Origin of the sequence: Bradyrhizobium sp. (assembly GCF_035652035.1) — a bacterium.
In the GTDB taxonomy this organism is placed as follows: Bacteria; Pseudomonadota; Alphaproteobacteria; order Rhizobiales; family Xanthobacteraceae; genus Bradyrhizobium.
The window spans coordinates 1-42703 of sequence record NZ_DASREO010000110.1; the positions used below are offsets into that span (position 1 = coordinate 1).

General features: G+C 62.7%; 32 protein-coding genes and 5 pseudogenes. 22 read left to right on the plus strand and 15 right to left on the minus strand.

All coding sequences use genetic code 11. The annotated features are described in order from the left end of the window. From VFB05_RS30775 to recQ, 3 genes are all read left to right on the plus strand, one after another. The coding region (locus VFB05_RS30775) for a PLP-dependent transferase (protein ID WP_325019712.1) at positions 1 to 444 on the plus strand (444 nt) is incomplete at its 5' end. A 14-nt stretch (positions 445 to 458) separates the two neighbouring features. Beyond that, a complete protein-coding gene (metA, locus tag VFB05_RS30780; protein ID WP_325019714.1) occupies positions 459 to 1439 on the plus strand; it encodes a homoserine O-succinyltransferase MetA in 981 nt (326 codons plus the stop codon). 122 nt (positions 1440 to 1561) lie between these two features. After that, entirely contained in the window at positions 1562 to 3406 is a 1845-nt protein-coding gene (gene recQ / locus VFB05_RS30785; RefSeq protein WP_325019716.1) for a DNA helicase RecQ, read from the plus strand. A gap of 37 nt (positions 3407 to 3443) precedes the next feature. Here recQ and VFB05_RS32085 read toward each other — a convergent pair. The 3 genes and pseudogenes from VFB05_RS32085 to VFB05_RS30795 form a co-directional block, all read right to left on the minus strand. Further along, positions 3444 to 3551 (minus strand): annotated as a pseudogene (locus tag VFB05_RS32085) (SEC-C metal-binding domain-containing protein); the annotation flags it as partial. 102 nt (positions 3552 to 3653) lie between these two features. After that, positions 3654 to 4400, minus strand: a pseudogene (locus VFB05_RS30790) (DUF1186 domain-containing protein); the annotation flags it as partial. A 123-nt stretch (positions 4401 to 4523) separates the two neighbouring features. Further along, positions 4524 to 5537, minus strand: a complete 1014-nt coding sequence (locus tag VFB05_RS30795) for a 1-aminocyclopropane-1-carboxylate deaminase (RefSeq protein ID WP_325019720.1) — start codon at positions 5535 to 5537, stop codon at positions 4524 to 4526. Positions 5538 to 5670: 133 nt separating this feature from the next. On the opposite strand from VFB05_RS30795, the gene VFB05_RS30800 reads away from it, so the two are divergent. Both VFB05_RS30800 and VFB05_RS30805 read left to right on the plus strand, forming a co-directional pair. Then, a complete protein-coding gene (locus VFB05_RS30800) occupies positions 5671 to 6165 on the plus strand; it encodes an Lrp/AsnC family transcriptional regulator (protein WP_325019778.1) in 495 nt (164 codons plus the stop codon). A 168-nt stretch (positions 6166 to 6333) separates the two neighbouring features. Then, complete coding sequence (locus VFB05_RS30805; RefSeq protein ID WP_325019722.1) at positions 6334 to 7845, plus strand: Do family serine endopeptidase; 1512 nt, start codon at positions 6334 to 6336, stop codon at positions 7843 to 7845. 72 nt (positions 7846 to 7917) lie between these two features. Here VFB05_RS30805 and VFB05_RS30815 read toward each other — a convergent pair. From VFB05_RS30815 to VFB05_RS30825, 3 genes and pseudogenes are all read right to left on the minus strand, one after another. Further along, positions 7918 to 9014: pseudogene (locus VFB05_RS30815) on the minus strand (DUF2336 domain-containing protein). A gap of 229 nt (positions 9015 to 9243) precedes the next feature. Continuing rightward, positions 9244 to 9965, minus strand: a pseudogene (locus VFB05_RS30820) (EAL domain-containing protein); the annotation flags it as partial. Next, on the minus strand, positions 9866 to 10504 hold the full coding sequence (locus VFB05_RS30825) for a response regulator (protein WP_325019726.1): 639 nt from the start codon (positions 10502 to 10504) through the stop codon (positions 9866 to 9868). The gene VFB05_RS30825 and the pseudogene VFB05_RS30820, both read right to left, overlap by 100 nt. Before the next feature lie 224 nt (positions 10505 to 10728). Between VFB05_RS30825 and VFB05_RS30830 the strand changes: the two genes are divergently transcribed. Together VFB05_RS30830 and VFB05_RS30835 are read left to right on the plus strand one after the other, a co-directional pair. Continuing rightward, positions 10729 to 12024 (plus strand): O-acetylhomoserine aminocarboxypropyltransferase, encoded by a 1296-nt coding sequence (locus VFB05_RS30830; protein ID WP_325019729.1) that lies wholly within the window; start codon positions 10729 to 10731, stop codon positions 12022 to 12024. Positions 12025 to 12029: 5 nt separating this feature from the next. Further along, positions 12030 to 12812: an alpha/beta hydrolase gene (locus VFB05_RS30835; RefSeq protein WP_325019785.1), complete on the plus strand. Its 783-nt coding sequence runs from the start codon at positions 12030 to 12032 to the stop codon at positions 12810 to 12812. Between the two features lie 90 nt (positions 12813 to 12902). Here VFB05_RS30835 and VFB05_RS30840 read toward each other — a convergent pair whose 3' ends face one another. The 3 genes from VFB05_RS30840 to gspD form a co-directional block, all read right to left on the minus strand. After that, positions 12903 to 14240 (minus strand): hypothetical protein, encoded by a 1338-nt coding sequence (locus VFB05_RS30840; protein ID WP_325019730.1) that lies wholly within the window; start codon positions 14238 to 14240, stop codon positions 12903 to 12905. A gap of 259 nt (positions 14241 to 14499) precedes the next feature. Continuing rightward, on the minus strand, positions 14500 to 15033 hold the full coding sequence (locus VFB05_RS30845) for a tetratricopeptide repeat protein (RefSeq protein ID WP_325019732.1): 534 nt from the start codon (positions 15031 to 15033) through the stop codon (positions 14500 to 14502). Further along, positions 15005 to 17371, minus strand: coding sequence for a type II secretion system secretin GspD (gspD, locus tag VFB05_RS30850; protein ID WP_325019787.1), 2367 nt, complete (start codon positions 17369 to 17371; stop codon positions 15005 to 15007). Before gspD ends, VFB05_RS30845 begins: the two co-directional genes overlap by 29 nt. Positions 17372 to 17640: 269 nt before the next feature. Between gspD and VFB05_RS30855 the strand changes: the two genes are divergently transcribed. The 10 genes from VFB05_RS30855 to VFB05_RS30900 are packed head-to-tail and all read left to right on the plus strand — an operon-like array spanning position 17641 to position 25936. Beyond that, positions 17641 to 19335: a GspE/PulE family protein gene (locus VFB05_RS30855; protein WP_325019734.1), complete on the plus strand. Its 1695-nt coding sequence runs from the start codon at positions 17641 to 17643 to the stop codon at positions 19333 to 19335. A gap of 10 nt (positions 19336 to 19345) precedes the next feature. Continuing rightward, on the plus strand, positions 19346 to 20563 hold the full coding sequence (locus tag VFB05_RS30860; RefSeq protein WP_325019736.1) for a type II secretion system F family protein: 1218 nt from the start codon (positions 19346 to 19348) through the stop codon (positions 20561 to 20563). An 18-nt stretch (positions 20564 to 20581) separates the two neighbouring features. After that, positions 20582 to 21073 (plus strand): type II secretion system major pseudopilin GspG, encoded by a 492-nt coding sequence (gspG, locus tag VFB05_RS30865; protein WP_325019738.1) that lies wholly within the window; start codon positions 20582 to 20584, stop codon positions 21071 to 21073. Positions 21074 to 21085: 12 nt separating this feature from the next. After that, the gene (locus tag VFB05_RS30870) at positions 21086 to 21532 is read left to right on the plus strand and encodes a type II secretion system protein (protein ID WP_325019740.1); all 447 of its coding nucleotides are present in this window, start codon (positions 21086 to 21088) and stop codon (positions 21530 to 21532) included. Next, complete coding sequence (locus tag VFB05_RS30875) at positions 21519 to 21935, plus strand: PulJ/GspJ family protein (protein ID WP_325019742.1); 417 nt, start codon at positions 21519 to 21521, stop codon at positions 21933 to 21935. The genes VFB05_RS30870 and VFB05_RS30875 overlap by 14 nt, the downstream gene beginning before the upstream one ends. After that, positions 21932 to 22681 (plus strand): PulJ/GspJ family protein, encoded by a 750-nt coding sequence (locus VFB05_RS30880; protein ID WP_325019744.1) that lies wholly within the window; start codon positions 21932 to 21934, stop codon positions 22679 to 22681. Before VFB05_RS30875 ends, VFB05_RS30880 begins: the two co-directional genes overlap by 4 nt. Then, positions 22681 to 23619: a type II secretion system minor pseudopilin GspK gene (locus tag VFB05_RS30885; protein WP_325019746.1), complete on the plus strand. Its 939-nt coding sequence runs from the start codon at positions 22681 to 22683 to the stop codon at positions 23617 to 23619. Before VFB05_RS30880 ends, VFB05_RS30885 begins: the two co-directional genes overlap by 1 nt. Before the next feature lie 6 nt (positions 23620 to 23625). After that, on the plus strand, positions 23626 to 24696 hold the full coding sequence (locus tag VFB05_RS30890; RefSeq protein WP_325019748.1) for a PilN domain-containing protein: 1071 nt from the start codon (positions 23626 to 23628) through the stop codon (positions 24694 to 24696). Beyond that, the gene (gene gspM, locus VFB05_RS30895; RefSeq protein ID WP_325019750.1) at positions 24693 to 25253 is read left to right on the plus strand and encodes a type II secretion system protein GspM; all 561 of its coding nucleotides are present in this window, start codon (positions 24693 to 24695) and stop codon (positions 25251 to 25253) included. Before VFB05_RS30890 ends, gspM begins: the two co-directional genes overlap by 4 nt. Continuing rightward, positions 25250 to 25936: a hypothetical protein gene (locus VFB05_RS30900; RefSeq protein WP_325019752.1), complete on the plus strand. Its 687-nt coding sequence runs from the start codon at positions 25250 to 25252 to the stop codon at positions 25934 to 25936. Before gspM ends, VFB05_RS30900 begins: the two co-directional genes overlap by 4 nt. A 50-nt stretch (positions 25937 to 25986) precedes the next feature. Here VFB05_RS30900 and VFB05_RS30905 read toward each other — a convergent pair whose 3' ends face one another. Then, positions 25987 to 26457, minus strand: coding sequence for an A24 family peptidase (locus VFB05_RS30905; protein WP_325019754.1), 471 nt, complete (start codon positions 26455 to 26457; stop codon positions 25987 to 25989). 422 nt (positions 26458 to 26879) lie between these two features. Here VFB05_RS30905 and VFB05_RS30910 point away from each other — a divergent pair, with 422 nt between their 5' ends. From VFB05_RS30910 to VFB05_RS30920, 3 genes are all read left to right on the plus strand, one after another. Then, a complete protein-coding gene (locus VFB05_RS30910; RefSeq protein ID WP_325019756.1) occupies positions 26880 to 28463 on the plus strand; it encodes a hypothetical protein in 1584 nt (527 codons plus the stop codon). A 255-nt stretch (positions 28464 to 28718) separates the two neighbouring features. Next, a complete protein-coding gene (locus VFB05_RS30915; RefSeq protein WP_325019759.1) occupies positions 28719 to 30698 on the plus strand; it encodes a phospholipase C in 1980 nt (659 codons plus the stop codon). Positions 30699 to 30808: 110 nt separating this feature from the next. Beyond that, the gene (locus tag VFB05_RS30920) at positions 30809 to 31498 is read left to right on the plus strand and encodes a hypothetical protein (protein WP_325019761.1); all 690 of its coding nucleotides are present in this window, start codon (positions 30809 to 30811) and stop codon (positions 31496 to 31498) included. 494 nt (positions 31499 to 31992) lie between these two features. On the opposite strand, the gene VFB05_RS30925 is transcribed toward VFB05_RS30920, so the two are convergent. The 5 genes from VFB05_RS30925 to VFB05_RS30945 all read right to left on the minus strand — a co-directional run bounded on the left by VFB05_RS30925 (position 31993) and on the right by VFB05_RS30945 (position 39388). Beyond that, complete coding sequence (locus VFB05_RS30925) at positions 31993 to 32787, minus strand: enoyl-CoA hydratase/isomerase family protein (RefSeq protein WP_325019763.1); 795 nt, start codon at positions 32785 to 32787, stop codon at positions 31993 to 31995. Positions 32788 to 32791: 4 nt separating this feature from the next. Beyond that, complete coding sequence (locus VFB05_RS30930) at positions 32792 to 34072, minus strand: TRAP transporter large permease (protein WP_325019766.1); 1281 nt, start codon at positions 34070 to 34072, stop codon at positions 32792 to 32794. A gap of 30 nt (positions 34073 to 34102) precedes the next feature. Continuing rightward, positions 34103 to 34681: a TRAP transporter small permease gene (locus VFB05_RS30935; protein WP_325019768.1), complete on the minus strand. Its 579-nt coding sequence runs from the start codon at positions 34679 to 34681 to the stop codon at positions 34103 to 34105. 1 nt (position 34682) lies between these two features. Next, a complete protein-coding gene (gene dctP, locus VFB05_RS30940) occupies positions 34683 to 35717 on the minus strand; it encodes a TRAP transporter substrate-binding protein DctP (protein WP_325019770.1) in 1035 nt (344 codons plus the stop codon). Between the two features lie 1154 nt (positions 35718 to 36871). Beyond that, complete coding sequence (locus VFB05_RS30945; protein ID WP_325019772.1) at positions 36872 to 39388, minus strand: patatin-like phospholipase family protein; 2517 nt, start codon at positions 39386 to 39388, stop codon at positions 36872 to 36874. 1828 nt (positions 39389 to 41216) lie between these two features. Here VFB05_RS30945 and VFB05_RS30950 point away from each other — a divergent pair. Both VFB05_RS30950 and VFB05_RS30955 read left to right on the plus strand, forming a co-directional pair. Next, positions 41217 to 41886 (plus strand): annotated as a pseudogene (locus VFB05_RS30950) (ATP-binding protein). 160 nt (positions 41887 to 42046) lie between these two features. Further along, positions 42047 to 42703 (plus strand): helix-turn-helix domain-containing protein (locus VFB05_RS30955; RefSeq protein WP_325019776.1); only part of this gene is annotated, 657 nt, incomplete at its 3' end.

A 42703-nucleotide genomic window follows, 5' to 3' on the forward strand; every position in this document is an offset into this window, starting at 1 on the left:
GCGCTCCGCATGGAGCGTCATGTCGAGAACGGCCGCAAGGTCGCCGAGTTCCTGCGCGGCGACCCGCGCGTCGCCTGGGTCAATTACGCCGGTTTCCCGGAGAGCCCCTACTACGCGCTGGCGCAGAAATATCTCAACGGCAGCGCCTCTTCGCTGCTCACCTTCGGACTCAATGGCGGCCTCGAAGCGGGCAAAGCCTTTTATGACGCGCTGAACCTGATCAAGCGCCTGGTCAATATCGGCGACGCCAAGTCGCTCGCCTGCCATCCCGCTTCCACCACGCATCGGCAGATGTCGCGCGAACAGCAGAGGACCGCCGGGATCCTCCCCGAGACCATCCGCCTCTCGGTCGGCATCGAGCATGTCGCCGATATCATCGACGATATCGACCAGGCGCTGGCAAAGGCTTGCGCCGGTCAAGGCCGGCTCGAGGCCGCCGAATAGACGGTCGTAGCGCGATGCCTGTTCTTTTCGACCAGAAGCAGTCGATCGCAAGCCCGGCCCTTGCGCCGGGGCACGAAGCGTTCGAGCGCCGCGAACGAACCGAGCTCACGATCGGGCTTGTCAACAACATGCCGGACGGCGCCCTGAAGGCGACCGAACGGCAATTCGCGCGTCTCTTGAGCGGCGCCGCGGGAAATGCACGGATCGACTTCCACTGCTTTTCGCTGCCGTCCGTCAAGCGCTCGGCAGCCGCGCGCGCCCATATCGAGAAGGACTATTCCGACATCGCCGCGCTCGGTCGGCTGAAGATCGACGGCCTGATCGTCACCGGCGCCGAGCCGAACGGTTGCGCGTTGCCGGAGGAGAGCCTGTGGCGCGAGCTGACCGACATCATCGATTGGGCCAGGACCAATACGCGCTCGACGATCTGGTCATGCCTCGCCGCCCATGCGGCGGTGCTGCATCTTGACGGCATCGAACGGCATCGGCTGCCGGCAAAATGCTCGGGCATCGAGGCCTGCATCAAGGTCAGCGAGGATTGGCTGACCCGCGGTCTGCGCGGCCCCCTCAAGGTTGCGCATTCCCGGCTCAACGAGGTGCGCGAGAACGATCTGGTGCGGCACGGCTACCAGGTGTTGACCCGCTCGAACTCTGCCGGGGTCGATATCTTCGCCAAGCAATACGAAAGCCGCTTCGTCTTCTTCCAGGGCCATCCGGAATATGACGCGCTGTCGCTGCAGCGGGAATATATGCGCGACCTCGCGCGATATCTGGCCGGCGAACGCGAGGACTATCCGGCGATTCCAGCAAATTATTTCGACGCCGCGACGGAGGCGCATCTCAACGCCTTTGAACCGCGCGCCAGGGCCGAGCGCGATCCAACACTGGCCGCCGAGTTGCCCGGGCTGACCCTTCGCGGCGACATTGCCGCAGGCGTCGTCGCCCATGTCATCCTGCGAAACTGGCTGGCTTTTCTCGGGCAATCGCGCAGATAAGCCCATCAGCGTCCACGTCGGTCAAAAACGCTCCCGAGAGGGTGGCGGCGGCTCGCGAAGCTCGCTACATTGAGCGGAATCCGCAAGCCCCTGCTGCCGCCCTTCGCAAAGCCTTCCGACGCGTGTCCGAGACCGATCGCCTCCACTCGACCCTCAGCTCCGTGTTCGGGCTTACGACCTTCCGCGGCGCGCAGGAAGAGATCATTCGGCATGTCACCGCTGGCGGCAACTGCCTGGTGCTGATGCCGACCGGAGGCGGCAAGTCGCTCTGCTATCAATTGCCGTCGCTGCTCCGCGAAGGCTGCGGCATCGTGGTCTCACCGCTGATCGCGCTGATGCGCGACCAGGTCGCCGGCCTTATGGAAGCGGGCGTCAATGCTGCCGTACTCAACTCCACCCTCACCTATCAAGAGGCGTCTGAAGTCGAGCGGCGGCTGATCGCGGGTGATATCGATTTGCTCTATGTGGCGCCGGAACGGCTGCTCACGCCGCGCTGCCTGTCCCTGCTGGAACAGGCGCGCATCGCGCTGTTTGCCATCGACGAGGCGCATTGCGTGTCGCAATGGGGGCACGATTTCCGTCCCGAATATATCGGGCTGTCGGTTCTCGCGGAACGCTTTCCCGACGTGCCGCGGATGGCGCTGACCGCGACCGCCGACGAATTGACCCGGCAGGAGATCGTCGACCGGCTGTCGCTGAAGGATGCGCCACAATTCGTTTCGAGCTTCGACCGGCCCAACATCCGCTACGAGATCATCGACAAGAAGAACGCGGTCGGCCAGCTCAAGACCTTCATCGCCGAGCGCCACGCGGGCGATGCCGGCATCGTCTATTGCCTGTCGCGCGCCCGCGTCGAGGAAGTTGCGCTCGCCCTGCAGGACGCCGGCATCGCCGCCCTGCCCTATCATGCCGGGCTCGAGGCAGGCGTTCGCGCGCGGCATCAGGATCGCTTCATCAATGAGGACGGCGTGGTGATCGTGGCCACCGTCGCCTTCGGCATGGGCATCGACAAGCCTGACGTGCGCTATGTCGCCCATCTCGATTTGCCCAAGAGTATCGAGGCCTATTACCAGGAGACCGGCCGTGCCGGACGCGACGGCAAGCCCTCGACGGCCTGGATGGCTTACGGTCTGCAGGACATCGTGCAGCAGCGGCGCATGATCGACGAGTCGGATGCGCCCGATACGTTCAAGCGCGTCTCTGCACAGAAGCTGGATGCGCTGGTCGGACTCGCCGAAACCGTCAATTGCCGGCGCGCACGGCTGCTGGCCTATTTCGGCGAGACAATAGCTTCCGAAAATTGCGGCAATTGCGACAACTGCCTCCTGCCGCCGCGCGTTCGCGACGGCAAGATCCTGGCGCAGAAGCTATTGTCCTGCGTCTATCGCACCGGACAGCGTTTCGGCGCCATGCATGTGTTCGATGTGCTGGTCGGGCGCCTGACCGAGAAGGTGCAGCAATTCGGCCATGACAAGCTCTCGGTGTTCGGCGTCGGCCGCGAGCTCAACGAGAAGCAGTGGCGCGTGGTCCTCCGGCAGCTGATCGCGATGGGGCACTTGCGCGCCGATAACGAGGCCTATGGCGCGTTGAGACTGACCGATTCGGCCCGCGGCGTCTTGCGCGGTGAGACCGAGGTGTGGCTGCGCGAGGAAGCGGAAGGCAAACGCAACCGCGCCATCCGCGCCAAGTCACGGCGCGGCGATCTCGCGCCCGCCTCACCCGGCCAGACCAGGACCGCCGACCCCGCGCTCTATGCGGCGTTGAAGGCCTGGCGGACCGAGACCGCACGCAAACGCGGCGTGCCGGCCTATGTCGTGCTGCATGATTCCACAATGGACGGCATCGCCGCCGCCCGCCCGACCACGCTCGCCGAGCTGCGCGGCGTTGCCGGCATCGGGGACAAGAAGTTGGAGCACTATGGGGCGGAGCTGATGGCGGTGATCAACGCGAATCGGGCGACGGCGTAAGTTCGCGGCCGGCTTTCCTGCCGGGTTTTGCTTCGCTCTACCCCTGCTTGGCGAGACAGCACTTCTTGAATTTCTTGCCACTTCCGCACGGGCAGGGATCGTTGCGTCCAATATCACGCCATGGGTTCCTGACCGGCTCTGATGGTGTCCAGGCCAAGTCGAGATCGCCGCGATAGAAAATATCCTCGTCGGAGAGTTCGTCTTCCTCATCGAATTTCCGGTGGTCGCTCCAGGCGAGCGCCTCGGCCACGTCCTCGATATAACCGAGACCGAACTCCTCCATGCGCGAAACGTCGCCTGGCCGCTGCTCGGCCTCGGCGAGGATTTCCTCGAATTCCTCGCGACCGATGGCCCAGTCCAGGATGCGGCCGTCGTTCCATCCGCGGTGGACCAGCCCAACCATGTTGCGCAGGCCAAGCAGCGCGATCGCTCTTACCCAGCTTTCCCACACCGGATCGTCATCTTCGGCAAGCCTTTCCTCGTAAAACCGTTCGAGAAGACGCGTCAGCCGATCACGTTCGATGCTCCCGATCCAGGTCAGGAAAATCGCAGCATCCAGCGCCGCCTCTCGGGCAAACGGGTCGGCGGAGCGGTCAGCAACGAGCGCGAACAAGGCCTCGACATTTCCATCGAATACACCAGCGATGATGCGCGGCATACCTTCTGTGAGAGCATCTCCGAGCAGATCATCGAGCTCATCTTGGGGCAAACGCAACAGGCGCAGCAGAGGCTCGCACGATTGGATGTCGCGCGCACCGCCCAGAATGTACACGCCGCGGAGCAGCAGCATGCGCTGCTCCTCGGACAGCCGCTCGCCGTTTGCGGCTCTCGCAAGAATGGCACGCAGCGGAGGAGCTGCCTCCTCCATCCGGATGAGACACATCCCGATCGCGTAAGTCGGGACGTGCTCTTCTGTCGAAATCAAATGGAGGTAGTTCTCGATCGGCCCGACGTCTTCGTGACCAAGGACTGCTTCGGCCTCTTCCTTTTTCATCCACCTCTCCTGTGCCCGTCCGCCCACGCAGCTAGCGTGCCAACAGATTAGCGCAGGAGGGCGTTACAGAAAAACAGCAATGATCAGTGCCAACACCGATAGCCGTCAGGTTCGACGGCGAGGTTAGCCGTTCCGGAACGTATACGCATAGCCGTTGATCGCCGGCGCGCCGCCGAGATGGGCGTAGAGCACCTTGGAGCCGGCCGGAAAATAGCCCTTCTTCACCAGGTCCATCATGCCCTGCATGGATTTGCCCTCATAGACCGGGTCAGTGATCATGCCTTCCAGCCGGGCGCAGAGGCGAATGGCCTCCTTGGTCTCGTCGGAGGGAACGCCGTAGGCGGGATAGGCGTAATCCTCGACCAGCACCACATCGTCATCCTCGATCTCGCGGCCGAGTTCGACTAGCTTCGCGGTGTTGCGCGCGATGTCGAGCACCTGCGCCTTGGTCTGCTTCGGAGTAAACGAGCCGTCGATCCCGATCACGCGCCGCGCGCGCCCGTCAGCGGCGAACCCGACCGTCATGCCGGCATGGGTCGAGCCGGTCACCGTGCAGACCACGATGTAGTCGAACTTGAAGCCGAGCTCCTTCTCCTGCGCACGCACTTCTTCGGCGAAGCCGACATAGCCGAGGCCACCGAATTTGTGCACCGAAGCGCCGGCGGGAATCGCATAAGGCTTGCCGCCCGCAGCCTTCACCTCCTCGATCGCCTCTTCCCAGCTCCTGCGGATGCCGATGTCAAAACCGTCCTCGACCAGCCGTACGTCCGCACCCATGATGCGGCTGAGCAGGATGTTGCCGACACGGTCATAAACCGCGTCCTCATGCGGAACCCAGGCTTCCTGCACCAGCCGACACTTCATGCCGAGCTTGGCGGCGACGGCCGCGACCATGCGGGTGTGGTTGGACTGCACGCCCCCGATCGACACCAGCGTGTCGGCATTGGAGGCGATGGCGTCGGGAATGATGTATTCGAGCTTGCGCAGCTTGTTGCCGCCAAAAGCAAGGCCGGAGTTGCAGTCCTCGCGCTTGGCATAAAGCTCGACCTTGCCGCCGAGATGGCGCGAGAGCCGGTCCAGCTTCTCGATATGGGTGGGTCCAAAGGTGAGCGGATAGCGCGCGAATTTTTCCAGCATGCTGGCTGCTCCGAATGATGTGGTTGCTGGCGCCAGCTGTACCATCAAGCATCAGAAAGGTGCTCTCAAATTCAGTCAGGCAATAGCGCATCCGTTGCGCAAGCTGAGAATTATGCTATTATTTCTTTCGATTATGACCATAAAAGTGAAAGATTCTTCCATACCGATCGAAGACCTCGATCGCATCGACGTTAAGATGCTGCGTTTGCTGCAGAAAAACGCCCGGCTCAGCAACGCGGAACTGGCCGAGCTGGCCGGCGTGAGCCCCGCCACCTGTCATCGCCGGACCCAGCGCCTGTTCGAGGATGGTTTCATCACCGAGGCGCGCGCGATGATCGCACCGCGCAAGGTCGGCAAGGGCGCGCTGGTGATGGTCGGCGTCGTGCTCGATCGCTCCACGCCGGAGAGTTTTGCAACCTTCGAGCGGGCGGTGGCAAAATTGAAATTCGTGCTCGACTGCCATCTCGTGGCCGGCGATTTCGACTACTTCCTCAAGATCCGCGTCGGCGACATGGAGGGCTTCAACCGCATCCATGGCGAGCAGCTGATCGCGCTGCCCGGCGTGCGGCAGACGCGTACCTTCTTTGTGATGAAGGAAGTCGTCGACAACGCGCCGCTGGATTTCTGATCGCAGCAACCGCCTGCGGCGTGCGGTCGCAGGTCTTCGCGACCATTAATGCGAATTAATTCCGCGGCAAGCATAGTTTAATCGACCCGACAGGCCGCGGTAAGGCCGCGTGCGTTAACTCTCCGAACAAGGCCAACGGGCCTCACCCCATTTCGGAGATGCAAGTCAATGACAGATAACGCACGTTCCATTCGCAAGATTCTATCGACGCGGCGCTTGGCGCTGCTCGGCTCGGTCGCCGTGCTCGGCTCGGCCTTGATGCTGGGCGGCCCGCTCACCGGGAACCACCTTGCCACGCCTGCCCATGCCGCAATCCAGAGTGCACAGCAGGGCCCGACCGGCTTTGCCGATCTCGTCGCCAAGGTGAAGCCCGCAGTGATCTCCGTACGCGTAAAGATGGACGCCAACGCCATCTCCGGAGATGAAGGACAGAGCAGCGAGCAAGACGGCTCGCCCTTTGCCGGCACGCCGTTCGAGAAGTTCTTCCATCAATACGGTGAGAACGGCCCGCGCATGCGGATGACGCCGCACCGCGAAATCACGGGTCTCGGCTCCGGCTTCTTCATTTCCGCTGACGGTTATGCGGTGACCAACAACCACGTTGTCGACCACGCCTCCTCGGTGCAGGTGACGACCGATGACGGCGCCATCTACACCGCCAAGGTCATCGGGACCGACCCGAAGACGGATCTCGCGCTGATCAAGGTCGACGGCAAGGGCAAGAATTTTGCCTATGTCAATTTCGAGGACCAGACACCGCGCATCGGTGACTGGGTGGTCGCGGTCGGCAATCCCTACGGCCTCGGCGGCACCGTGACCGCCGGCATCATCTCGGCGGAAGGCCGCGACATCGGCTCCGGTCCGTATGACAGCTACATCCAGATCGACGCGCCCATCAACAAGGGCAACTCGGGTGGTCCGACCTTCGACACCAATGGCAACGTCATCGGTGTCAACACGGCGATCTATTCGCCGTCCGGCGGCTCGGTCGGCATCGGCTTCGACATTCCGGCCGCGACCGTCAAGAACGTGGTCGCGCAGCTCAAGGACCATGGCTCGGTGACCCGCGCCTATATCGGCGTGCAGGTGCAGCCGGTCACACCGGGCATTGCCGAGAGCCTGGGAATGAAGAAGGCGGAAGGCGCGTTGGTTGATGAGGCACAGGCGGATACGCCGGCGGCCAAGGCCGGCATCCAGGCGGGCGACGTCATCACCGCGGTCAACGGCAACGCGATCAAGGACTCTGGCCAGCTGGCCCGGGAGATCTCGGCCATGAGCCCGGGCTCCACGGTCAAGCTCGACGTGCTCCGCAAGGGCGAGTCGAAGACCTTCGACGTGACGCTTGCGACCATGCCGAACCATCGCGAGGCGAACGCCGGCAACGAGGAAGAAGGTTCTGCGGCGACCCCGCACCTCGGCCTCTCGGTCGCGCCGGCCGGTGAAGTCGCGGGCGCGGGAGCCAAGGGCGTCGTGGTCACCAACGTCGATCCCGACGGACCGGCCGCCGAGCATGGCTTCCAGTCCGGTGACGTGATCCTCTCCGTGGGCGGGCAGAGCGTCTCCAACGTCGGTGAGCTGCGCAAGGCGCTGAGGGATGCCAAGAGCCAAGGCAAGCACCAGGTGCTGATGCAGGTGAAGACCGCCGATAACACCCACTTCGTCGCCATGCCGATCGGCTGATCGGCCCGATCCATTGGCGACTCGATCCCGCCGTCCGCGCGTTCTCCAGGCGCGGGCGGCGGGCGCTTTTCGTTACTTGACGACAGCGCGGACTTGGAGGAAGCGCAACGTCTTTTGCGCCGTCTCAAGAGACAATCGCTGATAGTCGTTCTTCGCCAGATTGAGCACTTCGGCCGAGACCTGTTTCGGTCGCTTGCGATTGCGCAGGATGGCTTCGGTCGTTGGCCAGCTGAGACCGGCCGCCCTGCAGGGAACGAGCACGGCATCGTTACGGACGCCTGTCATGATCTCCGCGATGACGTCGATCTTGGATGAGGTCAGGACGGCAACTCCGACGATCACCTGCGGCATTTGACCGGCGGCGGCGAAGTTGCCGAGCGTCTCGTCATTGAGGCGCCTCGCCTTCTGCAGGCTTTGGATGGCCTTTCGGCATTCTCATACCTGATGTCCTTGGTCGCCCCGCTGATTGCCGTCGATATCTCGGCCAGGATTTGCGTGAGCTGCTCGCGCTGCTGTGGCGGGATCAGCGCGAGGAGCTTTGCTCGTACCGCCTCGGTGGCACGCGCGAGCAGGTCGCGCAGCAGACGGACGGGAATGTCGCGCCGGGAACCGACGGCCTCGGAGAGAATGTCGTCTCCATTCGCTTTCTCGACCAAAACGGAATAGCCGGTGTCTGAAAACCGTGCGCCAGCATTCTGGGCCAAGGTGTGGATCACCCGCCGGTCACCGCGTTCGAGCAGCACGTCCGTGACCGCAGTTTCCAGGCCCTCGCGTCTCGAGATCGCGACCAGATGCTCCTGACCGCGCACCTGGGCGATCTCCGTCAGATCGGTCGTCGTCAGGCGCTTGGATTCCGTCAGCACCGGTCCGGACACCGAAATCGCCTCATTCCAAGCCAGCCGCTTGATGGTCTCGACCGGTGCGTTGTCGATGGGAGCCAGGCACTGGCCAAGTTCAGCCAGCGCCTTGGTCTCGATTCTGGCCATCAACCGGCACAGGACATCGTCGAAGACCTTCACCTGCTCGTCCGTCAGCGAGGCTGAACCGGCAAGAAAGAGAGTGGTGACCTGACGGAGCTTGTTGACGCGCGTCTCCGAAGAGCCGCTGCGCACGGCAGCTTCAAGCTCGGAGATGAGCGATTCCTGAGGCTCGGCTTCAATGACAGACATTTTTTGCAATCCCAGCGGTTCTCAAAGGTCGCCGAGTCGACTCAAGGCGATCGTCGGAAAGCGGCGACTATTCAGCGCGCGTGACCGTTAAAAAGGTGGAAATTCGGCGAGGACTTCGCTGTCGAAATTTTGCATCACGTAATTCTACGTGAGTCCCCACAAGGCTGTGATCGCGGTGCGCTAAACCACCCCTATCGCGCGAGGCGCTCTTTGCCGGACCGCGGCTGCTTCAGCCATGGCTTGCTCCCATCGGCATCGCACCGGTTCTCAGATACTGGCCGGCGATCGATGAATTATGATGAGCGATCCAGTCCTCGGCGTATTCGGGCGTCAGGGACCTCGCGAAAACATAGCCCTGACCGATGTCGCAGCCAGCGCGCTGCACCCTCGCAAGGGTCTGCAGATTGTCGACGCCTTCGACGACGACTTTCATGCTGAAGGCCCGGGCGAGCGCGACGGAGGCGTCAATGATCTTCATCATATCATCGTCGGCCTCGCAGCCTTTGACAAAGGACTGGTCAATCTTGAGCTCGCTGAAAGGAAGCCGCGCCAGGGCCGAAAGCGACGAATAGCCGGTGCCGAAATCGTCCATCGCGGCCCCGATATTCTTGATCCTCAGCCTGACCAGGATGTCCATCGCCCGTTCAACATCGGACATCGCGGCGCTCTCGGTGATTTCGGCGATCAAGGAACTGGCTGGCATCGCCTCCTTGCGCAGGATGTCCTCGATCCGTCGGGCAAGGACAGGTCGGACATCAGCGAAGCGGAAATGTTGACGGCGATGGTAAAGCCCGGGTGTCTTTCGACCAGCCTTCGGCCCGTTGTGATCGCGAGCGAGAGAATATGATCGGTCAGTTCCGGCATGAGGCCGAATTGCTCGGCCATCGGAATGAAGACGGCCGGCGAAACCAGACCCAATTCGGAAGACCGCCAGCGGGCAAGCGCCTCGGCTCCGACGACCTTTCCGGAGCAAAGCTCCACCTTCGGCTGGAACTCCACGGAAATTCCTTTCGAGCCAGCGCAGCCACAATGCTTTCCCGCGTGAGGTCAAGCGAGGGCGCATCGCTGCTGCCAGCGATCCTCTTCGCCCGCGGCAGATGTAGCGCCTCCTTGAGACGGTCGAGATTGAGCGGCTTGGTCATGCATCCATTCAGCGGCAGCCCGAATCCGTCCGCAACCCTCTTGGCCGAGTTCAGGACACGCTCGTCGCAGGAGCTGATGATCACGATCTGCATGGTGTGGAGGCCGAGATCGGCCGCAAGCCGGAGCAGCTCAATCCCGTCGCGTGTGCCAAGCGACAAATCAAGCGTCATGACATCGAAGGACTCGTGGCGGAGAAGCCCCGCCGCCGCCTCGAAGGAAGATGCAAAGGCGGTGTCGTAGCCGAGGTTCGCGCCGATCCTGCCGATCACGGTGCGCTGCACCAGATCACCTTCGACGACCAGAAGCCGCCCCATCGATTCCGCCAGCTGACCGACAACAGCCGCCATCGTGCAATCCCCTGTCCGAGCTGGTCGACTTGTAGCGCAAGCGGATGGACGCGCGTGAAGGTCAGGTCCTTAAAACTTTCGCTAATTGCGAGCATTGATTAACCATAATTTGCCGGCCGCTTGCTGCGGCCCACCCGTTTGCAGGCACCGGAAGGGCTGCCGCCCCACCGCGATTTATGTCACAACAGGCACATAACGCCCCCCGGCCCGTCAGCGAGTCCAAAATGCCCGCGCCAAAGCCACCTGCGTTCGAAACTCTGAGCCTGCATGCGGGCCAGCATCCGGATCCCGCGACCGGCGCCCGCGCGGTGCCCATCTACCAGACGACGTCCTATGTGTTCCAGGACTCCGAGCATGCGGCGGCGCTGTTCAATCTCGAACGTGCCGGCCACATCTATACCCGCATCTCCAATCCCACCACCGCCGTGCTCGAGGAGCGGCTGGCGGCACTGGAAAACGGGGTCGGCGCCATCTGCACCGCGAGCGGTATGGCCGCGATGCATCTCTCCATCGCAACCTTGCTTAGCGCCGGCGATCACATCGTCGCCTCCGCCTCGCTCTATGGCGGCACCATCAATCTTTTGGCGCATACGCTGCCGCGCTTCGGCATCACCACCACATTCGTGAAGCCGCGCGACCACGAGGCCTTCCGTGCCGCGATCCGGCCGAACACGCGGCTCGTGATTGCCGAGACCATTGGCAATCCTGGCCTCGAAGTGCTCGATACACCGGTGATCGCCGACATCGCGCATGAGGCAAAAATTCCGCTCCTGATCGACAACACCTTTGCCACCCCCTATCTCAATCGCCCAATCGACCATGGCGCCGACATCGTCATGCACTCCGCGACCAAGTGGCTGGGAGGCCACGGCATCGCTATCGGGGGCGCCATCGTCGATGGCGGCCGCTTCGACTGGCGCGCCTCGGAGAAATTCGCGGTGCTGACCGAGCCCTATGCCGGCTACCACGGCATCGTCTTTGACGAGCAGTTCGGCACAGCAGCGTTCATCATGCGCGCGCGCACCGAAGGCTTGCGCGACTTCGGCGCCTGCATCTCACCGACCAATGCGTTCCAATTGCTCCAAGGCATCGAAACCCTGCCGGTACGCATGGACCGCCATGTGCAAAACACCCATGCCGTGCTTGCGGCCCTCAAGAGCAACAAGGCGGTCGAATGGGTGCTGCATCCCTCGCTCGAGGACCACCCGGATTATCAGCTGGCGAAGCGCCTGCTGCCGCGCGGCGCGGGCTCGATCGTCAGCTTCGGCATCAAGGGCGGCCGCGCGGCAGGCCGCAAATTCATCGAGTCGCTGCGCCTGATCAGCCATCTCGCCAATGTCGGCGACGCCAAGACGCTGGTGATTCATCCCGCCTCGACAACGCATCAGCAGATGGATGCCGAGCAGTTGAAAGCCGCCGGCATCGGCGAGGAGCTGGTGCGGCTCTCGGTCGGCATCGAAGCCGCCCAGGACATCATCGATGATCTCTCATCCGCGCTGCGCGCCTCGCAAAAGGTTTGATGCTCATGAATTTCCAGGTGAACGGCAAGCAGGCTTTTGTTGCGACTGGCGGCCGCGCCTTCGAAGCATCCCTGCCCGCGGTCGTCCTTGTCCATGGCGCCGGCTTCGATCACACGACCTGGGCGCTGCACAGCCGCTGGTTTGCGCATAACGGCTTTTCGGTGCTGGCACCCGATCTGCCCGGCCACGGCCGCTCGGCCGGCCCCGCGCTTCATAGCATCGCCGAGATGGCCGACTGGGTCGCAGCACTGCTGAATGCGACGAACGCGAGCAAGGCGCATCTGATCGGCCACTCCATGGGCTCGCTGATCGCGCTGGAGACCGCGGCGCGCCATCCCGACAAGGTCTCGGCGCTCAGCCTGATCGGCACTGCGGCGACCATGACCGTCGGCCCCGACCTGTTGAAGGCAGCCGAAGCCAATGACCCGGCCGCCATCGACATGGTCTCGATCTGGGGCCTCGGCTTTTCCGCTGAGCTCGGCGGCAGCCTCGCGCCGGGGCTCTGGATGCATGGCAGCGCACAGCGGACGCTCCAGCACTGCGCGCCCGGCGTGCTGCATTCTGATCTGGCCGCGTGCAACGCCTACGCGGATTCGCTGGCGTCCGCCGCCAAGGTGAAGGTACCGACCACGGTGATCCTCGGCGAGCGTGACATGATGACGCCGGCAAAAGCCGGCAAAGCACTGGCAGCGGCGATTCCCAATGCCCGCACGGTGGTGCTCGCCGGCGCGGGGCACATGATGATGTCGGAGCGGCCGGACGAGCTGCTGGGGGCGATCAGGGGATGAAGAGCTCGCGGTAACGCAATATCGAAGCAAAAAGCCGGCCGGCTCGTGGCCGGCGGGCTTGCTGGTTGCGAGCGTCGTTCAGGTCCGGCTTTAGTTGCTGGCGCCCTCGGCGAGAGTGTTGACCTTGTTGATCAGGTCCTGCGCCTGATTGCCAAGGCTGTCCACTGTGCCAAGATCGACGGGCTGACCCGCGAACGCGGCGGCGTGGAGCGTGTTCTTGATCTTGAACGCAAGGTCCTGGCGTTGCTGAATGATGCCGTCCATCTGCTTGAGATAGGCGAGATAGGTCTGGTTGGTGCCGGTGATGGACTTGTTCGCCCAGACCAGGCTGGCACGGCCGAGATCGCCGACCGGCGCGTCCAGCTGCTTGAAGACGGTCGCAAGTTCGGTGAAGTTCGCCTGCGCTTTGGCAATGCCTGACGGCAACGCCTGCGGCTGCATCCACTCCGCCACGACGCGGCCTTCATGCACATAGTCGTCCTTCAGGCCGAGCAGTGCCACGATCGTCGGCCGCACGTCGGCATGATCGGTGAACACGGCGTCATCGCGTCCAAGCCGCTGCACGCCGGGACCCGCGATCGCCACCCAGGTCCGGGTGATCTCCTGCTGGTAGTCGCCATGGTTCCAAGCGAAGCTCGGGCCCACGAACACGCAGTCCGACTGCTGCTGGCACGCGGTCGCCGGCGGCTTGCTGACGGTCTCGAAGAAGTAGTTGTCATTGCCGAACATCGTGAGCGTCGGCGCGCGCGCTGGGCTGGCCGTGAGCATGTGCAACAGCTTCATCTCCGCACGATCGGCCAGGAGCTGCGACAGCTGTGTCGCCGGATCGGAGGAGGCGAGCTCGCCCCGCACCGCGGTGTCGACCGTGGAGCCCGCACCATAGAAGGTGGTCATGTCGTCGGGCAGCCGCTCGAACTCGATATTGGCGACCGAGAAGGCGCCGACATCGCAGCCGGCACGGGTGTACGCCACCCACGGAGCCGGCGCGGTCTTGCCGAATTCGTCGAGCATCTGCGGCTTGCCGTCAGCGGCCACCGCGGTCCAGTACAGGAAGGAGGAGTTGAAGCCGACGCTGCCGTCCGGCTTGAAATAGCCGTAACTGTTGGCGACCGGAATGCCGTTGCGGTCGCCATAGACGCCGGTCAGCGCGGTGTCGATATCGTGCGCGGTGTGGGAGATCAGCGGATCGTGGTGATTGCCGCTGATGACACCGTTGTCATGCAGGAAATTGAAGAGGTTCGGCATCTGCTCCATGTGTGAGGGAACGTTGGGATTGTCCCGCCGCAGATGCACATTGTCGAAAACGATGTTGACCACCCGCTTGACCTTGCCGCCGGAGGAATTCAACTGGCATGCGGCGGACGCCGATTGCGTGGTGACGCCGAGAAGCAGCAAACCTAGCGCTGTCGCGCCGGAAAATGCCTTCAATAGTTTCGTCGCGCTCTCCTGATCGTCGGCGCAGATCTTGCGAAATACGCAAATTTTTCGCCGACCGGCACTGATCTAATGCGAGCGATGTTGCGCCCGCTTGACACGGGCATGACGCGTCTGCGGCAACTGATCGGTCAGAGGAAATTGCTGTGAAGAACGTGCTCGCCTAAAGCGCGATGAATCGTCATCGCGCTTTAGCTCTCTGATTGAGCATGATCATTTCGGAAAACCGCTTCACACTTTTCCGAATCATGCTCTATGGTAATCCCGGCGCCCAGCACAGCGCGAGATATTGGCCTTGCGCGATCTGCGCCGGGGACATCTTCGAGGCCACCGCGTTGCGCAGGCGCAGGAAATAGTCGCGGTCGTGCCGCGGGGCCCGGGAGGCGGCGAGATTGAGCCATTTATAGGCGAGCACAAAATCCTGCGGCACGCCATGGCCCTTGTCGTACATCAGACCGAGCATGGCCTGGCCAAATGGATTGCCGGAGATCGCAGCCTGGACGTAGAAGTCCGCCGCCGCGGCATAGGCCTGCGGCGCGCCGTAGCCATTCTCATACATGAATCCGAGAAAGGCCTGCGCGCGGGCGTTACCGTGCAGCGCCAGCGGCGTCAGGATTTTAACTGCGCCGATATAGTCGCCCCGCGCGTAAGCCGCATTCGCACTTCCCACCGCATCGGCCCGCGCAGAGGACAGCGACAGCGCGAGGCAGGCGAACAGCGTCAGTACGGAAGCGACGGCGCGACGCGCGCGACTCCGCTCAATGCACGGTGTGGATGGTGAGATCATCGGTGCTCGCTCCGACGCTGCCGCGCAGTTTCGACCGCAGCTCTTCGGCGACGTGATGCGCATCGGTGCCGTCGCGAATAATCTGGGGCCGAATGAAGATGATCAATTCGGTGCGGGTTCCCTTCTTGTCCTGATGCGAGAAGGCGTCGCCCAGTCCCTTGATCTCGTCCAGCAGGGGAACGCCGTTGCGGGTGCCGTCCTGATTCTCGCTGATCAGCCCGGCAAGCAGCACCGTTTGGCCGTTCGCAACCGAAATCGAACTCTTCACCCGCCGCTCAGAGACCGTCGGCGTGAGGCTTGCCGCGGTAGTCGGCGTGACGTTGCTAATCTCCTGTTCGACTTCGAGCCGGACCGTGCCGTTGATGCTGATGCGCGGCGAGACGCGCAGGATGATGCCAGTGTTGCGATAGTCGATGGTGTTGACCACCGTGTTGCTCGTGGTCAGTACCGTGGCGCTGCCGGTCGATACCGGCACGACGTCGCCGACTTGGAGCGTCGCCACCTGGTTGTTGATCACGACCAGCGACGGATTCGACAGCACCTTGACCGAGGTCACCGTATGCAGTGCATCCAGAATGAGATGCGGATTGACTTCCGATCCGAGCAGAAGGTTGAAGCCGGGGAAGGCGCGATTGATCAGGGCGCTGGTCGCCGTGCTGACGACCGAGTTGCCGGTGCTATCGGTCGAGGTCGTGGTGGTCGAGGTCGGGGCCGAAGTCGATTGCGTATTCAGCAGTGAGCCGACGCCGGTCTTCTGAAGATAGAACTGCACACCGTAGGAGAGCTCATTGGTCAGCGTGACCTCGGCGATGGTGGCATCGATGGCGACCTGCAGCGACGGCCGGTCCACCTGGTCGAGCGTCGCCTCGATGATCTTGTAGTTGGCCTGATCGGCATAGATCAGGAGCTCGTTGTTGACGACATCCGGGGTGATGCGGACGTTCTGCATGATCGGCTGACCGTTCGTGCCGCTTGTCCGAGCGTCGAGGGCACTGGAATTGGTGCCGGTGCCGCTGTTGGTGCCGTTATTGCCCGCCCCTGTCCCCGAGTTCTGCTGCAGCGCGCCGAAGGGCGAGGCGCCCCCGCTCGTGGACGCTCCCCGCGAGGCGAAGCCGTTAGCGGACGCCGACCCGTTGGATGAGTTCGAGTTCAGCGACAGACGATCGGCCACGCTCGAGGTCGAACTCAGGCCCGATCCCGGCGCGACCTGATTGTCGGAGCTGTCGAGCGATGATGATGAGCCGCCGATGAACATATCGGTAAGCACCTTCGAAATCTGGCGCGCCTCGCCATATTTCACGCGATAGACATGGACGCTGGTGCGGGCGGTGTCGGCCTGATCCAGCCGCCTGATCCAGGTCTGGGCCGTGTGCAACAAAGCGGGCTTGCGGCTGACCACCAGAATGGCGTTGAGGCGGCTCATCGGCTGGAATTTCACGAGATTGGAGCTGAGGCCGGAGTCGCCTGAATCCATGATCTTTTCCAGTTCCGCGATGATCGGCTCGGGCGCGCTGCAGGAAACCGGATAGATGCCGACCGACTGGCCGCGCATCCAGTCGACGTCGAAGGAGAGCGCGGTGTCGACCGCGGTGCGGCGCTCGGCGCCGGTGCCCTGGATCAGCAGAATGTTGCGGGTCGGATCGGCGCGAACGCTGCCCGGCTTGGTGGCGAAGGAATCCATCAGCTTCAGGATGGTCTGCGCCGATACATATTGTAGTGGCACCACCGAGACACCGTAGCCCGGCTCGGGAGACGCGGCTGCGGCATCGACGCGGCCCGCGCCGACCGCATCGCCAAGCGGCGTCAGCTTGTACCCGGCGGGATCCTTCAGCAGCACCACGCCGGAGAGGCGCAAGGCGCTTTCGAGCACGAATACGATGTCGGACTTGGCCACCGGCCGCACTGACACCAGGCTGACGGTGCCCTGGACGCGCGGATCGATGCTGTAGCCGGTTTGCAGGATATCGCCGAGCACGACCTTGGCGACGGTCGCCACCGGCGTGTTCTCGAAGTTGAGATCATAGCCGGAGCCGCCCGAGGCGGGCTGGGTCACGAGCCGGGAATCGCCGACATCCGTGACCTCGGTCCCTTCATAAACCGCAGCCTTGGCGCGTTGGCCGACATTGGTCTGCCCGCCGCCGACCATCTCCGGCTGGCGGGGCATGATGTCGGTCGAACGCACCTTGTCGAGCACGTCGATATCGGAAGGCGCCGTCGAGCCGCCCACCGTCGCCAGGTTGCAGGACGTCAGGATGCTGACGAGAAAGAGCGCAATCGAAATCGCGCCAAAGCCGCGTGCGGCTGCCCGGGATCGGCCCTGATTGCCGACGCGCACCATGATATTGCCGATCCAACTTTTGATACTGATAACCATAGGCAATTGCGCGCGCGAGGGCCCGGGCAGGCCCAGCGCTCACGCAACGTCGCCATGGGAGCTTACTTACCGGTGCTGTTTGATGACTTGATGACAGCTTTGTCATAAGCGGCGGCCGGGGGGCGGCCAGCTTCGTACGGGTGTCATATTCCGGACCGATAACCCTACGCAGGCTGAGGACCTGGACGCCCCGCCGCAACCCGCTCATTCCATGGAAAAGGCGCGAAGGACGCATGACCGGTCCGCAGTCATCGCAGTTCGTGGAGCACCTTCGCCGCGCCGGACACCTGAAGCCTGGCTCGGAAGCGTCTGATCAATCGCAAGGCAACAGCCAGCGCAGTGGGCAGCCCGTCACCAATGGCAAATTGTGGGAGCTGACCGAGCTCTCGCCGAACGACCTGGCCGACGAGATCGCCCGTTTCTACAAGCTCACGCGCATCTCGCTGCAGGACATGCTGCAGGCGACGTCGCTTGCGGCGTCGTTCTCGCCCCGTTTCCTGCGCGAGACGCTGGTATTCCCGTTCCGTACCGATGACGGCATGGCGCTGGCGATGGCCGACCCGGCCGACCTCGCCGCGCTTCGCGCCGCTGAAATCGTGCTTGGGCCGGAGATCGCCGTCAGGATCGCCGCCTTTGATGATCTCGGCACGGCCCTCGACCAGCGCCTGGCCGAGGACAGCGCCGAGGCAAGAGCCGATGCCGACGGCTTTTCCCAGCTGCGCGAAGACGACATCGAGAGCCTGCGGGACCTCGCGAGCGGTGCGCCAGTGGTCCGCGCGGTGAACGACCTCCTGGAAAAGGCTGTGGAGCTGCGCGCCAGCGACATCCACATCGAGCCATTCACGACCGGCCTCGTCGTTCGCTTGCGCATCGACGGCCTGTTGCGCCCGGTCGCAGCGCCCGCTGGCGTGCTGCCACAGGCGGTGATTTCCCGCATCAAGATCATCGCAAGCCTCAACATCGCCGAGCGGAGGCTGCCGCAGGACGGTGCGGCCCGCATCAAGGCAGGACGCGCCGACATCGATATCCGCGTCGCCATCATGCCGACGCAAGCCGGCGAATCCGCCGTCATCCGCATCCTGCCCAAGGACCGCGGGCTTTTGATCACCGACAAGCTCGGCTTTTCCGCCGCCGACGAGGCCAAGCTCAAGCGGCTGATCAAGCTGCCGCATGGCATGATCGTCATCACCGGACCGACCGGCAGCGGCAAGACCACCACGCTCGCGACCATCCTGTCGATCCTCAACGAGCCGAGCCGGAAGATCCTCACCATCGAGGACCCGGTCGAATACGAGATCCCCGGGATCAACCAGTCCCAGGTCAAGCCCGCGATCGGGCTGACCTTCGCCAACGCCTTGCGCTCCTTCGTCCGCCAGGACCCCGACGTCATCATGGTCGGCGAAGTCCGCGATTCCGAGACCGCCCATGTCGCGGTGCATGCTGCGCTGACTGGCCATCTGGTGCTGACCACCTTGCACACTGAAACCGCGGCGGCCGCGGTGCCGCGCCTGCTCGACCTTGGCCTCGAGGGTTACCTGCTGCGCTCGACTTTGCGGGCCGTGATCGCCCAGCGCCTGGTGCGCCAGCTCTGCGAGCGCTGCAAGACGCCGAAGCAGTTGAGCGCGGCCGACCTCGCCGACGACCCCCGCCTTGCGACGCTCGGGTTCAAGGCGGGCGAGACGTTGCATGCACCCTGCGGCTGCGAGCGCTGCAGCGGCACCGGCTATCGCGGCCGGCTTGGTGTTTTCGAGCTGCTCGAGCTCGACAATGAGCTGCGCGAATTGATCGGCGAGCGCACCGACGGCCTGAAGATCGACCAGACCGCGATCAGGAACGGCATGACCACGATGCTCGATGACGGTATCGCCAAATGCCGCGCGGGGCTGACCTCGCCCGCGGAAATCCTCCGCGTCACCACCACCCGCTGACAGGTGCACGTTGCCGAACTTCCGCTACCGCGCGCTCACCCAGAACGGCGAGATCGTTAACGGCACCATAACGGCGCCGACGCTCGCCGAGGTCGCCGCGCGGATCGAGTATCTGCACCTGTTGCCGATCGAGACCGTCGAGGACAAGCGCAAGCCCGCGAGCGCCGGCGGGCTCAGCCTCAGCCTGTTCAACCAGCCAGGCCCTGCGGAGGTCACCGTCTTCACCCGCGATATGGCCCTGCTGCTCAAGGCCGGCGCGCGGCTCGACGACGCGCTTGAACTTCTGGCAAGCGACGCCGATGTGGGGCGGCTGCGTCCCGTGGTCGCCAAGCTCCGCGCGTCGCTGCTCGCAGGCGAAAGCCTCGCCGAGGCACTGTCGGCCCATCCCAACCTGTTTCCACCGATGTACGTCGCCCTGGTGAAAGTCGGCGAGATCTCCGGCACGCTGGACCAGGTGCTGGAAATGCTCGGCGCCGAACGGGCGCGCTCCGAGCAGATGCGCCGCAAGCTGACGGACGCGATGCAATACCCTGCCTTCGTGCTCGTCGCAGCCTGTTGCGTGATGCTGTTCTTCATTCTGTTCGTGCTGCCGCAGTTCTCCTCGGTGCTGCAGGATTTCGGCGCCAAGTCGGATACCGCGCTCAGCTATTTCCTGCGCCTGTCCGATTTCATGCGCGCCAACGGCACCGCGCTGTCGCTCGCAGCGATGGCAGCGATCATTTCAGCCTGGATGGTGCTGCGCCGGCGCGAGGCGCGCGCGGCCATGGTCGGCGCCGCCGCGCGGCTGCCGGGTCTGTCGAGCGTGTTCCAGTTCTACCGGACCAGCCTGTTCTGCCGCAATCTCGGCGTCCTGCTTGGCTCTGGCGTCAGCCTGACCGCGACGTTGCGCATTCTCGTTGACATCATGGCGGTGACCGGCCGCCTCGACGCCTGGACCTTGGCCGCCGACCGGGTCCGGCATGGCGGCAAATTGTCGGAGGCGCTGTCGGCTTCATCCAGCCTGCCGCCGATGGCGCTACGGATGCTGCGGTTGGGCGAGGAGACCGGACAGCTGCCGGTGCTCGCCGGCCGCGTCGCCGAATTCTACGAAGCCAAACTGCAGCGCAGCCTCGACCGCATCGTCGGCATTATCGGACCGCTCGCCATCATCACCATCTCGACCGTCGTCGGCGGCCTGATCGTCTCGGTCATGACCGCGCTGCTGTCGGTCACGCAACTCGTCGGGTAAGTGGAAGGACCAAGGCCAATGTCGAACAAGAACAGAAGCGGATTTCTCGGCCTGCGCAGCGGCAGAGATACCAACCGGAACGGCGAGCAAGGCTTTACGCTGGTCGAAATGCTGGTGGTGATTGCCATCATCGGCCTGATCATGGGCCTGATCGGCCCGCGCGTGCTGAACTATCTCTCCGAATCCAAGGTCAAGGCGGCCAAGATCCAGATGCAGAGCTTTGCCAGCGCGCTCGACCTCTTCAATCTCGACGCCGGCCGCTACCCTTCGACCTCGGAAGGCCTCGAAGCGCTGGTGCAGCGCGCACCCGGCGTCGCCGCCTGGAACGGACCGTACCTGAAGGGCGGCAACGTGCCGATGGATCCCTGGGGGCACCCTTATATCTATCGCGCACCCGGCGAGCATGGCGCGTTCAATATCGTCTCGCTCGGCGCCGACGGCGCGGAAGGCGGCAGCGGCGTTGCGGCCGACATCTCGCTCGACACCATCACCAGCGCGAGCGCCAACTAGGACTGAACGGCCATGAACGAGGCGCAGCGCGGCTTCACATTGCTGGAAATGGTCTGCGTCATTGCATTGATTGCGATGATGGCCGCCGTGCTGCTGCCGCTCGTTCCGCGCCAGACCTCGCGCGCCCGGCTGCAGGCCTATGCGATGGAGGCGGCGACGCTGCTCAAGGACGACCGCAACGCGGCGATCGCACGCAACACCGACGTCGCGACCCTGGTCGATGCGCCCTCGCGCGCGATCCGTTCCGGCGCCTCGGGAATGATCCTCCGCATTCCCGCCGATGTGCGCTTCGATGCGCTGCTGCCCCAGAGCTGTCACCGCCGGCCTGCGCTGTCGAGCATCAACTTCTTTGCCGACGGCATGTCCTGCGGTGGCGCGATCACGCTGGCGCGGCTCGACACCGCCTATGAAATTCGCGTCAACTGGCTGACCGGGAGGGTCGAGATTGTCTCCCGCTGACCAATTGCGACGTGACCGGACCGATGCCGGCTTCACCATCCTGGAGGTGCTGGTCGCGCTTGCGATTGTCGCCGTGTCGATTGTCGCCATCGGCTCGGTGATGTCGACCAACTCCCGTGGCGTGACCGCGCTGGAAAACCACATCGCACTGGTCGAGACCGCGCAGACGGTGCTCGCAACCGAAATCCCACAGCGCAAGGAGCTAGCCCCAGGAAGCAAGGCCGGCCAGCTCCGCAATTATCGCTGGCAGGTCGATGTCTCCCCGGTCGGCGGCGACTGGGAGCCGCCCAACGATTCGAAGGTCGGCTGGACGCCCGAGCTTGTCAAAATCCACGTTCGTTCGCCGACCGGCGCGCAGGTCGATCTCTCGACCATCCGCCTGATGCCAAGGTCGCAGCAATGACGGCACCGGACCGACAGCGGACGAGCGAAGCAGGCTTCACCCTGATCGAGGCGCTGGTTGCGCTCGCGCTGACCGGCCTCGTGCTGTCGGCGCTGGCGACGCTCACCGCGCAATTCCTGCCGAATTGGAATCGCGGCATCGACCGCATTCAGCACAGTGAGCTGATCAGCATGTCCATGCAGCGGATCGCCGCCGATCTCGCTGCCGCCGAATTCATCCCCGCGGGGAGCGACGACAAGAGCGAGAAGAAGAGGAAGCCGCTGTTCGAGGGCACGCCCCTCTCGGTCACCTTCGTTCGCACCGCGATCGGCCCCAATGCCGGCATCGGGCTCGACGTGGTCAGGATCGGCGAGACCACCGATCGCGGCCATCTCGTGACGATACGCACGCGCGCTGGCTTCGTACCCTTGCCGCAAGGCGCCTCGCCCTCGGAGCAGCTTCGCTTGACCGATCCCGTCGTGCTGCTCCGCGCGCCGCTGCGGCTCTCCTTTGCCTATGCGGGCGAGGACAGGGTGTTTCACGAGGACTGGAACGATGCGGACAAGCTGCCGGTCGCGATCCGCCTCACCGTGCGCGACACGGCAAGCGAGCATGTGCTTGCGGTATCGACCGTCACGCCGGTTCATGTCGATGCGCCCGCCGGAAAATCCGGCGAGGGCGCCGACGAGAACAAGAATGGCGCGCAGGACAACAATGGCGACGATAGCAACGTCGTGGGCGGCAGCGGCAAGCGGGGCGGGTCGTGATGGCAGGGTCAATCCGCCTCAAATCGTCTGATCGCTCCGAGCACGGCTTTGTGCTCGTGGCCGTGCTATGGATGCTCGCCGCGCTGGCGCTGCTGGTGACGATCTTCACGGTCCATTTGTCGGCGTCGGCGCGTGCGGTGTCCCTCAACGACGATGCGCTCAAGACGGAGGCTTTGGTCTCGGCAGGCGTCGAACTCGCCGCCTATCGGCTGCAGCTCGCCGACGACAAGAAGCGTCCACCGGAAGGCGCGTTTCATGTCCGGCTGAGCGGCACGGACGTAGCGGTGTCCTTCATCACCGAAGCAGCGCGGGTCGATCTTAACGCCGCACCGAAGGAGCTGCTCAGCGGGCTGCTAACCGTGCTCGGCGCCGGCGACGACGCCGCCAAGGAAGCGGCCAACCGCATCGTCGGCTGGCGCACCAAGGCCTCCGCCGATGGCGACGCCTCCAAGGAGGTCGCGCTTTACCAGGCTGCGGGCCGCACCTATTCGCCGCGCCAGGCGCCGTTCGCCCATGTCAACGAGCTTTCGCTGGTGCTCGGGATGACGCCCGCGCTGGTCGAGCGCGCGCTGCCCTACGTCACTGTGTTCTCCGACAGCCCCGGCGTCGATGTGATGGTCGCCCCGGCGGAAGTGATCGCAGCGCTTCCCGGCATGACGCCGCTGAAGCTGAAGCAGTTTCTGGGCGACCGCAGCTCCCTGGTCAACGACACGGCCGCGCTGTCGTCATCGCTCGGAGGACCGAACGGCGGCCCCAATACGGGCGCTGAGCAGGGAAAGAGCGACGCCTACCGGATCCGGGTGGCTTTGCGCTTTCCCGACGGCCGCGAGACCATATCCGAGGTCGTGATCGGCCTCAAAGCCAGGGACGTTCCTTATCACGTGCTGTCCTGGCAGAACGACGTGCCGAGAGTTGCGCGCGCGCAAATGGAGTTTTGAGGCGTCATGTTGGCGGAGCTGAAGGAGCTGTTCGGGGTGTGGATCGCTGCAGTGACTGCGGCGGTCCATGCCATCATGACCCGCATCGTGCCGCAGCGGCGCATCGAGCTTGCCGAGGGCGAGGCCGGTCGTTTTACGGCCCGCATGATCTCCTCGGCCCGCAAGGGGGCGGCGCTTGCGCCATTCGCATTCGAGCTGACACAGGGTCACCCGCGGCCTGCGCCGAGTGGCGAATGGCAGGCGGCGCTGCGCGGCAGCCGCATCGATATCCTGCTGCGCCCCGAGCATGTGCTGTTCCGCCCGATCGATTTCCCCAGACAGGCTGCCGATTTTCTCGAGGGCATGGTGCGCGCGCAGATCGATCGGCTGACGCCCTGGGTCGCGAGCGAGGCGCTGTTCGGCACGACGGCGCCAGTTCCGATTGCCAATGAACGGATCGCGCTCACTCTCGCGGCAACCTCGCGGCAGAAGATCCAGCCGCTGCTTGCGTTCGCCGCCGATTGCGGCGCGGCCTCGATTGCAGGCCGGGTCGAGGCGCCGGATGCCGAGCGAGGGGCCGCGCCCATCAAGCTGTTCGAGCGGACGCTGACAGGCGCGGCGGGCGGAGCGATGGACGTGGCGCGCCTGCTCCGCATGACGCTGCTCGGCGCGGGGCTTGCCGCGGCGGCTTCGCTCCTGATCTCGGCCTATCTCGGCAGCGAATACGCAGCCGAGCAGCAGGAGCTGCAGCAAAAGATATCGCAGCGCCGGGCGGCGCTGCGCATCAACCGGGCCGACGGCGCGGAGATGCTGCTTGCCAAGCGCAAGCAGTCCTCGCCCTCCAGCGTCATGGTGCTGGAGGCGATCTCCCGCGTACTGCCCGATACCACCTATGTCACCGAGCTGCATGTCGAGGGCGACAAGATGCAGGTGGTCGGACTGACCCAGGACGCACCGTCCCTGATCAAGCTGATCGAGCAATCGCCGCAATTCACCCGGGCGACCTTCTTCGCGCCGACCACGCGCAGCCAGAATGATCCGGGCGAGCGGTTTCACATCGAGGCGCATATCACGCCCTATTTCGGACCGGGCTCATGAACCAGGCCGCGACCTTACGCAATTTCCTGAACCAGCCGCTGGCCGCCGCGGCCTGCTTCGCCGCCGTCGTGGCGCTGCTCTTGTTCACCATCATCTCCTCGCTTGCGGACGTACTCTCGCAGCGCGCCGAGGTCGTCGCGTCCGCGACAATGCTCGAGCAGTTCGAAGGACACAGGCCAGCCGCCACCCGCAGTGCAACCGGCGGCGTTGCTGCGCCGAGCGGCTCGCCATTTCTTGAGGGCGCCACCGTCACCGTCGCGGGCGCTGCCCTGCTGCAGCGCGTGACGGCGGCGGTGACGAAGCTCGGCGGCAGCGTGCTGTCGTCGCAGGTCGACCTGCAGGGCACCGAGGCCAAGGCCGGCTTCCTGAGCGTCATTGCAAGCTGCGAGATCGACCAGGTGGGCCTGCAACAACTGCTTTACGACGTCGAGGCCGGCATGCCATTCCTGTTCATCGATCAGCTCGTGGTGCAGGCGCCGTCGAACTTCAGCGCCTCGACGGACGGCAAGCTGCGCGTGCTCTTGACCGTGTCGGGGCAGTGGAAGGGTGGCAAATGAGGCTGCGCAACATGACGCATTGGCGGGCGATCACAGCCGCTTCGCTGCTTGTCGCCGCCCTCGCCGTTCCCGGCTCGACCGCCGCCGTGCCGACGGATGCCACCGATCTCGACGCAGCGCCACAGCACCGCGTCGACACGCCTGCGACGCCGTCGCTGTGGAATCGGCCCGCGGCGCCCGCACCCGTCGTGGTCAAGGTGACGGCGCCCGCAAAGCCGGCGGAGCCCGAGCGCGCCAGGAGCGCCAATCCCTTGTGGGCAATACCGCTTGCGACGCTGACGACGACGCGCGACCGGCCGATCTTCTCGCCGTCGCGCCGGCCGCCGCCACCGGCCGCGGTGCCGGCGCCCGTGGCGGTTGCTCAGCCGCCGCGGCCGAAGCCGGCCAAGGTCGAGCGGCCACAGCTTGCGCTGGTCGGCACCATCGCCGGCGCCGACCAGAGTTTCGGCATCTTTGTCGATCAGGCCACCAAAGCCGCACTGCGCCTGAAGATCGGCGAGGAATATCAGGGCTGGCGCCTGCGCGACGTCGCGCCGCGCGAAGTAACGCTGGTGCATGATGAGGAAACCGCTGTGCTGAGTCTGCCGCCGCCGGATGCAGCCGCGGCCCAGCCCGTGACGATGGAGGCGCAGAACACCGGCGCGATTACCGAGCCGCGACGCCTGCGTGGTGGAAGGCGTTAGACTCCATCGCCCGGCGTGGCTCGAAGCTCCGACTGCCGCTGCTTGGGACCTCACGAGACCATCCAGTCCAGCTGCTGCAGCGCCAGCGTCGCCAGAAGACCCAGTGCGAGAAATGGCCCGAACGGCAGCGCGGTTTGCCGTGTCATGGTGCGGCCCTTGGCGTGCAAGGCGACGGCCGCGATCAGCGCAGTCACCGAGCCCACCAGGAGCTGCATGGGAATGCCGGCCACCCCGATCCAGACCGCGGAGGCCGCCAGCAGCTTGACATCGCCGAGCCCGAGGCCATGGTGCCCGCGGAAGCGGAAATAGAGCCAGCGCAGCGCAACCACGATGGCGCCGATGATCACGCCGTCGATGACGGCTGCAAGCGCCGCGTCACGCCCATCGAGCAGCCAAGCCTGCACCAGGCCCGCGAATGCGATGAACAGATTGAGCCAGTCCGGGATGATGCCGTGCCGGAAGTCAATCCACGCCAGCACGAGACTGGCGATCGCGAGCAGGATAAGAAGAGCGGCGGCCATACGAGGATGAGGTCATACGAGGCAGGATCCACCCTGCCACGGTGGTACGAAGAAAGGGATAGCAAAAAAGTCCCCGGGGCCGAACCCCGGGGCCATTCTGACGCACTCTTTCTTGTTACCGAATATCTGTTTCTTGTTATCGAGGATCCATTTCTTGCAGCAAAGACTTGTTGCCAAAAAATCCATCTGGCGGCCGGATTATGGTCATTCCGCGATGACCTGCGTGTGACCGATTTGTTGAATCTTGCCGACGCTGCGGTCAGGATCGATACCGGATCACTGGGCACGTGCCTTCTCATTGTGTGCGAGAAAATGCCCGCCTGGGATTCTGTCACGCTGCTGTGAGCAACGACTGCTACGAGGCTCAGTCCGGCAAGGATTTCCGTCCGGCAATCCCCCTGCTTTCAGAGGATTACTTAATCATGACACGCTTGCGCTATGGCACTGCGGCAGCGATTACGTTGCTCGCGGCAGCATCGGCAGCAAAAGCCGATCCGACGCTCACCTCCGTTCCGAACAGCCTCACACAATCGTCCATCTTTTTCGGCCCGTGGACGCTGCACGAACACAGCAAGTTCTTCAATCACGACGCTTCGGGCATCGTGCCCCCGTCGAACCTGACGCCGCCCTACAATCCCACGCTCTACGGCACGCCTTATGCGGACTATTGCTCGGCCTCGGGCGAGCACACTGTGAATCACGAGAAAAGCGTGATGCAGCCTTATTACTTCCCGTTCGTCCGCGCGCATGGCGAGGTGCTCGAGGGCTTCTTCGACTATCGGCCGCGCAACGAACAGGAAGCCACCGTCTCCGCGGTCTCGATCGACAACGGCGCGACCTGGCGCTTCACCGGCAAGGCGCTCGCGCTCAATCCCTACTGTCCCTGGGATCCGACCGACCCTGACAACCTCAATGTCAACGTCAACGGCACCAAGACCGCCTACGGCTCCGACGCCAACAGCGCCGGCGACAACGGCCTCGGCCATGCCTTCGTGCTCAGCGTGAAGGGCGTCGAGCGAATCTATCATCTCAACCGTGCCAATGGCCACATCGACAGCGATCAGCTGGTGGTGCATGCGCTGCATCCGGACTCACTGGATTCCCTGTATGGGCTGCCCGTCTTCGGCTACGTCAGCCCGCTGGCGTCCGGCGGCTATCCGACGCTGCATCCGGGCTCCGGCGCGACCACGGGCCTGATCGATCCCGATGCGATCCTGGGGTCGGTGCACACGGGCAACCAAACCACCGTCGTCTATGTCTCCAAGAACCTGACGCCCGGCGACACCGGTTTCCCGAGCAATCAGCAATGCCCGAAGACGCCGGGCTTTGCCCTGACCAATCTGGACAATGGCAAGGCGCGAAAGGCCAATCATGACGTGATCACCATTCGCGTCGCGACCACCACCGACGGCATCAACTTCACCGACGCGGGGGCGGCCACCGGCCTCGAAGATCAGACCACAGTCGCGCTCAACGGCATTCGCTGGCTCGGCAGCGGCAGTCTCATTCGCATCAGTGACGGCCGCTACGGCATGTTCTTCGGAGCCGGCAACTGCCTGGACAATGATTCCGACGGCTTCCACTTCATCGGCTATGCAGAAACCACTGCGCCGGTTCACACCGCGGCCGACTTGCTGTCGTGGCATGTCGTGAACGGCTTTGACAATCCGATCCTGTCCACCGACACGGTGGTGGATACGTCGCAGACCCCGCCCCGGAAATATCCGCTCAATGCGCCGATCATCAATGTCAGCGGCGCGGACGTGGCGACGGCGGCTGAGGTGGCACCGTTCACGCCGCCGGCGGCCGGCTTCAACACCAACTTCTTCTCCGGTCGCGTCTATGATCCGCAAGCGGTCTATACCGACGAACAGACGGTGACGATCGTGTTTGCCGGCTACAACACGCCGCAGCCCTCCAACAATCTGGGCGACTATCGCTCGATTGGTCGCTTCCAGCTGCATGTGCCCCGCGGCTATTTCGCGCCGCCGTCATACGGCGAGTGACGACGGCTCGCTTCGCTTGACAAGCAATGTTGCGGGCCGACGGCGATGTCGGCCCGCAAACATATCGGAGGCTGTTCACCGGAAAATCTTCCAATCTGCCGCGCACAGCGCGCGACACCTCGGGCCGATTTTTCTTCCCGAAAAAAATTTCGATGGTATCCGATTTTTGTCTGACGGTTTCACAACACCGATACGTCTGCGTCATGTTGGCACACTACACACCGCCGCGCTAACGCAAACTCCCTGGGGTCTCAAATGACTTTCAACTTGAAGAAGACGTTGCGGGCGACAACCGCACTCTGTGTTGCATCCACCATTGTTATGACGAACGTCGCTTACGCCGCCGGACCCGACTCCGGCCCGGCCAGCGGAACCGATGCCGCTGCCAAGCTCGCCACCGCGTCTCCCATCAAACACGTCATCGTGCTGATCGGCGAAAATCGCGGCTTCGACCACACGTTCGGCATCTACAAGCCGAAGGGCAAGGGCGAGACCATTTCCAACCTGCTCTCCAAGGGCATTGTCAAGGAAGACGGCACGCCCGGCCCGCACATTGCCCAGGCGCAACAGTTCTCGGTCGCAGCCCAGACGTCGTACTACATCGGCGCGACGACGATCCAGAAGTCGCCTTATAGCCCCACCAACGTGATGCCGCAGCCGAACACCAACGGCACCCCCACCGCCCAGAGCGACACCAGCCCGCCGTTCAAGAGCATTGCGGAAGCGAGCGTCGAGAAGGACATGGAGAAGGCCAATCTCGACATTCTGACCACTGGCGCCAGCGGGCTCGCCACCGGTGTCACCGACACCCGCGTTCCCGGCGCAGGCTCGCTCACCGGCCCGTTCCCGCTGCAGGGCCCGCAGATCAGCGACGACGACTACACCGGCGACACCACCCACCGCTTCTACCAGGATTGGCAGCAGGAAGACTGCCGCGCCAACCGTGCGACCGCCGCCAACAATTCCGGCTGTCTGCACGACCTGTTTCCCTTCGTGATGGCGACCTATTCGGCCACCAACAAGAGCGAAGGCAACTCGATGGGCTTCTACAACGCCGAGCAGGGCCAGGCCCCGTTCCTCAAGGCGCTGGCCGATCGCTTCACGCTGAGCGACAACTTCCATCAGTCGTTCCATGGCGGCACCGGTGCCAACCACTTCATGCTCGGCACCGGCGATGCTGCGTACTGGAACGATGGCAAGGGCAATCCGACCGTGCCGACCGTTGCGATCGCAAATCCGAACCCGGTCTCGGGCACCGTCAACCAGTACACGGTCGACGGCAATTTCAGCGAATGCGCCAACGCGTCCCAGCCCGGCGTCGGGCCGATCGTCTCCTACCTCAACAGCCTGCCCTACGCGGCGGAGCCGAACTGCCAGCCGCAGCATTACTACATGCTGAACAACATCAATCCGGGCTACCTGCCGAACGGCGCGCTCGCCGGCGGCAACAACCTGCCGCCGCAGACGGTGAAGACGATCGGCGACGCGCTGATCGCCAAGAACATCTCGTGGGCCTATTACGGTGGCGCCTATAACGACGCCGTGATCCTCTCCAACGAGGCGGTCGCCGCCAATCCGACCAATCCGAACCTGTCGGCCGCAGCTGTCGCCGATCCGGCTCATGCGCTCGGCGTGGCCTACTGCCAGATCTGCAACCCGTTCCAGTATGCGACCTCGATCATGGCCAACCCGAATGTGCGCGCAGCCCACATCCAGGATACGGCCAACCTGATCTCCGCCATCAAGAACACCAACCTGCCTGCGGTGTCGTTCGGCAAGCCGGACGGCCTGCTCGACGGTCACCCGCAGAGCTCGAAGGTCGACCTGTTCGAGGCCTATGTGCAGAACGTTCTCGATGCGCTGGAAGCCAATCCCAAGCTGAAGGCCGAGACCGCCGTCATCATCACCTGGGACGAGGCCGGCGGCTACTGGGACTCGGGCTACATCCAGTCGATCGACTTCTTCGGCGACGGCCCCCGCATCCCGACCTTGATCCTCTCGCCCTGGTCGACCGGCGGCAAGGTCAACCACAACTACGGCGATCACGTTTCCATCCTGAAGTTCATCGAGCGCAACTGGAACCTGAAGCCGCTCACGACCCGCAGCCGCGACAACCTGCCGAACCCGACCTACGCGAACGGCAACAAGTACGTGCCGACCAACAGCCCGGCGATCTCGGACCTGTTCGACGCATTCGACTTCTCCAACGCGGTCAACATCCCCTACACCGAGTAATCGGTCAGGATATGTGAGGCGAATCGACAGATGAATTGGCGCCGGACGGACCCTCGCGGTTCGGCCGGCGCTGATGTTTTGGTCAGCGCTTTGGTACCGAGAGCAAACTGATGATCGAGCGCTGGACGATTTCGGCGGCTGCGGGTGGATTGCGATGCGCCCTGCTTGCGCTCATGGCTGCGCTGGCCGGCGCCACGCCGAGCCAGGCGCAGCAGTTTTCCGCTGATCTGGTGCGAACCCATAACGGAGTCACCACAGCAGCGGGGCGCCTGTACGTATCCGGCGGCAAAGTCCGTATCGAAAGCCCGGACTTTCCCGACGGCTTCTTCCTGATCGATGGTGCAGAACCTGTCGCCTATTTTGTGCGGCCGGCGCAAGCGGTCTTCATGGATGCCCGCCAATCAACTGTGCTGACGCGGCTGTTCGTGCCCGTCGACCCCGACAATCCTTGCCGGCAATGGCGGACCATGGCCGAGATCGCCGGGCTTGCCGAGCAGGGCGATTGGCGCTGCGAGGCAGCCGGTCTCGAAACGATCGAAGCGTCCGAAACAACGGCCTATCGCGCCACGCCTTCAACCGGCCGCGCCTTCATTGGCTGGATCGACCGCAGCAGGCGATTCCCGCTGCAAGTCAGGACCGACGACGGCGCGATCGTCACCATTCAGGGCATTCGCGACGAACGGCAGCCTGCAAACCTGTTCGAGCTGCCCAACGGCGCACGCAAATTCGATCCGCAATCGCTGATCGAGCAGATCAAGAAGAGCGACGTCTGGGTTGACGCGCCGAGGCTGGCGCCATGATACCTCGGCGACAGCCGCGTGCCATCATCCGCCTTGAAAGAGATACCTTTTTTACGGGCTGGGGGGCGCATTACAGGAATTTGCTCCCCGGATCGGCATGTAAAGACGAAAAAAATTTGATCAGTGTCTCCCGTGGGGACGTTTGTACAACCGTCACAATTCCGATAAGAATCGCGCCGGCGTTCCTCTCCAGCTCTCGTGCAAGCCTATGAAAATATCCGACGTGACGTGTGCGCATTGTGGTGCGCTGTATCTGTTGGCCGAATCCGTTTCGGTCGATAGCTCCCCGGGTGACGAGGCCTGCAAGATCTGCGGGAGGACCCTGGCGGGCGCGAACGACGGCAAGCTCCGCGCGTTTCGCCTGATGATCCCGCCCGCCTCACGGCTTCCGCGCACATCGCTCTCGCCAAGGACTTCGCCGTGAGCTTTTGAGAGGCGCTAGCAGTTGGCGGCACATGCGCCGGCGCCCTCTTCGCCCTGCGGCATCACGCCTGCTATTTGCCCTGAAAGTTCGGCTTGCGGCGCTCATTGAACGCGAGCACGCCCTCCCTGCGGTCGGCGGTCGGAATCAAGCGATTGTAAGCCTCGATCTCGAAGGCAAGACCGTCGGCGAGCGACATCTGCAGGCCGCGCTGGATCGCCTGTTTGGCCTGACGTACGGAGAGCGGGCCGTTGCCGGCGATACGCCCGGCGATCGCAAGGGCGGCGGCGAGCAACTCTTCCGGTGCCAGCACCCGGTTCACCAGCCCCCACCGCTCGGCCTCCTCGGTCGTGAACGGCAAGCCGGACAGGATCAGCTCTTTCGCGCGTCGCTCGCCGATCGCGCGCGGCAGGTTCTGTGTGCCGCCGGTCCCGGGCATGATGCCAAGGGTCACTTCAGTCAGCGCGAACCGGGCATTGCTCGAGGCGTAGACGAAGTCGGCGGCCGCGGCAATTTCGCAGCCGCCGCCATAGGCTGCGCCATTGACCGCCGCGATCACCGGAATAGGACAGGCCAGCATGGCGCGGAGCATGCGCTCGAAGACAAGATGCTGGGCCTGCCAGGCCTCGTCCGTCATGCCGTTGCGCTGCTTCAGGTCGCCGCCCGCACAGAACGCCTTGCTGCCCTGCCCGGTCAGGACGATCGCCCTCAAGCCTTCGAGATCGAGGGTCAGTCCCTCGAACAGCTCCATCAGGTCGAGCCCCATCTGGGTGTTCAGCGCGTTCGCCACATCCGGCCGGTTCAACGTGACAACCAGAACGTGGTTGTCACGCCGCTCGGTGACGATGGTCTCGAAGTCACTGCGCATCGGTCTAGTCTCCGTATACCGCCTGCGGCAGCCACATTGTCAGCGCGGGCACGTAGGTGATGATCATCAACACGATCAGCAGCAGGATCAGGAACGGCAGGACGCCGCGAATGACCTCGCCGATCGGCGCGCGCGAGATCGTCGACAGCACGAACAGGTTCAGTCCGACCGGAGGATGGACCAGCGCGATCTCCATATTGTGGGTGAAGATGATGGAGAAGTGAACCGGGTCCACGCCCAGCGCCGGAAGCACCGGCGCGAGCAGCGGCAGCACCAGCAACAGCGTGGCGATCACCTCGAGAAAGCAGCCCAGCACGAGCAGCAGCACATTGATGGCCAGCAAAAACTGCCAGGTGGCGAGATTGCGCGCCAACACCCATTTGACAAGCTCGGCCGGAACGCCCGAGGCCGTCATCCAGTGGCCGAAGGCCAGCGCCGCCGCGACGATCAGCATGATCGCGCCCGCGCTTTTGAGCGCGTCCGCCACCACCCACAAGGTTTCCGACCAATGGAAGCCTCGGTAGTAAACCAGGCTGACGACCAGCGACACCACAGCGGCGATGGCCGCGGCTTCCGTCACCGTCACGATGCCACCATAGATGCCGATGAGCACGATCACCGGGACCATGAGGGCCGGGATTGCCCGCAATGTCACGCGAACACGCTCCGCCCAGGGCAGCCGCGGCTCGACCGGGAATTTCCGCCGCCGCGCGTCATACCAGACCCACAGGAAGAACACGGTCGCCTGCAACAGGCCAGGCAACAGGCCGGCAAGGAACAGACGCGGCACCGACTGTTCGGCAACGATGCCGTAAAGGATGAGCGCAAGCGAGGGCGGGATCACGATGCCGATGGTGCCGGAGGCGCCGACCACGCCCAACGCAAAACTGCGCGGATAGCCCTTCTCGATCATCGCCGGCAGCAGGATCGTTCCCATCGCCAGCGCGGTCGCAACCGAGGAGCCTGAGATGGCGGCGAACAGCGTACAGGCCACCACCGTCACGAGCCCGAGCGAACCCCTGATGCCACCGAGCCAGGCGGCGGAAACATCAACCAGCGCCTTGGCAACGCCGCCGTAGCGCATGAAGGTGGCCGCCATCACGAACAGCGGCAGCGACATCAAGGTCGGCGAATTCAGGTGGTCGATGACGACTTGCGCGACGCCAACCAGCGGCTCGCCGGACGCAATGTAGAGAACGGCCGCGCACAGCCCGAGCACCAGGAAGATCGGCATTCCGACCGCCAGCAGGCCGAAGAACAAGAGCAGCAACAGGAATACCGACATAACCGCTGCGCCCCGCCTGCTCCGACGCCCTTAATCCGCCCCGGGCGGCAGAGCGCCTGATACGCCGGTTCGTTCGTGCTCGGGGATGTGGCCGACGGTCATCATCTCCGGATCAAAGGCGAAGAGATAACGGTAGAGCCTGGCGAGATAGCGCCCGGTCATCAGCAGCGCCCCGGTCGGGATTGCCGCGGAATAAAGCCAGATCGGAAACTGCAGGTCCGACGAGCTGCGCTCATCCAACTGCCAGGAGGTCGCAACGATGCTCCAGCCGTACCACGCAAGCCCGATGCAGAACACCAGCGCGGCGATGCAATTGAGCACCTCCATCCAGCGCTGCACACGCGGCGAGAAGGCCCGGAGCACGAGATCGGGCCGCACATGGCCGTCCGTGCGCACCAGTTGCGAGGCCGCCAGCATGATGCCCCAGACGATCAGGTAGACGATGACCTCTTCGGCCCAGGAAATGGCGTAGCGCGGCGCGATATAGCGCCCCGCAACCTGCACGACGCCGACGAGCATCGCAGCGAGGCCGAGCAGGCCGATCAGGAATCGCTCGGCCTTGTCCCACCACGCGTCCTGCAAGATCCGCCGGCTGTCGGATGAAGCCATCTCAGCTGTGACTGCCGACTGCATCGTTCACAAGCTTGACCATATCGGCCGAAAGCTTGGCGTCACGGATCAGATCGGCTTGCGCGGCGATCATGCGCTTGCGGTCGGCCGCGATTTGGTCCGGCGAGGGATCGCCGAAGGTGACGCCGTGCGATTTCATCGTCTCGCGCGCGTCGGCTTGCGATTTCGCCGACATCGCGCGGTAACGCTCGATATTCTCGGCCCAGACATCGCGCATCAGCTTGCGATCGGCCTCACTGAGCTTGGACCAGAATGCGTCGCTGATCATGGGGATGTAGTTGGCGAAGAACTGGTGGTCGGCGTAGGAATATTTCACCCCCGCGTCCCATAGCTTGGCGGAGGTGCAGCTTTCGTCGGAAGAGACGAATCCGTCAAACGTGCCTTGCGACAGCGCCAGCGGGACATTGGGCCACGGCGTCACGTTGGGGATGGCGTGCACGAAGGCGATGCGCCAGGAAATGCCCGCCCCGCCGGGGCTGCGGATCTTCAGCCCGCTGAAATCCTCCAGCGTGTGAATCTCTTTCTTGGTCGTGTACCAATTCTCGTTGCCGAGATCGAGCCAGTGACCGAGGATGTGCGAGCGCACCTTGGCCTCGATCTGCTTTTCGACGAGCTCTCCGGGAGGGCCGTCCGTACAACGGTGAACGACATCGGCCGTCTGGCCGTAGAGGGCGGGCAGCTGGGCGTAATCCGCGTCGGGGACGAGGCCGGTAATGGTCCAGGTGCCCGGGGCGGCCATGTCGACCTGTCCCTGGATCAAGGCCTTGGTGACATTGAGATCGGCAAACAGCTGGCCGGAATGAAACACCTCCGACTTGATCCTGCCTTTGCTCGCATCCTCGAGCTTGGCGAGGTAATCGACGATCGCCTGGTTGCGCGGGTGGGATGGCGCCGTATCGAGGGAGCAGCGCAGTTTGATGCTGTCATCTGCTCGCGCTTGACGCAGCAGGTATGGCGTGGCCAGCACCCCCGCCACGCTCCCCATGAAGACACGCCGATTCCATCTCGAAACCATCACTCTCCTCCCGACGTTCTTTCTTTGCGCTTTTTCCAACGATTGCGCCGGGGCGTGCTATTTGCAACGAAATTCAGGTGGCCAGGCCGTCGTCCATTAGGCCAAAGCACCTGTCTCACATGGTGGCATGCCGGCGATTGCCGCCGGTCGTCGCGGGTCCGGCTGCGGCAACCACGAGATGTCTGGAGGTTCGTGCACCCCGTGGGTCCTCAGAAGAAGCGGCTGGCGGAGAGAGTGTCAGCCAATCCCCATTGAAAGATCGGGAATTTTCGACCTTTCCAGACAAAACCCACGGGCAACAGCCTGAAGAGCCTGCGCCTCTTCCGGACGGTGCCGTCGCGCCGGTTCGCCGTAGCTGGCGCCAAAAATATCGAAAACAACCCCATGCAAAGTAGCCGGCGGGTTGGACCGAAAGCTTGCCTCGTCGGGCAAATCAGCGGCACAATTTCATCATCCACACAATTCGATGAACGACCACGGGCACGCACGGACGCTGTCCCCTATAAGGTGAGGCGCCCCTCTCACCTATGATCCGACGTTGCGTTGCGACAGCTTCAATGCATTGATGCGATCCTGTTCCGCGTGGCCGCTGAAGACAAGCGCCGACGTGAGCCGCGTGAACAGAAAGGTGGACGTTCTGATCCCCTTCCGCGTCACCGCGATAGAGATTTCTCCAAGTTCGATCGTTTCTGTCATCAGCAGCCAGGCTGGTTCTTGATGATCTCGAAAATGCTCTGCGTAGCTAAGCGATCATGCCCCATGATTGGATAGCTCTTGCCGAATGTCCGCTGCCGATCCCAAGAAGACATCGACGAGAACAAAAGCATAAAAGTGGAGATCGAACGGCTGACTGATAAGCTTTGATCGCAAAGCTTATCAGTCGCCAAAATTCCACAACATTCGATCTGCGAACATCGTGGCTCAAGTCGCCGCCATGGCGAGACGAAGAAGATCTATTGAGGCTTCTTGCGAGAACCCACACAGCACGCGCAGACAAACCTAGCGTCCCAGTTCGCGGGACCATTCTCGAAGGGATCAGGCACGCGCGCCTTTCTAGGCTCGCGTTTCCACGGCGATTAAGATGACCTGTCTAGGCCACTCTTGGCTGCGCAACGGGACGCTTCGAGAGGGTGGTGATAGCGCGACCGCAGACTTCAGGCGGTAGGCTGTCGCCGCCGGAGGATCGATTTGATATCTAGCCAGTGCAGCTTTATCGCTTTGGAGCTGCACGCGATTCCTAGCTCACGATACGCATCGAACTGTTCCGGTGAATAAAATTGGTTAGCTGTCGATTCATTTGGATATTCCGGGTGTTGCGCACGATATCCGCGCGCGCCGAACGGCGTCTCCTCAATCAGAGATGCCTTCACGTAAATTAAGGTCGTAGCGCGCTTAGGATCGTTGGCATAACGAATCGTTGCTTTGACACATGGAAGCGATGCAAACTGTGCGTCATTTGGGTAACGTGGTGCAGCGGACCGGAAAGGCATAATCGCATCAGGACTCGTGTCAAAGTCCATTGTCGCGCTGAAGTCCTCCTCGATCCTGCGAGACAAGTTCACTAGCGCGGGAAGGGCAGTGGTTGGATCGGCTTCGCCATCGAGCGCAATGATCAAGTCAACCTTTCGGCGGACGAGTTCATACACGCCAAGATTCTCAAAGTGTCCACCGTCACTAATCTCGACAAATGTACTTCGCGCGGTGTAGCCCCTTGAGAGGGGGCCATACCAAAGGTTTGGAAAAAATGGTGTAGGCTTCAGCAAATTTATTCTGGGCGAACTGGAGGGGCGGCGGAGCCATACCCCGAGCCGGATATTGAAAAGCGTCAAAACCAGCGAAACGGCCCTGTTTCGAGTGATGCCGGCGCCGGCGTATCCAGAGTTTGCATCTGCCGCTGCTCCCGATGCTGCAACGGCCGTAGCTAGCGAGACTTGTCTGTTCTTCCACTCATAGGATTCTAGGGTCTCCCAACCATGCTCGTGACCACCGATGTGAAGCGGCGTGACCGCAAAGCTCGCGCCACCTCGCCGCGAAAGCATTGGGTTGCGATCATTCACGAGGATTGCGTTGCAGTTCACGATCGGAAAAAGTCCGACGGACTTTTGACGCCGTTGCTGCCATGCATCCGAGACCGACAACCGATCAGCCCGGAATGAAAATGTGGATCGACCCTCTAACGTGCTCTTCTCGGAGGGCATGAATAGTTCCATCAGTCTATCGCGATAGAAACGATGGAGACCAGTTGTATTTGAGTTCGACGAAACTCCGAAGATGATGGAAAGGACGACCACGCCAGCAGCAATGAGGCCATAATTGTAGTGGACTGCGATCAACTGCGGATCATAGAGAACGACGTTCACATGGTACCCAAGCAACACTACGCTGTAGAGAAATACGCAGGCAACGATGGACAGACCAACCTGGGTTACAGCGCCAAAAATGATTTGTTTGGATTGAGACAGATGACCCATTAAGGCCGTGATCAAGCCGGAGATCGTAGACACGGCGCTGATAGGTATGGACGTCAGGCCAAATACGTATTTGTAGGCAGCCGGTATGCTCGCAAACACAATTGCAAACACGGTGAGTTTTAGGAGCTTGCCTCCGACCACCTCGCAGGTTCTTCGGAGACTGTAGTCAGCATTTCTATAGGTTTCTCCAAATATCAACATACCCAAGAGATTTAGGGATGGAATAAGGCTGATCGATCCAAGCGTAAGCAGGACTACAGCGAAGATGAAATCGGAGACTGTTATCCTCGTACTCAGGCTTTGAATAGGACTTTGCAGCCTGTCTAACAGGTCAGAGAGAAGCACGAACTCGAAAGCAAGGAGCAGAATTCCAATAACGCCCAACGTGACCGCGGCCAGTACGAATCGCTTTGTCAGTTGCTCTGGGAATTTTGTTACACTGATAAACGCTACAAATAGCGATAGAACCGCAAGCAACATGATGCCGATGCAGCCGATATAGAAGCTAGCTCCGTAGAATATCGAGATGCAACCTTGCTTGTCAGGCCATAGATGCTTCTCGTCCCCAAGCTTCACAAAGCAGGCCGAATCGCCGGTCCAACTTGGAGTCATGATACTGGAAGGAATGAGGTTCGCCGCGACGTAGGTTGCGCCTATATGCACGAAGATAAGAGACGCTAACAGTTGAAGGGCATAGAAGAATAAGACGATCAGGGGGAACCAAATAGCGACGCTCAAGAAGGCCGTTCGAACCACGACTGTCAGAGCCGAAAAGATGTCAAAACCCCTGCCCGGAACAAGATAGTTGGCGTGCCATCGCAGATATTGAAGGTTGCTCTGTCCTTTCAAAGGATGGACGGCTAAGTCAGCATCCACTCCATACGGAAAGTGCTGTTTTCCGGCGTCGCTCCCTGGATCCCTACAAAGCAGCCATTGCAAGCCTGCTCCGACATAACCGCCACCGGAAACCGTGGAAATGTAATCGATTCGAGAAAGTACTCCTGAACGCGCCAATGCTTGTAGCGCACCCAGGCAAAAAGCAGCCGAACGTATTCCTCCGCCGGAAAGCGAAACGCCGGTCCAGATTTTCTTCGAGCGGCTTCCTGTGCGGTTCTCGATGCTCTCGTGCTCTCGCGCGAGAATTTCAGCAAAACCATCAGCGCCGACCCACCGGCGCTTGCATCCAAAGCCGCTCGACATTTCGCTCCCTCCGCCTGTCGGTGAAGCATAGACTGAATAACTCTATTGACTAAAGCGAAATTTGTGATCGACTATCCCTGTGGTTGAAACGGAGGACGCGCGATGTTGCATCCTAAAGTTTTCGCGTGTGCTGTGATCGCTGTTTGTGCCTTCAGTGAACCTTTGTCAGCACAAAGTTGTGCCGATCTGGCCAGGGCTATGGGTAAAAGTCCGGACGAACTGGTCGACGGACTTACCTATGTCCGCGTCGGCTCGAGGTGGCGGGAGCTTACTAGTCCGACTGACTTGGGGCTGTCAGGACCGACGACTCTGGAGGGTATTCACGTAGTGAAAGACCTCACCGGCCAACCTCGTGTCGGGGTTGTAGTGATAAAAACCGGCCGGGTTGGCCAGATAACAAATGCTTCTGCTCGTCGCGTTGCCTTGGTGAGACGCGGTTACAATTCCTGTAATCCAAGCGTTTCCGTATCCTCTGTTTCGGGCGAAGTCTACGATGGTTTCCATGACTACGGCTACACCAACTACGACCGCAATGAGCTCGCCAAGTTAGAACGATTTCATACGGCGTTCGGAAAGGACTGTAGGCAGAAGACCGACGATGACCCAGGTGGCTTTGGTCGGCACTACAGCAACCGTTCGCAATTTTCTTCCACGGAAGATGTGGTCGACTATGGCTCGTACACCTCACTTCAAGCCGCTTGGAGTCGCATCCATTTCATCCAACCGGCAGTTGCCAGCCCAATAATTGGCAAAATCGACCGTGAGACTGAGATTAGGTCCTACACTACAAACGAGGTCGGATACGCGTGCCTCAAGGTATCGATACAGTACGTCGACGGAGGAAGCTTCTTTAGGACCAATGACCTGGGAGCACCCCTTGATCTTCAATTTCCCAGGGAGAGGCGGTACTGGAAGCGCGATTGACAGAATGTTAATCAAGTTTCGGTTTACTGCATCGGTCTGGTTTGTAACATGACTGCGTAATGGCCATCGCACACACTCTGCCGCACAGAGGCTCGCCCGCGGAGAGCGCTTTCCGTAGCCCAGGTCCGTATGGACTTCCTTGGCTAGTCGCGGGCCTTTTTTCCGAAGCAATGTTCGTTTTTTGTCGAGCCGCTGCACAAGGCTCTTTTAGCGTTGATGACGCAGCCTGTTGGATTGCCGGGCTTACGCCTTTCATTATCCAATTCAGTGCTAACCGCTTCTTTTCGGTGCGTTCAGCGAGCTTGGTCGAGGTTTGGATGCTCGCTCTCGCTACGCATCTGATCCTCCAATTGTCGGATGTGGCCCATTTCGTGGAGTACCCGATAAACTTGAGACTAGATTTGGGTCTGGGGCGTGGCCTCGTAACCGCTAGCGTGTACATCGCTCTTGCCTTGGTGCCTCTACTCACCCTTGCAATGGTTCGTGAGGATAGGGTAGTGCGTGCTCGCTCATACGCGTCAACAGCGTTGATCGCGATCCCGTGCATGGCTATAGCGCTGTTTTTGCCGTATTGATTAGGTGACGGTTACCCGCACCCGTGCCATAGCACATCTCCCGTGAGCTTGCAGATACTTGGCTTGTTGCCGACATTGAGCTCGAAGGACGTACCAGAGGTGCGCTGCGTCGGTCTTCCAGCTTTGCTGCTTTCGAAACCTGCGCGCTAGCAATCGCAGGGGCGCCGGCTGCGGATCGTCGATTCCGCCCACCTCGACGGGATTGCCGGTCGCAACGGCGCGGTTTGCCGACCGGCAATCGCGACACCGACAGTGCCGGCGCCTTCTCCACTGCCCTCGTTGTTGCGTCCTCCTGCGGAATACGAAGCAGCGATCGGAGGGAGCTTCTGATGGCGCGCACAATGAAGGCTACCGAAGTACCAATCGATCGGCTTGACGCTATGCTGGCGCGATTGCAACTCTCCGGCATCCGCGACCAGCTCGACAATCTGCTCGACGAGGCAGCTCGTGCGAACCTGTCGGCGCGTGAGACGCTGATCCTGCTGTGCGAGCGCGAGATCCCGCGCGATTCTGGCTGGTTACACGGTGCAGTTCACCGCGGCGACGACGCTGGTCGCTGGCCTCGCCAAGGCGCATGGCGAGCGGCGCCTGGACGAGAGACTGCTCGCGCTGGCGAAGCCAAAGCTGCTGATTGTCGACGAGCTCGGCTACCTGCCGCTGGAGCCCGACGCGGCGCATCTGTTCTTCCAGCTTGTCAGCCGCCGCTACGAAACCGGCGCCATGTTGATCACGTCGAACCGCAGCGTTGCCGAATGGGGGACTGTGTTCGCCGATCCGGTGGTCGCCACCGCGATCCTGGACCGGCTCCTGCACCACAGCCACGTGCTGACGATCCGCGGCGACAGCTACCGGCTCCGCGCCAAACGGAAGAGCGACCTCATCAAGGCGCCGCCCGCCGGTGACGGCCCTCCGCCGGTCGGCCGCATGCCATCGCGATCCAGCGCTGCGACGTCCGCGATCCGGACGGGATCTTCGTCGAACGCCCTTGGCAGCCGGTGAACACGCCCATTCACGACCGGGCTGGGCGGCTCGTGCTTCTGCTGCACCACGTACCAGCGTGGGTCCGCGCTGAACACTTTTGAGCGGCCCGAGACATAGGTGACAGAACGTACCGGACACATGGGTTACACTTTCCGCTTTTGTTCTGCGGGAGGTGTGGATGCCGTGGAAAGCGAGTTCGGTAATGGAAGAGCGCCTTCGCTTTGTCGCCCGGCTTCTGGATGGGGAAGCCATGACCGAGGTCTGCCGGGAGTTCGGCATATCGCGCAAAACCGGCTACAAGATTTTCGATCGCTACAAGCAACACGGCCTGGAGGCGCTTACCGATCACTCTCGGCGGCCAGTACGCTATGCCAACCAGCTCCCGCGGCAGGTCGAGACCCTCATTGTCCAGCTCAAGACCGGAAAGCCGCACTGGGGCGCGCGTAAGATCCGCGAGCTTTTGGTACGGCGGCTCGATGGCGACATCAAAGTTCCGGCCAAAAGTACCATCCATGCGGTGCTCGATCGTCATGGCCTGGTCAAGCGCGGCGGCGGGCCGCGCCACCGCGCGCGCGGCACGCCGCTGTCACAGGGGCTGGCTCCCAACGACCTCTGGTGCGCCGACTTCAAGGGCGAGTTCAAGCTCGGCAATGGCCGCTACTGCTTCCCGTTGACCGTCAGCGATCATGCAGCGCGCTTCCTGTTGCTTTGCGAGGCGCTCGACTCGACGCGCGAGGATCCCGCCATAGCCGCCTTCGAGCGCCTGTTCCGCGAGCGCGGCCTGCCGCTTGCCATCCGCTCCGACAATGGCGTTCCCTTTGCCAGTCCCAACGCC

Coding starts and splice junctions, on each gene's coding strand:
- VFB05_RS30825 (WP_325019726.1), bottom strand. CDS start 10,504: ATGGCGGCTGTTGTCGGTCAGCTGGCGGAATCGATGGGGCGGCTTCTG.
- VFB05_RS30830 (WP_325019729.1), top strand. CDS start 10,729: ATGCCCGCGCCAAAGCCACCTGCGTTCGAAACTCTGAGCCTGCATGCG.
- dctP (WP_325019770.1), bottom strand. CDS start 35,717: ATGGTTTCGAGATGGAATCGGCGTGTCTTCATGGGGAGCGTGGCGGGG.
- VFB05_RS30805 (WP_325019722.1), top strand. CDS start 6,334: ATGACAGATAACGCACGTTCCATTCGCAAGATTCTATCGACGCGGCGC.
- VFB05_RS30890 (WP_325019748.1), top strand. CDS start 23,626: ATGTTGGCGGAGCTGAAGGAGCTGTTCGGGGTGTGGATCGCTGCAGTG.
- gspM (WP_325019750.1), top strand. CDS start 24,693: ATGAACCAGGCCGCGACCTTACGCAATTTCCTGAACCAGCCGCTGGCC.
- VFB05_RS30930 (WP_325019766.1), bottom strand. CDS start 34,072: ATGTCGGTATTCCTGTTGCTGCTCTTGTTCTTCGGCCTGCTGGCGGTC.
- metA (WP_325019714.1), top strand. CDS start 459: ATGCCTGTTCTTTTCGACCAGAAGCAGTCGATCGCAAGCCCGGCCCTT.
- VFB05_RS30920 (WP_325019761.1), top strand. CDS start 30,809: ATGATCGAGCGCTGGACGATTTCGGCGGCTGCGGGTGGATTGCGATGC.
- gspD (WP_325019787.1), bottom strand. CDS start 17,371: ATGGTGCGCGTCGGCAATCAGGGCCGATCCCGGGCAGCCGCACGCGGC.
- VFB05_RS30795 (WP_325019720.1), bottom strand. CDS start 5,537: ATGCTGGAAAAATTCGCGCGCTATCCGCTCACCTTTGGACCCACCCAT.
- VFB05_RS30800 (WP_325019778.1), top strand. CDS start 5,671: ATGACCATAAAAGTGAAAGATTCTTCCATACCGATCGAAGACCTCGAT.
- VFB05_RS30900 (WP_325019752.1), top strand. CDS start 25,250: ATGAGGCTGCGCAACATGACGCATTGGCGGGCGATCACAGCCGCTTCG.
- VFB05_RS30945 (WP_325019772.1), bottom strand. CDS start 39,388: ATGTCGAGCGGCTTTGGATGCAAGCGCCGGTGGGTCGGCGCTGATGGT.
- VFB05_RS30870 (WP_325019740.1), top strand. CDS start 21,086: ATGAACGAGGCGCAGCGCGGCTTCACATTGCTGGAAATGGTCTGCGTC.
- VFB05_RS30925 (WP_325019763.1), bottom strand. CDS start 32,787: ATGCGCAGTGACTTCGAGACCATCGTCACCGAGCGGCGTGACAACCAC.
- VFB05_RS30880 (WP_325019744.1), top strand. CDS start 21,932: ATGACGGCACCGGACCGACAGCGGACGAGCGAAGCAGGCTTCACCCTG.
- VFB05_RS30910 (WP_325019756.1), top strand. CDS start 26,880: ATGACACGCTTGCGCTATGGCACTGCGGCAGCGATTACGTTGCTCGCG.
- VFB05_RS30835 (WP_325019785.1), top strand. CDS start 12,030: ATGAATTTCCAGGTGAACGGCAAGCAGGCTTTTGTTGCGACTGGCGGC.
- VFB05_RS30855 (WP_325019734.1), top strand. CDS start 17,641: ATGACCGGTCCGCAGTCATCGCAGTTCGTGGAGCACCTTCGCCGCGCC.
- VFB05_RS30845 (WP_325019732.1), bottom strand. CDS start 15,033: ATGATCTCACCATCCACACCGTGCATTGAGCGGAGTCGCGCGCGTCGC.
- VFB05_RS30935 (WP_325019768.1), bottom strand. CDS start 34,681: ATGGCTTCATCCGACAGCCGGCGGATCTTGCAGGACGCGTGGTGGGAC.
- VFB05_RS30885 (WP_325019746.1), top strand. CDS start 22,681: ATGGCAGGGTCAATCCGCCTCAAATCGTCTGATCGCTCCGAGCACGGC.
- VFB05_RS30905 (WP_325019754.1), bottom strand. CDS start 26,457: ATGGCCGCCGCTCTTCTTATCCTGCTCGCGATCGCCAGTCTCGTGCTG.
- gspG (WP_325019738.1), top strand. CDS start 20,582: ATGTCGAACAAGAACAGAAGCGGATTTCTCGGCCTGCGCAGCGGCAGA.
- VFB05_RS30915 (WP_325019759.1), top strand. CDS start 28,719: ATGACTTTCAACTTGAAGAAGACGTTGCGGGCGACAACCGCACTCTGT.